The following is a 54838-nucleotide window of genomic DNA, read 5'->3' as shown; positions in this document are numbered from 1 at the left end:
TGATCCTGGCCGACAGCACGATCTTCAGCTCGCTGTTCGGCGTCGACGAGAGCCTGCGCACTTTCTGGCGCAACCTCGTCGAGATGACGTGAACGCGGGCGGGGAGGCCGTTCCGATGAGCGAGCAGACGCGGTCCACGCTCGAACTGCACGACATCCAGCGTGGCGTCCTCAGCCCCCGGCCGACGCCGTACGCGGCGACCTACATCCTGTTCCGCATCGACGACCGCGAGCAGGGACGGGAGCTGATGCGGCGGGCGAGCGCGGTGGTGACCTCGGCCGCCGACACGGTGAGCCCGCTGGGCGAGACCTGGGTCAGCATCGCGCTCACCTACCACGGCCTGCGGGCACTCGGCGTTCCTCAGGAGTCGCTGGACACCTTCGCCTGGGAGTTCCGGCAGGGGATGGCCGCACGGGCCACGGCGCTGGGGGACGTCGGCGAGAGTGGCCCCGAGCACTGGGAGGCGCCGCTCGGCACGTCCGGCGTCCATGTGGTCCTGGTGGCGCTCGCGCCCGACAGTGCGCTGCTGGAGGCCGCGGTCGATCGTGCCCGACCCGCCTACGAAGCCCTGCCGGGCGTGACGGCCGTCTGGCGGCAGAACTGCCACGCGCTGCCCACCGAGACCGAGCCCTTCGGCTACCGCGACGGCATCAGCCATCCCGCCGTCGAAGGCAGCGGCACCGCCGGTTCCAACCCGTTGGAGACGCCGCTCAAGGCGGGCGAGTTCGTGCTCGGCTACCGCGACGAACTCGGCGGCATCCAGTCCACGCGGCCCGAGGTGCTCGGCCGCAACGGCTCCTACGTGGTCTTCCGCAAGCTCCACCAGCGCGTGGCCCTGTTCCGGCAGTACCTGAAGGACAACTCCACCGGCCCCGAGGACGAGGAACTGCTGGCCGCGAAGATCATGGGACGCTGGCGCAGCGGCGCGCCGCTGGCGCTCAGCCCGCTGCGCGACGACCCCACCCTCGGGGCCGACCGCACCCGCAACAACACCTTTCTGTACGAACGGGACGACTCCGCCGGCTTCACCACCCCCTGCGGGTGCCACATCCGCCGGGGCAATCCTCGTGACGCCTCGGTCGCCGGAGAGCCGCGGCTGCACCGCATGATCCGGCGCGGGACGGCGTACGGCCCGCCGCTGCCCGAAGGCGTCCTGGAGGACGACGGGGCCGACCGAGGGCTGATGTTCACCTTCGTCGGGGCCCATCTCGGGCGGCAGTTCGAGTTCGTCCAGTCGCAATGGATGAACGACGGCGTATTCTTCGGCGCGGGCGACGCCAGGGACCCCGTCGTCGGCGCCGCCGACGGTTCCGGCGACTTCACGATCCCCCGGCGTCCCGTACGGCGGCGCCTGGCCGGGCTGCCGCGTTTCGTCGTCACCCGCGGCGGCGAGTACTGCTTCATGCCGGGGCTGACCGCGCTGCGCCGGCTGGGTGAGCTCACCGGCTGACCTGGTCTCTTACTCACGCAGCGTGACCGTCTTCATCATGCGAAATGCCGGGCCGGATGCACGACTTTCCCTCGAAAGAGCGGAATGATCGAGGAAACCGGTATGCCCGTAAAGAGAATGGTCACATTCGTGGCTGATCGTTTGCTATGTCGGTCGGGCTCTTCACAAGTGCGCATAGCTACGTTCTGTAATCGTGAAGATACGCTCTGGCTTGTCGGGGCCGGTGACCAGAACACCTGGCCCCAAACGACGTGCAGCCATATCCAGCATGCTCCTGATGAGCGCGATGGCAGTCGCGCTCCAGCCCGCGCAGCCGGCGGCCGCGCAACCGGTGCCGATCGTCGATGAGGATTTCACCGGGGCCACCGCGATCCCGCAGTTCATCGGCGTGGGGTCGGCCTGTCTGACAGGTGCTCCCGCAGCCCCGCCGCCCGGTCCGGGCAACCATCCTCTCGGCGGATGCCCGGCGGACGCCGCGGGTCCCGTGCCGCCGACCGGAGGAGCCCCGTTCGGCTACCTCCAGCTGACCAGCGCCGATCTGGACCAGACGGCCGCCGCACTGTACAACGAGGCGATCCCGGCCGAGCAGGGCGTGGACGTCACCTTCGACCAGTGGCAGTACGGCAGCGACACGCTGGTGCCCGCTGACGGCATCTCCTTCTTCCTCATCAACGGCGAGGCCACGCTGAACCGCCCCGGCGCGTTCGGCGGCAGTCTCGGGTACGCGCAGAAGCTGCCCGACGACAACCCGGCCAACGAGTTCGAGCCCGGGGTCGACCAGGGCTACCTCGGCGTCGGCCTGGACGTCCTCGGCAACTACTTCGGGGACTGGGAGCAGCGCGGGCGTACCTGCGCGCAGCGTTCGCCGGCCGGTACGGCGTTCCGGATCCCGGCTCCGGGTCCCAACATGGTGACCCTGCGCGGGCCCGGCAACGGTACGGCGGGCTACTGCTTCCTGACCGCCACCACCGACAACTTCACCACCACCGGGCCGTGGCCCTCGACGTTGCCGGGCGAGCTCCAGGGCCCGACCATGTCGGTGCCGGACGACCCGGAGGAGGCGCAGGAGGTCCTTGAGGAGTCGCGCCGCAGGGTCAACGTGCGGATCTCGCCGGCGCCGAACCCCGTGGTCACGGTGTCGATCGACTTCAACGACGGCAACGGCATGCAGCAGGTGCTGACCACGCCCGCGCCGACGCCGGTTCCCGCGACGTACAAGTTCGGGTTCGCCGCGTCCACCGGTCTGTTCAACGACGTCCACCTGGTTCGCAACGTGGTCGTCCGCCCGGTGGTCGAACGGCCGGAGCTGAACCTCACCAAGCGCGTGGCCGAGGGCGCCGACCTTCCGGACCGGGTCCCGGTGGGCACCGAGGTGCCCTACGAGTACGTGGTGACCAACACCGGCAACATCAACATCACCGACCTGGCGATCGAGGACGACGTGGTCGAGGAGGTGATCTGCCCGCGTAGCACCTTGGACGTCGGGGACCGGATCATCTGCCGCGGCACGTACACGGTCACCGAGGAGGACGCCGAGCGCGGCTTCGTCACCAACACCGCCGTCGCCACGGGCATGGCGGACTCGAACGAGGTGACCTCGCCGCCGTCGGAGGTGACCATCGAGGTCTCGGACGAGCGCGCGACGCTCGACCTGGACAAGACCGTCGACGACTCCCGGATCTACATGCCCGGCGACACGGTCACCTACCGCTATGTCGTGACGAACAACTCGGGCCAGACCCTGACCGATCTCCGGATCGACGACAACCTGGTGGAGAACGTCGTCTGCGAGAGCACGACGCTGGAGCCGGGCCGGTCCACGACCTGCACGGGCACCTACACCGTCACCGAGGAGGACGCCGAGCGCGGCACGGTGCTCAACATCGCCGTGGCGAGGGGCAGGAGGGACTCGACCGAGGTCTCGTCGCCGCAGTCGGAGGCCATCATCCGCGTGGAGAACGAGCGCGGCATGCTCGAACTGGAGAAGAGCGTCGACGACTCCCGGGTGTACCGGCCCGGGGACAGGGTGACCTACCGCTACGACGTCAGGAACAACTCGAACGAGACGGCGGACAACCTCCGGATCAACGACAACCGCGTGCGGAACATCGTCTGCGAGACCACGACCCTGGAGCCGGGCCAGTCCACGACCTGTACGGGCACCTTCATCGTGCCGTCGCGTACGGGTGGGAAGCCGGACTGCCACCGGGGCTGCCGCTTCACCATCACCAACACCGCCGTGGCGAAGGCAGGAAACCTGACCTCCAACCCGGCGAGGGCCACGATCCGCGTGGTGCAGAAGCCGCACGACATCTGCCCGCCCGGGAAGAACAGGCACCACTGCCGTCCGGGGAAGAAGCCGCACCACCCGGGCCACGGTCACGACCACGGCTTCAAGCCCGACCACGGCTTCAAGCATGACCATGGGTTCAAGCCCGACCACGGGTTCAAGCCCGACCACAGCTTCAAGCCCGACCGCGGCTGGGAGCCCGACCGCGGCTGGGAGCCCGAGGAGCAGATCAGGCAGGAAATGGATCAGCCCTCCTACGAGACGCGCGAGCCTGAGCGCGACTACGAGATGGACGACCCGTACGCGGGGATGGACGACATGGAAATGGCGTGGGACTCCTCCCGTTAGGCCGTTCCTTCAGCAGTTCACGTCCACCTGATGGCCCTTCCCTTCTCGGGAGGGGCCATCTTGCTGTCCCGGCACGTCGGTGCTCAGCCCCAGGGGCCGACCTCCTTGAGGAAGACGATCCCGTCGATCCCGGCGAGCTGGTCCGGGTCCAGCGGGAAATAGGCGAAGTCGTGGGAGACCCGCTTGGCGGGCGCGGCACCGGACCCGGCGCCGGACTCGGCGACGGCCCCAGCGACGGACTCGGCCAGGCGGCGGGCGTCGACGACGGAGTGTTCCCACGGGAGCGTGGACAGGATGCCCTCGACGGTGTCCGGGGGCGGCGTGGCGCCCGCGGCCGTGCCGAAGGCGGAGGCCAGGAAGGCGTACCGGTCGCCGAGGCGGGTGGCGGTGATCGCGCCCGCGCTCCACCACTCCAGCCGCTGCTCGCCGAGCGGCATGACGCTCTTGGCACGCTGCAGGTGGAGGTTGGCGGAGAAGACCAGGGCCTGGCCGTGCTCGGCGACGGCCTGGAGGTTGGCCGCCATCATGGCGTCCCGCAGGGCCGACAGCCGGGTCCAGCGTTCCGGGGAGTCGTCGGCCATCCAGTGGTGGTAGCGGAGCAGGCCGACGGCGGTGCGCGCGTACAGTTCGGCCCGTTCCCTGTCCCGTGCGCCCAACTGCGGTGTCTGCGTGTCGAGCAGCGCCGCCAGGTCGTCGGCGATCACCCGCAGCCGCTGGGCCTCGGCGGACCGGCCGATCGACCGGGACGGGTCCATGGCCGCGGCCTCGTCGGCCCACCGGTCGTCCTGGCCCAGGAGCGTGTCGAGGGTCTCCCTGGTCACCACGGTGTCGCGGAGCGGGCCGCCGAGGAGGGCGTGCAGGCCGGTGAGCGCCTGGCGCGGGCTCGCCGCCCAATACTCCAGGGGGCCGTCGAACCCGAAGAACCGGATCTTCTCCTCGTGCTCCTCGTTGTACGCGCGCATCCAGCGTACGAGCTCGCGGTTGGCCGGGGAGGCGCCGAAGTTGTGGCTGAAGCCGCGTTCCATGACGTCGTCGAGGGTGCCCGTGCCGGTCGTGACGTACTCGTCCACGACGAGGCCCATGAGGCAGTCGCTCTCGATGGCGAAGGCCCGGTAGCCCTCGTGCTCGACCAGGTGCCGGAAGATCTCGTTGCGCAGCTCGCCCAGCTCCCCCACGAAGTGCCTGGCCTCGCCGAGGCCGAGCAGCAGCGGTCGTACGGGAAGCGACCGCAGGAAGTCCGAGATGCCCGCGCCGTCGAGTGGCCAGGCGATTTCCTTGATGTCCATTCCTTCAACGCTATCGTTGAACTTTCGGTGTAAACCTGAAGGCGAAACCATCCTGATAGAGACGGAAAACCTTCAAACGGAGACTCAAGGCTTGAACAGTCTGTTCAAAACGTCGCGTTGACATCAGACCGTTCCGCAAGGCATCGTGGGCTCATGTCCACGAGTGCTGACGATCACCCCTTCTCGCCGCCGGACCCCGAGCAGGCGCGTGTCCGGCGCGTCCACGCGTCCCTGTTCCGGATCGCCGAGCGGCACGCGGCCACCGACGAGCAGCGCGCCCGGCAGGCCCACCCGTCCGCGATCGGCCCGCACGAGGCCGTACGGCTCGTGTCGTTCCTGCTCAGCGGGGCCGCGACGCCGCACGACGGCGAGCCCGAGGTGGACCACGCCGACATCACCGCGGCGTTGAGTCTCGTCCCGCTGGTCCGCGGGGAGCTGGACGCCCTGGAGGCCGGGCTGCTGCGGATGGCCCGGGGACGCGGCATGACCTGGCAGGAGATCGCCTTCGGGCTGGGGCTCGGCACCGCGCAGGCCGCCCGCCAGCGCTGCGAACGCCTCGCCGACCGCACCGACCCCGACGACTCAGGTACGGGGGCGGTTCCACCAGAGGGACAGTGACAGGGCCGTGACGACGAGGAGCGCGCCGCCCCCGGCGAAGGCGGCGGCCGTGTCCACCCGCTGGCGGATGACGGTGAAGGAGCCCGGCAGGGCGTTGAGGGCGGTCTGGAGCTGGCCGGCGTTCTCGGCGCGGTGGTAGGAGCCGCCCGTCGTCCGGGCGATCTCCTTCAGGGTGGGCTCGTCGATGACACGGGGGTTGCGGCCCCTGTCGAAGCCGCCGCGTCCGCCGAACCCGCCGCCCCACGCGCTGAAGCCGCGGCCGTCGAACTGCGAGTTGTCGCAGACCATCGGGACCGGGTTCGTGGTGCCGAAGCCGATGGTGAAGACCCGTACGCGGCGCAGCGCCGCCTCCTGGGCGGCCGTGAGCGGGTCGACTCCCTGGGTGTTGGCGCCGTCGGTGAGCACGACGATCGCCGCGCCGGCGTATCCCCGGTCCGCGGCGGTGGGGGTGGCGCCGGTGGCGGCCACCGACGGGTCGATCTCGGCGATCGCGTCGATCGAGGTGAGCATGGCCTGCCCGATCGCGGTGCCGCGGTCGACGGTGAGGTTGTCCAGCGCCTCGATCAGCGCGTCGGTGTCGTCGGTGGGCGGTACGAGCAGGCCCGCGGTGCCGGCGAAGGTGACCAGGCCGATGCGCGGGCCGCCGCGCTGCGACTCGATGAAGTCGGCGGCGGCCTTCCTGGCGGCGGTGAGGCGGTTGGGATCGACGTCCGTGGAGCACATGGAGCCGGACGTGTCCAGCGCGAGCAGGATCGTCGCCGACCTCATCGGCACCGGCACCGACGCCTGCGGCCGGGCGGCCCCGACCGCGAGCAGCGCCAGCCCGGCGACGAAGAGCGCCACGGGGATCCGCCGCGTCCAGCGTGTACGTCCGGGAAGCGCGGCCCGTACGAGCGCGATCGAGGTGACGCGGACGGCGGCCCGCCGGCGGCGGCGACGCGCCCACCAGCGGACCGCGAAGATCAACGGGATGATCAGGGCGGACAGCAGCGCCCACGGCCATGACAACGACATTCAGATCACCCGTCCGGACCGCAGTACGGTGAGCGCCGCTCCGGCCCCGAGCAGCGCGAGGGCCAGCCCGATCAGCCCGCCGGCGAGCGGCAGCGGCTCGTCGGAGACCGTGAGCCGCAGGTCGATCGTGCCGGCGACGCCGTCGAGCCGGGCGGCGTCGGAGGCGGGATGGTAGGCGCCGCCGGTGGCCCGCGCGATCGCGGTGAGCGTGTCCGGCTCCAGCGAGGTCTGCAGGTGGTAGCCGTCCACCTGCACGGTCGCCCCGGCCTCGGTGCCGACCCCGACGGTGTGGATGTGCACGCCCGCCTTCTGGGCCACGGCGGCGGCCTGCTCGACGTCGCCGCCCCGGTTCTGCCCGTCGGAGAACATCACGATCGTCGCCGACGGCCAGTAGCCGATGTCGGGCGCGGCGCCGTCACGGCCGATGACCACCTGCTTGCCGGTGATCGCCGTCAGCGAGGCCGTGATGGCCGTCCCGAGCGAGGTGCCGCCGGTGATCCTCAGCCGGTCGATGGCCCTGAGCGCGACGGAGTGGTCGGCGTCGGGCCGCGCGGTGGTGAGCGCACCCCGTTCGAACGCGACGACCCCGATGTCCACGCTGTCGGGCTGCGCCGCCACGAACGCGCGGGCCGCCCGCTGCGCGGCGGCCAGCCGGGTGGGCGCGACGTCGTCGGCGCCCATGCTGTTGGAGACGTCCACGGCGAGGATGACCGTGCCCGCCGTCCGCGGGACCGGCACCATGGCCGCGGGCCCCGCGGCGGCGATCGCGAGCACGCCGACGCCCGCGACCGTCAGGCCGGTCCCGAGGTACGCCCCCCGCCCGCGCGCCAGGACGACCCCCGCCGCGACCAGCGCGGACCTCCGGCGGCGCGCCGAGACGACGGCCGCCCAGGCGAGCGCGGCCGTGACGAGCAGCCCGGCGGCCAGCAGCAGCGGGGACGACATAGTCAGGCGGTCGCCGATGATCTCGGTCATGGCGACCGGTCCCGGGTCCGGGCGACGACCTCGACGAGCGTCTCGGCCAGGTCGCGGTCGGTGCCGACCCGGTGGACGGGCACCCCGGCCCGCCGCATGCCCGCCGCGAGCCGGGTGTCGCGGGCGTCCACGGCCTCCCGGAAACGCACCCTGAGCAGCGGGTCGGTGGAGTCGACGACGAGCTGCTCGCCGGTCTCGGCGTCCTCGACCACGATCAGCCCGGCCTCGGGCAGCGCGTCGTCGGCCGGGTCCACGACGCGCAGGGCGACGACCTCGTGCCGCCGGGCCAGGCGCTGGAGCGAGCGTTCCCAGTCGCCGTCGCCGATGAAGTCCGACAACACGATGACGAGCGCCCGGCGGCGCGCGAGCCGTCCGGCGGCCTCCAGCATCTCCGCCAGGTCCGTGGTGGCGCCGGGACGCGCCGCCGCGGTGCGTTCCAGCTCGGCGCCGATCCGCAGCGCGTGCCGCCGGGAGGTGCCGGGCGGCACGACGCGCAACATCCCGGTGTCGAACAGCAGCGCGCCGACGCGGTTGCCGCCGCGCCCGAACAGCCGGGCCAGGACGAGCGCCAGCTCGGCCAGTACGTCGTGCTTGCCGCGCCCCGGCCGGCCGGCCAGCATCGACGCCGACCGGTCGAGCACCAGCCACACCGTCAGCTCGCGGTCCTCGGTGAACACACGCAGGTGGGGCTCGTCCAGCCGGGCGGTGACGTTCCAGTCGATGTGCCGGGCGTCGTCGCCCTCGGTGTAGGGGCGCAGGCCGGTGAAGTCGATGCCGGCGCCGCGGTGGGCCGTACGGTGGGCGCCCTGGAGGCGGCCGTCCAGCCGGCGGACGACCTTCCACTCCAGGCGGAGCAGGAGTTTCTCGGGGGCGGTGGCCATGTCTCCTCAGCGGTTCCGCAGGACGACGTCGGGCGCCCGGACGGCCCCGAGCACCCTCGTGATGATCGTGTCGGCGTCGACGTCGTCCGCCAGGGCCTCGTAGGACAACACCAGGCGGTGGCGCAGCACGTCGAGCGCGAGCTCGGACAGGTCGTGCGGCAGGACGTACTCGCGGCCGCGCAGGAACGCCAGCGCGCGGGCGCCCGTGACGAGCGCGATGGACGCGCGCGGGCTCGCCCCGTACGTGACGTACCGTTCCAGCTCGCCGAGGCCGGCCGTGCCCGGGGAACGGGTCACGGCGACCAGGCGTACGGCGTAGTCGACGACCGCCGGGTCGACGTACACCTGCCGGGCTCGGGCCCGCATCGCGACCAGGTCGTCCGTCGTCACCGTGGGCTGCGGCGGCTCCGGCGGGCGCAGCGCCCGTTCGACGATCGCCTGCTCCTCGCTCTGCGTCGGGTAGTCGACGACCACCTTCATCATGAACCGGTCCACCTGCGCCTCGGGAAGCGGGTACGTGCCCTCCGACTCGATCGGGTTCTCCGTCGCCATGACCAGGAACGGCTCCGGCACCTTGAACGTCTCCCGGCCGATCGTCACCTGGTGCTCCTGCATCACCTCCAGCAGCGCGCTCTGCACCTTGGCGGGGGCACGGTTGATCTCGTCGGCCAGCAGCAGGTTCGCGAACACCGGGCCGAGTTCCGTCCTGAACTCGCCTGACTGCTGGTGGTAGACCCGCGTGCCCACGAGGTCGGCGGGCACCAGGTCGGGGGTGAACTGGACTCGCTGGAAGCTTCCGTCGATCGCGGCGGCCAGTGAGCGCACCGCGAGCGTCTTGGCCAGGCCCGGCACGCCCTCCACCAGCAGGTGACCATCGGCGACCAGCGCCACGGCCATGCGCTCCAGCAGCACGTCCTGGCCGACGATCGTCCGTTTGACCTCGAACAGGACCTGTTCGAGCGGGTGAGCGGGGGGCTCGGTCGAGGTCATGACGTCCCTTCTCTCGGCGCTTCGGTCAGGTGGTACGACCGCGGTCACTTCCGCGGTCAGAGCTGGGGTCCGTCGCCTGGTGGGCCGTCGCCGTCGTCGCCGCCCAGGGCCGCGCCGATCGGCACCGCGAAAGCGATCCCGGCGAACGCCTCGTCGCCTCCCGGGTCGGCGATCGAGACCACGATCCCGACGACGAGCCCGCGCGCGTCCAGCAGGGGCCCGCCGGAACTGCCCGGATTCACGGAGGCGTCGAACTGGATCAGCCCGTTCAGGTCGCCGTCCTTGGCGGTACGGTCGGCGCGGCGGTTCAGGCCCGACACGACGCCGGTGGAGACGCTGTAGGTCAGGCCCAGCGGGTTGCCGATCGCCACGACGGGCGCCCCGACGGCCACGGCCCCGCCGAGCGTCGCCGGGACGACGATCTCCGGCAGCTTCACCGGTTTGAGGGTGGCGACGTCACGCTTGGGGTTCGACGCCGTGACGACGGCCTTCGCCCTGGTCCCGTCCGCGAACGTGAGGTCGATGTCCTTCGTGCTCTTGACGACGTGGTGCGCGGTCAGGATCGTCCCGTCCTCGGCCGCGATCACTCCCGTGCCGAGCGACTTCCCGGCCTGGATGACCACCACCGACGGCCCGACCCGCTTGAACACGTCCGGCACGGTGAGCGTCGCGCTGGGCGTCGGCGTCGGGCTCGGCCCGGCCGCGGGTAATTCGCCGCCCCTGCCGCCGCCCAGCCAGTACGCCAGCACCGCCACGACGACCAGCACCCCACCCCCGGCGACAACGCGCCGAGCCTTCCCGGCCACGACCCGCCGAGGCCCCTGAGCCCCTTGAGCCTCGGCCGTACCGTCGTCCTGCGGCACGCCGTCCATGCCTCCCATATTCAGGAATCACACCGAAAACCGCCATAAAACGCGCCTAAGAACTCTCTGAGAACCCGCCCACCCCCGCATTGGCCGCTTCCGGACGCCGGCCGGCAGGTCCGTCATGACGGGGGCCGGGTACGGGTGGAGGCGTCCGCACCTCCCATGGGAAGAGGTACGTCGTGAACTCCCTGCTCAAGCGCACGGTCACCGTCGTCGCGTCCGCCGTCCTGGCGACCTCGGCCTTCGTCGCTCCGGCCATGGCCATGGACGCCAACTACACCTGCTCCAGCGGATCGCGCATCCTCATCTCCGACCTGGTCGGCTACGTCATCGTGGCGAGCGGATGCACCGGATCGGGCACCGACACCTACGGGACGATCACCATCCCGTCCGGCAGCTACTTCTGCCAGAGGGTGACGTACAGCCCGGCGATCAGCTTCGTCAACGGGCAACGCTGCTGAGACCCGCCGGGACGACTGCGATGCCGGACATCGACGCGAAACCGCCTCCACGCCTGGCCGCGACCGAACGAGAACCTCCCGGAGCCGCCGACCGGCCGCCGCTGGTGTTGCTGCACGGACTGGGATGCGAACGCGGCCAGTTCGTCCGGCAGTGGGAGGGGCTGCGGCCGGAGTTGCGGCTGCTCGGTCTCGACCTGCCCGGCCACGGCGGCTCTCCGGGGCTGGAGAGCGGGACGTACTCGGTCCGGGCCATGGCGGACGCGGTCGCGGCCGACCTGGACGCGCGGGGCCTGCGAGGGGTCGTCCTCGGCGGTCACAGCGCCGGCGGCCTCATCGCGACGCTGGTCGCCGTGACCCGGCCCGCGCTCGTCTCCGGCGTCCTGGTGCTGGACAGCAACTTCGCGCTCACCGCCGCCGACAGGCGGGTGAACGAGGTACGGGCGCACGAGTCCGAGTCGGGCGACTGGCGGGGCCACTTCCTGGCCGCGATGAGCGACGCCTGGGGTCCGGGAGGTGCGGGCGGCGACGGGCGCGCGGAGGTCTTCCGGTCGCTGGAACACACCCCCGAGCAGGTCGTACGGCCGCTGTGGCACGACATCCTGCGCTTCGACCCCACGGACCTGTGCAGGCGGTGCCCGGTGCCGATGCTCTACGTACGCAGCCGGCGGGACACCGACCTGGCGGTCCTGCGTTCGCTGAACCCGTTGATCTCCGTGGTCGACCTGAGACCGCGCTGCCGGGGGCACTGGCCGCAGTTGCAGTGTCCCGACGTGGTCAACGACCTGATCCACACCTTCCTGACCGAGCTGACCGAGCTGACCGAGGACGCCTGATGGACCTCTCAGTGCTGATCAATGTCGGGGCCGTGATCGTCTCCATCTCGGCGGTGGTGGCCTCGTCGCGCATCGCCCGCCACCAGTTCAGGGCGCAGCGGCACGGGAACCACGTCGAGCCGCTGATCGACCTGCTCAAGGAGTTCAGATCGCTGGAGTTCCACCGCAGCTACGCCTTCATCCGCGACGAGCTGCCGAAGCTGCCCAGCGACAAGGGGATCTCGGGCCTGGACGACGACGTCCAGCGGAAGATCTACGACATCGGCTACTTCTTCCAGCTCTACGCGATCCTGGCCCACCTCGACATCATCGACAGGCGGTTCGTGAGCACCCTGCTGCACCGCCGGTACGTCGAGACGTGGCGCTCGTTGAGGCCGTTCGTGCACAAGGAACGCGAGCTCCAGGGCCTGCCCGAAGGGACGATACTCAACATCCTGGAGCACTTCGCCGCCGACCTGCTCGCCCGTCCGCCGGCGAACATGCGCACGCTGCTCGCCCAGGGCCGGCGCCGCTGACGCCGGGGGTCAGGAATCGTCCGTCTCCAGCAGGCGGTCGAGCCTGATGGCCAGGTCGAGGGTCTCGCAGCGGAGGAGGTCGAGCCGCCGGCTGATCCTCGACCGGACCGCGTCGACGTGCTCGTCGGACTCGTCGCCCAGGCCGAGCAGTTCGTCGGTCAGGGCCGTCACGCCCTGGCTCACCGCGGTCCGGAACTCGGTGACGTCGGCCCGCGCCTCGGCGATGCCGAGCGCCGCCTCCGAGCAGTCGGCGCCGCCGCACAGCGTCGCCTCCAGAGCCTGGATCCGGAGCTTGATGTCCAGGATCTCCGCCTCTACATCCACTTACCCCTACCTTTGCCGGCAGTCGGTAGGGAGCCGGCCCGGAAGGGGGAGGGTGAACCGGGTCCCACTTGTTGTAAGCACATAGTGGCTACCCGTGTATACCCGAGACGACCGCCGGCAGGCAATGGGCGCCGGGCCCGGCCTGAGGCGCGGTGACGGCTCAGGCCGGGCCTCGCGCCGGGGTCAGTACACGATCGGGTTCGGGTCGTACGCCGGCGCCTCCTGCGGGCAGCCGGCGGCCGGCTCCTTGCAGCAGCGCGGCCGGTTGGACGTGAAGTGGTCGTTCATGTGTCGTCGCAGGGCTGCCAGCTCATCGCCGAGCGCGGCGAAGTCCTGTCTCATCTCCGCTCGGATGTCGGCGATGTCGGCCTGCATCTGGCTGATTCCGGCGGTCGTCGCCGTGACGTCGCCACCGGCACGCTCGCCTGCCTTGAGCCTCCGCAGACGCAACAGCAACCTGAGGATCTGTGTTTCTAGGTCCACATATTCCTGCCTTCGCGCAGCTTGAAAGGGTCCCCGCACCGGACGCGGAAGCGGGCGCCCCACGGATGAGAAAACGGTGACACACGGCCCGCCCACCTGGGAATGATCTTGATCGCGCCGGGTGGTGTTCCTTTACACCGGCGCCCAAGTTTCTTCTCTGTCGGCGGATATTGGCCACCGAAAGTGACGGGCCGAAACAGGTCCAGACAGGAGGAACGAGGGTGGAGGAGACGGCGTCCGTGGCCGTGCGTCACGTACGAGCCGACGCCACCGGCCCGGCGCCGAACTTGAATCCCCTCAAAGGAGCCATGTCCCGAAATAGGGCCACTCCTGCGCTCAACGACCCGTCACCTGTTCGCCTTCCGGAAAAATCTTCTGGCGCATTTCCCGGCAAATCCGCAGATCAGGGACCGAGAACAATGCGAAACGCCCTCCACGACAACGCCCGATCAAGCATCCTGAGCATGTCATCACGCTCCCCCACACCCCCCGTTTTAAGGAGCCTCCGTGACCCGGTTCGCCGTCGACCACACCCGCCACGCGCTCATCGCCACTTGGGGTACGGGGATCGGCGACATCGCCACCACCGTGGCGGAGCAAGTGCCGTCGAGTCCGGACGTCCTCCGTCTGGCCACGAGCCTCACGGAGCTGTCGCACGCCTGCTGGCGCTGCTACACCCACCCGTCCAGCGCCGCCGACCAGCACGGGCCGAACAGCGTCGGCTGGCAGCGTCAGGCCGAGCGCGACGCCTTCGCGGCGGTCATCCCGGCCCTGATGGCGCCCATCCGGCCGGCCAACGGCGCGCTCACCCTCTACTCCACCCGGGTCGAGGAGGTCGCCCACCGCGTGGGCCGTACCCTGCACACGATCAACCAGGCCCGGCTGGCCTCCTGCGTCGCCACCGACGTCACCGCCGAGCTGGCCGCCATCGAGAACGCCGAGCTCGGCGATCTGGCCGCCCGCGCCCAGCAGGCCGTCATGCTCAGCCGCGAGGACGCCTCGCCCCTTCAGGTCGCCCAGGCCGACAGCCTGCTGCACCAGCATCCGTTCGGCACCGAGTCGCTGTTCACGAAGATCGACCCGACCGCCGCCGCGATCGCGGCGGCCCACTGGCTCTACGCCGCCACGACCGTCAGCGCCCGGCACACCGGCCTGCACCCCATGCAGACCATCTCCGAGGTCGACAACATCAAGGCCCCGGCCCAGGAGAGCCTGACCGAGGTCATCTCCGCGATGGGCGGCGGCGCCTCGCCCCGCCACGCGGTCATGCCGATGATCCGCAACGCGCTCCACGTCGCCGAGGGCCACCTCTACGGCGTCACCGAGGCCAAGAACCGCATCGGCGTGGCCGAGGAGCTGATCGCCCAGGCCCGCACGGACCATCCCGAACTCGGCCTCGGGCCCAGCACCGTCTACCTGCCCATCACCCCGCTCAACCCCGCCCGTCCCGCCCTCGACCTGCTGGAGAACCTGCTCTACGGCATCCGCAGTTGCTGGCTGACGTTCGCGCAGCACGCCGACGCCCCGGCCCGCCGCGAACCCAACCGCCCGCGACGCTCCCACCGCCACACGGAGGTCTTCCTCTCCGAGGTCAGGAAGAGGGCCGCCCTCGACCGCTCCCAGCTGCTGTAACGGACGCGCGTCCGTCCCGCCGCCGAGCACGGCGAGCCGGGGCGAGACCGGCCGTCGCGCTAACATCGAGCATGTCCGAGAAAACCGGGGCACAACCCCCGTTACCGGCGCTCACCCAGACCCTGGTCGGCCCGCCCGGCAGGGTGCTGCTTCCGCTGGTCGCCGTGGTGGGGCTGATCGTGCTGCATCACACGAGCATGCCTGGCGGGGGGCCGGTCATGCTCCTGCTCGCGGGTCTCGCGCTCGCCGTCGGCGTCGGAGTCGTCTGGATCGCTCGGTTCGTGGTGACGCTGCTGCGTTCGGACGGACGTTCCGGGCTGCGTCGTCACTGGGTCCGCTGGGTGGCCGCGCCGCTGATGGGCGTGATCGTGGGCGCGCTGGTGTACACCGGGGCGCCGTTCGGTGTCCGGTTCGCGCTGTCGGAGGCGGGGCTGGAGGAGTTCGCCCGTACGGTCGCGGCGGAGGGCGGGCCCGCCCGGTACGACGACCGATGGGTGGGCCTGTACCCCCTGACGGCGATCGGGCGGATGGAGGGCGGGGCACGCTTCCTGGTGAGCGACACCGGCCTGCTCGACCAGTACGGCTTCGCGTGGAGCCCCGGTGGCCGGCCGCCGGAGGAGTCCCACACGGCGTACACGCACCTCGAAGGCCCCTGGTACGTATGGGAGAGCCAGTTTTGAGGCTTCCGGGGTCGGTGGGCGGATGGGTGTTCACGGTCGTCGCGCTGCTGGGCCTGCTCGTCTTCGCGGGTGGGGGCGTCCTCTGGCTGATGCTGGTGGTCGCCGCGCAGGCGGCCATGATCGTGGCGGTGACGAAGGCGTACCAGGACGCGGCGCGGTGGCAGGAGCCCGGGGATGGCGGCGAGCGGGGATGAGCTGATCCCGTACGTGCGGGAGGCGTTCGGGTGGGACGGGCACGTCACGATCTCGCCGGGGCCGCGCGGCGCGCTGGGGCAGATCTGGCGGGTGGAGGCCGGTCCGGCGCGGTACGCGCTCAAGGAGATCTTCGCCGAGCCGCCGTCCGAGGCGCTGCTGGAGGCGGAGCTGGCGTTCGCGCGTCGGGCGGCCGAGGCCGGGGTGCGGCTGCCGGGCAACCGGGCCGACCGTCACGGGCGGCACCTGATCACCGCACCCACCGGGGTGTGGTTGCGGCTGTACGACTGGGTCGACCTGCGGCCGGTCGAGCTGTCCGCGCCCGGCACACCGTACGAACTGGGGACGTTGCTCGCGCGCCTGCACACGTGCGCCCCGGCGGCGGCGCGCGAGCCGGACGGCGGCCCGCCCGCCTCCTGGTACGACCGCCTCGCCGACGGACCCGACTGGGACGCGGTGACCGGCACCGGCGCGGCGTGGGACGGCCGGCTCGCCGAAGTGCTGGACCGGCTGCCCGAGCTGTCGGCGGCGGTCACGCCGGCCGATCCGGGCGAGCTGATCGTCTGCCATCGCGACCTGCACCCGGAGAACGTGCTGACCGGCCCCGGCGGCGACCTGATGGTCGTCGACTGGGACAACCTCGGCCCGGCCGCGCCCGGACGGGAGCTGGCACGGGCGCTGTTCGACTGGTTCTGCGACGGCCCCGACCCGGACCTCGGCGCGATGCGAGCCATGTACGAGGCGTACGTGCGCGCGGGCGGCCCGGGGCGGGTGCGGCGGATGGCGGACTTCTCGATGCTGGTCGCGTCCCGGCTCAACTTCCTGCTGGTCCAGGCGCGGGTGGCGGTCGACGCGGGGGCCGAGCGGCGGCATCGGGACTGGGCCGAGCGGGAGATCGACGAGACGTTGCGCATCACGCCGACGCCACGGCTGCTCGCCGACGTGCTGGAGCGCGTCCGGGAGTGGAGCGAGCCCGGCCCGTCCTGAGGCGCCCGGCAGCGGGCTGATTACCGACGAGGTGTCGGCAAGGGCGATCAGGGCAGGAATCGGGCACTCGATCTGGGCAGGTTCCGGGGCAGACCTGTGAGAAGGGGGCGCCGATGCGGAGTGACGGCGAGCTGATGCTGGGCGGCATGCTGGCCGCCAACCACCTGACCGCGATGGAGGACCTGCCGCAGGTGGTCGCCGAGCACGCCGCGCTGGCGGGCTTCTCCGACACCGTCATCTATGTCACCGACCTGCAGCAACACCTGCTGATCCCGATCCCGGAGCAGCGGGACGTCGCGGGCGAGCTGCTGGTGCCGCTGCGGATCGACGGCACGCTGGCCGGTCTCGCCTTCCGCAACGCGCAGGTCGTCCAGGCGCCGACCGGGCCCGACGGCACGGTCAGACGGTTGTGGCTGCCGCTCCTCGACGGCACCGAGCGGGTCGGCGTGCTCGGGGTGACGGTGGTGGCGAGCGGCGAGGTCGCGGAGTGGCGGGCCAAGCAGCTCGCGTCGCTGATCGCGGTGCTGCTGATCAGCAAGCGCCCGCACAGCGACTCCTACGCGCGGCTGGTCCGCGCCCGGCCGATGACCCTGTCGGCCGAGGTGCTGGTGCCGCTGCTGCCGCCCGGGACGTTCGCCGACGACAAGGTGGTGGTCAGCGCCGTGCTCGAACCGGCGTACGCGGTGGGTGGCGACGCCTTCGACTACGCCGTCGACGGCGGGAAGCTGCACGTGTCCGTCTTCGACTCGATGGGCCACGACACCTCCGCCGGGCTGACGGCCACCATCGCCGTCGGGGCGGCCCGGAACAACCGGCGGCAGGGCGCCGATCTCGCCCTCACCGGCGAGGCGATCGACGCGGCCATCGCCGAGCAGTTCACCGGCCGGTTCGCCACCGGCATCCTGGCCACCCTCGACGTGGGCACCGGCTGGCTGCACTGGGTGAACCGGGGCCATCACCCGCCGCTGGTCATCCGCGCGGGCCAGCAGGTCGCCACGCTGTCCGGCGAACCGGACCCGCCGATGGGCTTCGGGCTGCGGCCGAACACCGGAGAGCTGCGTTACCAGCTCCAGCCCGGCGACCGGCTGCTGTTCTACACCGACGGGATCATCGAGGCGCAGAGCCCGGACGGGGAGCTGTTCGGGCTGGAGCGCTTCATCGACTTCATCATCCGGCACGAGGCCGACGGCCTGTCGGCGCCCGAGACGCTGCGGCGGCTGATCCAGGCCATCCTGGAGCACCAGCACGGGCAGCTCCAGGACGACGCCACCGTGCTCATGGTGGAGTGGCGCAGCAGCAGGCATCAGCGGCTCGTGATGTGAGGCCGTCAGGGTTCGCCGACGGCGACGAACCCGGTGTCGGGGCGGTAGTTGGGCGACTGGTGGCGGAAATAGGTGTTGTAGACCTGGCAGTAGCGGCCGCCGCGGGCCAGCAGCTCGGCGTGGCCGCCCTCCTCGACGATGCGCCCGTGGTCGAGCACGATGATGCGGTCGACGTGCTCGATCGTGGACAGCCGGTGGGCGATGACGATCGAGGTGCGGCCGGCCAGCACGACGTCGAGCCCCTCCTGGATCTGGGCCTCGGTCAGCGGGTCGACGCTGGCCGTCGCCTCGTCGAGCACGACGATCGCCGGGTCCTGGATGAGCAGGCGGGCCAGCGCGACGAGCTGCCGCTGGCCCATGGACAGGGCCCGGCCGTGCTCGCCGACGTCGGTCTCCAGGCCGTGGGGCAGCGCCTCGATCCAGTCGCCGCCGCCGACCGCGGCCGCCGCGGCCAGCACCTCGTCCTCGCTCGCCGCGGGCCGCGGGTAGCGGATGTTGTCGGCGACCGTGCCGCTGAACAGGAACGGCGCCTGCGGCACCGCGCCGATCTGCCGCCGGTACGCGCCCAGGTCGAGCGAGCGGATGTCGTGGCCGTCGATCAGCAGGCGGCCTTCCTGGAACTCGTAGAACCGGGTGATCAGCTTGCCCAGCGTGGACTTCCCGGCGCCGGTGTGGCCGACCAGCGCGACCGTCTCACCCGCCTCGATGGCCAGGTCGAAGTGGCGGAGCACGGGGCTGGCCGCGTCGTAGCCGAAGGTGAGGTCGTCGAACTCGATGCGCCCGGCCAGCCGGCCCGGGTCGGCCGAGCCGGTCTGCGACACCCGGGGCGGGGCGTCGATCAGGGCGAAGACCCGTTCGGAGGCCGACAGGCCCTGCTGGAACTGCGACCAGAAAGCGGCGATGGAGGTCAGCGGCATCCAGAAGAGCGACACACCCTGGAGGAACAGGTACCAGTCACCGGCCGACAGGCCGCCGCCGAGCACCGACGTGCCGCCGAACTGGACGAGCGCGACCGTCGCGAGCCCGGCCACGAGGAACAGCAGGGGGAAGATGGCCGAGAAGACGAAGCCCTGCCGCAGCGTCACCCGGTAGCTCTGCTCGTTGATGGGCCGGAACTCGTCGTAGACCTGCCGCTCCTGGCGGAAGTTCTTCGCCACGGCGATGCCGCCCATGGTCTCCTGCAGATTGGCGTTGACGCGGCTCAGCGAACGCTGGGCGCGGCGCGTGCTGGACCTGGCCATGCGCCGGAACACCAGCGCGAGGCCCATCACGATCGGCGCCACCAGCAGGGTCAGCAGCGCGAGCTCGACGCTGCGCAGGAACAGCAGGACCGTGACGAAGCCCACCATCAGCACCTGGCTGATCAGGTCCATGGTCAGGGTCGAGACCGAGGCGAAGTCGTCGGTGTCGGAGGTGACGCGGCTGACGATCCGGCCCGAGGGGGTCTCGTCGTAGAAGGACAGGTCGCGTTCGAGCACGGCGTCGAAGGCGTCCTCGCGCAGGCGGAGCACGACGTCGCCGGTGACCCGCGCGCTGTACCACTGGCGGACGAAGTTGAACGCCCAGCTCAGCGCCCCGGCGAGGAGGATCCCCGCGGCGAGGAGCCAGCCGACGCCGCCGATGGTGCCGTCCTGGATCGCGTCGACGCCCTCGCTGGCCAGCAGCGGCAGGGCCGCCTGCGCCGCCGAGACCAGCACGATCATGGTCGCCACCAGGAGCATCGCGCCCAGCTTCGGCCGGAAGTAGGCCAGGATCCGGCGCAGCAGGTCGCGGTCGGTGTAGGTGCGGTCGTAGTCCTCGGCGTCGAGGCCGTCCATGATGAAGCCCATCAGTGGACCCTTTCCTGCTCGTCGAGCGTGCCGTCGCCGACCGGGACCTCGTCGTAGTGGGCGAAGATGCGCCGGTAGAGGGGACTGCTGCGGATCAGCTCGTCGTGGGTGCCGAAGGCGGCCACCTCGCCGCGCCGCAGCAGCAGGACCTTGTCGGCCCAGCGGATCTGGGAGAGCCGGTGGGTGATCAGCAGGGTGGTGCGACCCTCCTGGATGCGGCCGATGGCCTGCTGGATGCGGTCTTCGGTGGCGGAGTCGATGGCGCTGGTGGAGTCGTCGAGCACCAGGATCGCCGGGTCGGTCAGCAGCGCCCGCGCGATGGCCAGCCGCTGGCGCTGGCCGCCGGACAACGTGATGCCGCGTTCGCCGATGACGGTGTCGTAGCCGTCGTCGAGCTCGGCCACGAACTCGGCGGCCTGCGCGTCCTCGGCGGCCTTGACCACGGCCGCGCGGTCGGCCCGCTGGCCGAGACCGAAGGCGATGTTCTCGGCCACCGAACGGGAGAACAACACGATGTCCTGCTCGATCGTGGAGATCTGGGAACGCAGCGAGTCGAGGTCCCACTCGCGTACGTCGACGCCGTCGACCAGGATCCGGCCCGAGGTGACGTCGTAGATCCGGGGCACCAGTTTCGTCAGCGTGCTCTTGCCCGCCCCGGTCTCGCCGACGATCGCCACCGTCTCCCCCGGCCGCACGGTGAACGTCGCCCCGCGCAGCACGGGCTCGCCCTCGCCGTAGCCGAACGTGACGTCGTCGAAGACGATCTCGCCGCCGATGGGCGCGGCGTGCCCGGCGGCCGGCTGCTCCAGCTCGGTGTCGGCGTTGACGATGTCGAGGATCCGGCGCGAGGACACGATGCCGATCTGGACCAGCGAGAACGTGAAGATCGAGATCTGGGTCGGGAAGCCGAGCATGCCCATCAGCCCCATGAACGCCACCACGTCGCCGAGCGTGAGCACGCCCGCGGCCTGGAGGTAGAGCGCGTGCCACAGCGCCCCCGCCATGGCGAACGCGAACAGCAGCGTGGGCAGGTAGCGGGCCTGGACCAGGCCGTTGCGCACGAAGGAGTCGCGGTAGAGCCCGGCGAGGGCCCGGAAACGCCGTCGTTCCTGCTCCTCCTGCGCGGTCACCTTGATCACCTCGATGCCGCGCACCGCCTGGCTCAGCCCGGCGTTGAGGTCGCCGAACTCGTCGCGCATGCGGGTGGCCACCGGGTTGAGCTGGCCCATGTAGTGTCTGAGCGCGATCACGAACAGCACCCCGAACACCACCGGCACCAGCAGCAGGCGCGGGTCGATCGCGGCGATGAAGACCAGGGGCACCAGGCCGGTGAGCCCGGAGTCGACGATCAGGTCGACCCCCGGGCTGATCATGATGGAGAGCTGGCGGATGTCGTTGGCCGCCCGCGCCATCAGGTCGCCGACCCGCTGCCGGTTGTGGAAGGTCTGGCTCTTGCCGAGCAGGCCGACGTAGAGCTCGTCGCGGGCGTCGCGCTCCAGCCGCTTGGCCAGCACCTCGCTGCTCATCCGGGCGACGAGGTCGAGCAGGCCACGGGCCGACACGATCGCCAGCAGCGCCAGGGCGACCAGGCCGAGCGCGGCGGCGGGCTCGCCCCGCCCGCCCAGCACCGCGTCGAAGGCCGAGCCGGTGAGCTGCGGGACCAGCGCGTTGAGCACCACCATCACCAGCGAGCCGCCGAGGAAGCCGGTCAGCGGGAGCGGGTGGCGGCGCAGATGGGACCAGAGCCAGCGGACCGGGCCGCGCCGGTTGTAGCGCGGGCCGTCGACGGAGAACTCCGAAGTGCCGGTGGTCACGGTGAAACCCCTTGGCCGAGGGCGGGTGAACGTCGAACTCGTTTTCTATCACCGGCCACCGACAGATTCCCATGCGTTTTCCGGCCGTCCGTACGGTCAAAGGGCAGGCATCGTCACGCAATGAGACAGTAACCTTACCCACCGTGGACCCTTTTCGTCATCAGGCCGACCTGCTGCCGCTCGTGACCCTGCAGCCCCCCGTGCGCCTCCTTCCGGCCGACGATCTCGCGGCCGTGGTCCGGGCGACGCCGATCGTCCACGACCTGCTGCGCCTGGCCGCCGCCGCCGGTGACGCGGGGGCTCCCCGGCCGGAGCAGGCGCGGATGTGGAGCGTGGCGGAGGACAGCCGGCTCGTCGACGTACGCGACGGGGCCGCCTTGACCGGCCCCGCGGCCGAGACCCTGCTCTCGGGGCCCGCCGACGAGGTGCTCGACACGTGGGGCGACATCCTCTACTCGCTGTTCGCCCCCGAGGCCGACCCCGCGGCCCTCGACCCCGGCACGAGCACCCTGCTGATGCTGCTCAGCCATCGCGACGCCCTGCCGGTCGCCGAGATCCCCGAGCTGACCGACCAGGCGGCCGACGAGCTGGCGGAGCTGCGGCTGATCAGGCGCGAGGGCTCGTCGGTGTCGCTGACACCGCTCGGCACCTGGAGCGCGCTCGACCTCTTCAGGACCCTCATCGGGCAGGACATCCCGGTCCACGGCGCCACGGCCGGGGTCGACGCCCCCACGCTGCTGCGGGCCCTTCGCACGTACAGCGACGAGGAGCGTGTCGAGGAGGTGCGCGTGTGGCTGGGCGCGCGCGATCCCGCGCGGGCCGCCGAGGAGATCGCCGGGGTCCTGCTCGACGTCAGCCCGCTGAGCCGGGCCGTCGGGCTGACCGTGCTGCTGGAGGACCTCGACCGGCCGGGTCTCGACGTCGCCGCCGCGCTGCGCGAGGTGCCCCGGCTGGGGGCGCTCATCCGGGCGCGGGAGAAGGAGGACCACGGCCTCCCGCCCGCCCCGGTGGACGTGGCCTGGGTCTACGCCGACATGACCGTGGCCGCGATGGAGATCGGCGGGCCGGCCGAGTCGATCCTCCAGCTCTCCGGAAACCTGGAGGTCGACGACGTGCTGAGCATGCTCGGCATGATGACCTGCAGCGACCATCCCTACACCACGCCGATGTTGCGCTTCCTCATCGAGCACCACCCGGCGCCCCGGGTGGCCTCGGCCGCGCGCGTGGCGTTGCAGCGCTGGCGCGGGGTGCACGTACGGCCGCCGGGTGAGCGCGGGCGGCGGCCGCGCAAGCCCCGCAAGCCGGGCAAGACGACCGGGGCCCAGAAGAGACGCCGCCGCTGACCCACGCCGCCCTGGAGGTAGCCCTAGTGCGGGCGGGGTCCGGAGCCGGCCCGGTCCAGGGGGGCTGCCGTGTCCAGGCCGGCGGCGGGGCTCAGGGGGAGCATGACCTCGACGCGCGTCCCGCCGCCCGGCTCGCTGTTGACGACGCAGATGCCGCCGAGCTCGGCCGCCCGTTCGCGCATGGAGCCGAGGCCCACGCCCGCGCTGTACGTCGCCGGCAACCCCCGTCCGTCGTCGGCGACCAGCACGCGCAGCATCGAGTCCCGCTGGAGCACGATCCGGGCGCGGGAGGCCCTGGCGTGCCGCCGGATGTTGGTCAGCGCCTCCTGGACGATCCGGTAGACGGCCACCTCGACGGCGGCGGGCAGGTCGGTCAGGCCGCCCTCGACCTCCACCTCGATCTCGGTGTCCGGGGAGGACTGCCCGGCCAGCTCCCGTACGGCGCGGGCCAGGCCGAGGTCGTCGAGCGCGGGCGGGCGCAGGCCGTACACCAGCTCGCGGATGTCGTCGGTGACGGCGCCCATGCCGGTGTGCAGCTCGCGCAGCAGTTCGTCGGCGGCGTCGGGGGACTTCTTCAGGCTCATCCTGGCCAGGTTGATGGTCATGGCCATCGCCGAGAGGGTCTGGCCGAGCCCGTCGTGCAGGTCGCGGCGCAGGCGGCGGCGTTCCTCCTCACGCGCCGTCAGGATGCGTTCCCGGGAGCGCTGGAGGTCGGCGGCCATGCGTACGGCGTGCGCGACGTCGGCGGCGTACGGCGTGAGCGTGGTGAGCACGCGCTCGTTGTGCGCGGCCGGGAAGCGGCGCGGGCCGGGCGGGCCGACGAACAGGCGGCCGACGAGCTCGCCGTGCCACACCAGCGGCACCTCGCGGGGGTCGGGGCCCACGCGGCCGCTCTCGACGTAGCGCGGCTCGCCGTCGGCGACCTCGACGGCCACGCCCTCGACCGCCAGCCCGTCGCGCAGCACGCTCACCACCGAGGTCAGCGCCTTGGCCGGGTCACCGCGCCGGACGGCCTGGGTCAGGCGTTCGGCCAGCACGGAGGGGTCGCCGACGCTGCCGTACAGGAGGTGGTCGACGGCGCGTTGCAACACGCGCCGCAGTGGCTGGAAGAACGCGCCGGCGAACAGCGCGGCGGCGATGCCGGCGATCTCGTCGTAGCCGGAGACGACGAGGCTGGACAGCGCGCCCGCGCCGAAGTAGACCGCGCTCACCACGGCCACGAGCCCGGCCGCGACGAAGGCCCGGCTGATCACCGTGTCGATGCCGTAGAGCCGGTAGCGCGTCACCGAGAACGCGACGGCGACCGGGATGAGCGCCGCCCACACCACGCTCGGCCACAGGAACCCGGGCAGGAACGCGGACATGATCAGGAACACGACATAACCCGCGAACGCGAACAGCGGCCACCCGATCTGCCGCCTGCCGACCGGGTCGGCCCGCCGCAGCCGCAGCGCCAGGGAGAGCGCCGTGAGCGCCATGGAGACGTAGATGCCGGTCCAGGCGACCGTGGAGACGCCTTCCAGGTACGGCCCGAGCGCGCGGACCTGGAGCGGGTTGGGAATGACGGCCGGATACGGGTAGCTCCCGGGCGGCGGGGTGGGCCGGAGCACCGCACGGAGCAGGTCGAGCCCGAGCGAGGACGCGCCCAGCAGCAACACCCACCGCCAGCGCGGCGAGGGCAGCCGGCCGTCGGGCGAGTAGAGCGGCAGCAACATGGTGAGCGCCAGGCCGCACACCGCCCACCCGACCTGCGTGGGGTAGCGCATGAACCCGGCCGTCGCCAGGTCGCCGTCGGCGGCCAGGCGGAACATCAGCGCGCTCGACAGGTCGCTGACCGCGGCGGCGATCCCGCCCACGACCATCAGCCAGGCCATGTTCAGCCGGGGCCGGTGGAAGATCAGGAACGCGCCGACCGCGGGGAAGGTGAGGGCGGCGGCCGTCTGGGGCGTGGCGGTCCTGTCGGGTGTCCACGCCTCCGGCAGGTGGGCGTAGAGGAGCAGCGCGGCGATCGTGAGAACCGGGGACGCCACCGCCATGACGACGGCCGCGATCCGCGCGAACGTGACGCCGCGCCCTCCGAGGCCGCGCCCGGGGTCGTTCCCGGAACCTTCTGCTAGCTTGGCCTCTTCGGCGATCTCGGCGAACCCAGCCATCTCATCACCGCCTCCCCCGACACTTGAACAGGATTATGGTCCCTGTAATGGGATAATCCGCCCGTTGTGTCCGGGCCGTTACCGTTCGGCGGCCAGGACCGCCCGGCGTCCCCCGAGGCGGTGCGTGGTTTCCTATACGCATGCCCGAACCTGATCTCGTGATCGACGGCGGCGACAAGATGTGCGTCCAACTGCTCATCGAGCTGCGCGGGCACGTGCTGCGCGCCGGTCCCGGCGCCGTGATCCACCTGATCGCCACCGACCCGGCCGCGCCCGTCGACCTGCCCGCCTGGTGCCACCTGACCGGCCACGCCTACCTCGGGCCGGTGCCCGGAGCCGAGCGTCCGACGTTCGCGGTGCGGGTCTCGGACGCCGCCAAGCAGACCGAGCCCACCCGCCCCTGGCACGCGGCCTGAACGGTCACTCCTCCGGTGGCTTGAGGCGTGGGGGGCCCCGGTTCGGAGCGTGACGCGCCCGGCGACCGCCGGGCGGGCGGCGTAACAGCGGACACGCGAGGGACGTCTTCTCGGCCCGGCATGGCCTGGCGCGGGCACGTGAGGGACGTCTTCTCGGCCTGGCGCGGGCAGTTGAGGGACGTCTCCGCGTAGCGCGGGCCGCCTCGGTGACGTCGGGCCCATCCACGGTGTCCCGTCGGGCTCCGGGCGGGGTGCCGGTCCGGCGCGGGCGGGGGGTGCGGCGCGGGCGGGGGTGCCCGGGGTGGCGCGGGGGCGGGGGCGTGTTTACGGCACGTGCCGGGGATCGGGCGGGCGGCTGGCAGACCGCGCGTCCTCGTCCACGGCACGTGCCGTCCCCTCCTCATCGCGGCACGCGACACGGGAGCCGTCCCAGCGTCCCCCGCGCTCGGGACGACTCCACCCGGTAAGAGCGCGAAGGTGCACGCATGAGTACATCCCCACCCAAGATAATCCTTGACAAATTTTTTTTTCGGCAGATACGGTGGGCATCACGAAACGGAGGACACCATGAGCAACATGATCAAATCCGCGGACGGCACCCCCATCGCATACGAACGCGCAGGCCAGGGCCCGGCGGTCATCCTCGTGGACGGCGCGCTCAGCTTCCGGGGCTCCAGCATCAACGGCGACCTCGCCACGGCACTGGCCCCCGACTTCACGGTCTACACCTACGACCGGCGAGGGCGGGGCGAGAGCGGCGACACCACGCCGTACGCGCCGGAGCGGGAGATCGAGGACCTGGCCGCGCTCGCCGAGGAGGCCGGCGGCCGGGTCCGCCTGTACGGCACCTCCTCCGGCGCCGCCCTGGCCCTGGCCGCGGTCGCGAACGGCCTGCCCGTCGAACGGCTGGCCCTGTACGAGCCGCCGTTCGTGGTGGACTCCACCCGCCCGGCGCTCGGCGACGACTACGTCCGGCGGCTCGGCGCCCTGGCGGCCGGCGACCGCCGGGCCGAGGCGGTCAGGCTGTTCATGCGCGAGGGCGTCAACCTGCCGGCGATCGTGGTGGCGATGATGCGGTTCATGCCCGCCTGGGGCAGGCTCAAGGCCGTAGCCCACACCCTGCCGTACGACACCGCGCTGGTCGCCCCCTACCAGCGGGGCGAGCCGTACCCGGAGGGCGAGTGGGCGGCGGTGACCGTTCCGGCGCTCGTCATCGACGGCGGCAAGAGCCCGCAGTGGATGCGCAACTCCGTCGGCGCGCTGGCGAAGGCCCTGCCCGGGGCCGGCTACCGCACGCTCGACGGACAGACCCACATCGTCAAGCCCGAGGCCCTGGCGCCGGTACTGAAGGAGTTCTTCGCATGAGGTTCACCTGCACGATCCAACTGCACGGCAAGACCGCCACAGGCATGGAGGTCCCGTCCGAGGTGGTCGAGGGGCTGGGCGCCGGGCGGCGGCCGGCCGTGACCGTCACCCTGAACGGCTTCACCTACCGCAGCACCATCGCGCCCATGGACGGGCGGTTCATGATCCCGCTCAGCGCGGCCAACCGAGAGGAGGCGGGGGTGGCGGCCGGAGACACGGTGGCGGTCGAGGTCGAGCCGGACACCGCGCCCCGGGAGGTCACGGTGCCCACCGACCTGGCCGAGGCGCTCGACCTGGTCCCGGCCGCCCGGACGTTCTTCGACGGGCTGTCGTACTCACGCAAGCGGCGGTACGTGCTGCTGGTCGAGGGCGCGAAGAAGCCGGAGACCAGGCGGCGGCGCGTCGAGGACGCCGTCGCCAAGCTCGCCGCCGGCATCGCCTGAACGGCACGGCCGGGAAGGCGGCGGGGTCAGGCGAAGGCGAGGGCGAGCCAGTCGCTCCAGGCCGCCTCCAGGGCGGCGCCGTCCACCGGCGTGTACGCGTGATGTTCCACCACCGCCGCGCCGCGGGCCTGGATGAACATGTAGAGGCCGTCGTCCGTGCGGACGGCCACGAACGTGCCGGGGTCCGTCACCCACTCCACGACCCCGGGCTCCGGCTCGCGCCCCGCGATCGCGACCGTCACCTTCTCCCCCGCCACCGGCCGTCCGGCGAGGCCGAGCGCGCCGCCGAGCGCGGCCCAGAAACGTTCCTCCGTCGCGTTCGGGGCGACCAGGAACAGGTTGTGGGCGGAGATCCTGCCGGGGAAGTGCTTGAGGTAGACGGCCAGCTTGTACAGGTACTGGAGGTCGCCGCGCTGGAGGTCGTCGTACTCGGACTCCCAGTCGTCGCCGAGGAAGCCGCTGTGGACGAAGCGGAGCACCGTGCCGGCCGAGCCGCGGCCTTCCAGGAGGTACTCGAAGGCCATGAAGGTGCCGTCGGGGTTCTCCACGCCTCGGTGGGCCAGGCGTCTGCCGGGCTCCCAGGCGGTCACCACCGACTCGGTGGCCTCGTCGGTGCCGAAGGTCTGCGTGCCCGCGCCGCCCACGCGCGGTTCGAGTTCGGTACGGCCCATGAACCACGAGTCGATGCCCGGCCCCTCCGCGATGGCCCGCCAGACCACGTCCGGAGCGGCGTCCAGCGGGATCTCGTGGCGGATCTCGAACTCGTGCGGCATGCCTGTCTCCCTGTCACGGCCTCGGGCTGTAGTGCGGCTGAGGGTTTCACCGACAAGTTCAATTGTCAAGGATTACCGGCCGGGGCCGCCCCAGGGAGTGAGCGGCATCCCTCTTGAGAGCGAGGCGGAGGATCGCTCGGCACGGCGATCACATCCGGAGCGGAAAACCGCAGGATAAGTGCATCGCCCCACCCACTGAGGAGAACCCCCGATGAACACCCGCAGCGCTTTCATCGCCGCCCCGCTGCTCGTCCTGGCGTACGGCCTCATCCGGATCGCCGACGGCTTCGACGGAACCCGCGGGCCCGGACTGGCCTGGACAACCGGCCACCTTGCCTTTTCAGCCGCTCTCATCTTGTTCGTCGTGATATTTCGGGATATGTGGCGGATGCTCGACCGCAACCGCATCGCCACCACCAGTCTCGTGATCGGACTGGTCGGCATCGTGTGCGCGTTCGCCCAGTTCGCGATCGACATCGTCGTAGGGTTCATGTCCGCCGACCACGACGCGATGTCAGTGTTGTGGGAGCAGATCCAAGCGGTCCCGGGAGTGTCGCCGGTCGTCTACTCCGTCGGCCCGGCCCTGTTCTACCTGGCCCAGCTCTCCCTGGTGATCCACCTCGCCGTCCGCCGGCAGGTCAAGCCCTGGATGCCGGTCCTCGTCCTGCTCAACGTCGTCGTCCCCCTCGTCAGCCTGGACCTGATCCCGGTCGGCGCCGTCATCATGCTGGTGGCGTTCTGGCCGCTGGCCCGCCGCCAGGCCCAGTCCGGTGCCCGGCACACGCTCGTCCATGCGTGAGGAACAATGGGACCCTGTGTCCGATCTGACGCTTATCGACCTACTTCGTCGCAGGCTCCGAGCGCTCCCCCACCTCTGGGTGGACGGGGCGCTCGCCCTGTTGGTCGCCATCGTCCAGGTCTGGCCGCTGGTGTCGAGCCTCGACTCGTACGGCGGCAGGTGGGACTGGTGGGGGTACGTCGTCGCGATCGGCGCCTCGGTCCCCATCGTCTGGCGGCGCAGGTGGCCGGTGACGGTGCTGATCATCAGCCTGCTCGTGGGCGCGCTCTACGACCTGTCCGACAACGTCGCCCGCCAGCCCATCTGGTACGGCGCCCTCGTCGCGTTCTACACGGTCGCGGCCTGCAGCCCCCGCCTGCCCCGGATCATCATGCTCGTCGCGACCCTCGTCGGCGGCCTGGCCTCCGTAGGGTCGTGGGAGACCGCGATGCGCGGGGTCGCCCTGTTCACCGCCGCGTACGCCATCGGCAGGGCCGCGGCCACGTCCCGCGCCCACGCCGCCGAACTGGCCGAGCGGGCGGCCCGGCTGGAGAAGGAGCGTCAGTTGGAAGCCGAGCGCGCGGCCGAACGCGAGCGGGCCAGGATCGCCCGGGACATGCACGACATCCTGGCCCACGCGGTGAGTCTCATGGTGGTCCAGGCCGAGGCGGGGCCCGTCGTCGTACGCAGCAACCCGGCCAGGGCCGAGGCCGCCTTCGACGCCATCGCCGCCGCGGGACGCGACGCGATGGTGCAGCTCCGCCGCATGCTCGGCGTACTGAAGGAGGATGAGCCGGAGGCGCCGCGGGCGCCGCAGCCGACCCTCGCGGACCTGCCCGCGCTGGCCGGTCAGGTGGCCGGAACGGGCCTCGACGTGCGGTTCGCCGAGTCGGGCGAGCCGCGCCCGATCGGCCCCGACAGCGCGGTGGCCGCCTACCGCATCACGCAGGAAGCACTCACCAACATCGTCAAGCACTCCGGCGCCGACCACGCCGAGATCCGGCTCACCTGGGAGGACGACCACCTGATGATCGACGTCACGGACAACGGCCGCGGCGGCGGCCGGGCGCTGCCCTCGGGCGGCAACGGGCTGATCGGCGTGCGCGAGCGCGCCGCCGCGTGCGGCGGCAGCGCGACCGCCGGCCCGCGCACGGACGGCCCCGGCTTCGCGGTGTCGGCGCGGCTGCCGCTGGGGGCCGGCCGATGAGCGTGCGCGTCGTGGTGGCCGACGACCAGGAGCTGGTCAGGGGCGGGTTCGCGATGATCCTCGACGCCCAGCCCGACATCTCCGTGGTGGCCGAGGCGAGCGACGGGGTCGAGGCCGTCGCCGCCGTACGGGCCCATGAGCCCGACGTGCTGCTGCTCGACATCCGCATGCCCAGGATGGACGGCATCGAGGCGGCCAGGATCGTGTGCGCCGAGACCGGCTGCCGGGTGCTGATGCTGACCACGTTCGACCTGGACGACTACGTGTTCGACGCGCTGCGGGCGGGCGCGAGCGGGTTCCTGCTGAAGGACGTGCGACGGGACGACCTGGTGAGCGCGGTGCGCGTGGTGGCCGCGGGCGAGTCGCTGCTGGCTCCGACCGTGACCAGGAGGCTGATCGCCGAGTTCACCTCCAGGCCCGTGGCGGCGGGCGCCCCGGCCCGGACGCTGGAGTCGCTGACCGCCCGCGAACGCGAGACGCTGCAGCTGATCGCGCGCGGGCTGTCCAACGCGGAGATCGCCGAGGCCATGGTGGTCAGCGAGCACACCGTGAAGACGCACGTCAGCAATGTGCTGAGCAAAATGGGCCTGCGGGACCGGGTGCAGGCGGTGATCGCGGCGTACGAGTCGGGGCTGACCGTTCCCGGGGCGTAACGCGAGGTCCGGGCGGGTAAGCGGCCCATATGACTGAGGGTTTCGACACGAACGCGCTCTGGAACGAGTTCCATCGCGCGGTCAACATGAACTCCGAGGAGCTGCGCGGCTACCTGCTGGCCGAGGCCTCGGACGAGGAGGGCTTCCCGCCCGACCCCGACATGGGCATCGACGAGCTGGGCCGGGGCGTGCTGCACGTCCTGAGCAAGCGGAAAGGCGACCTGACCAAGACCGACCTGGACGTGATGCGCCAGGTGATCGAACTGGTCGAGACCATGGGCGACCGTACGGACGACGACTCGCGGCGCGAGCTGATGTCCGTCGGACACGACCCGCTACGGGCGTAACGTCCCGAATTCAACGAATGATGGATGTGGGACGACGCAAAGTGATGGAATGGACGGAGCAGACATCATCCGAGGAGATCCGTTGAGAGACAACCTCGACCTAGCCGCGAGCGCCCAGCAGCTGGCCGACGCCGCCCCGACGGGATCGATCGACCGTGCCGCGGCCTCGTCCGTGGCGATCACGCTGGCCACGACGCGTGACATCGCCGACGCGCGCCAGGCCCTTGACGGGTTGTCCCCGGCGGAGGTGCGGCAGGCGGCGCTCGACCTGTTCGACCGCCTCGCGGCGAGCTAGCCCGCGCGCGCTCAGCCGCCCAGCCGGGCCCGTACGGCCCGCCGCGCCCGTTCCGGGGCCATCGGGTCGCGATGGAGCTGGATGGCGTGGTTCGTCGCCATGAGCAGCCCGAGTAGCTCGAACACGAGCTGGTCGGGGTCGGTGCCGGGCGGCAGGTCGCCCGCGTCCGCCGCGCGGCCCGCCTCCTTGCGCAGCCGCCCGCGCCAGGCGTCGAACAGCGACACGACCGCGTCCCGGACGGCTCCCGCGCGCCCGTCGAACTCGTGGGAGGCGGCCACGAAGAAGCAGCCGCCCGGGAAGACCTCGCGTTCGAGGTAGGAGATCCACGCCTCGCAGAGCACGCGCAGCCTGGGCAGGCCCGGCTCGGCGGGGATCGCGGGCGCCCAGACCTCGGCGCGGAAGATCTCCCCCGCCCGCCCGAGTACGGCGAGCTGCAACGCCTCCTTCGTCCCGAAGTGCCCGATCACGCCGGACTTGCTCATCTCCAGCTCGAAGGCCAGCCGGCCGATGGTCAGCCCTTCGAGCCCTTCGGCGGAGGCGATGGCGACCGAGCGCTCCAGGATCGCCGTACGGGTGCCGAGTGCTTCGGCGGCGGACTTGCGCATGCGGGCACTTTAGCGTCCGAACGTTCGGTTGCTATAGTCCGGCCGCATGAACGGATCCCGCATCCTCGCCACCGGTCACCACCAGCCCGCCACGATCCTGACCAACGACGAGCTGGCCGCCATGGTGGACACCAGCGACGAATGGATCAGACAGCGGGTCGGGATCCGTACCAGGCACGTGGCCGGTCCCGACGAGAGCGTGACCGACCTGGCCACGCACGCCGCCGCCAAGGCCCTCGCCGCGAGCGGCCTCGACCCGGCCGCCGTCGACCTCGTCCTCGTCGCCACCTGCACGCAGACCGAACGCGCGCCGAACGTCGCCTCCCGCGTCGCCGCCCGGCTGGGCGTGCCCGGCGGCGCCCTGATGGACGTCGGCGTCTCCTGCTCCGGCTTCACCCACGCGCTGGCGCTGGCCGACCACGCCATCCGGGCCGGCGCCGCCACGAACGCCCTGGTCGTGGGCGCGGACCGGATGACGGCCGTCACCGACTGGACCGACCGGACCACCTGCGTCCTGACCGGCGACGGCGCGGGCGCGGCCGTGGTCGGCGCCGCCGCCGAGGCGGAGATCGGTCCCGTCCTCTGGGGTTCGGCGCCCGAGCTGGGGGACGCGGTACGGATCGAGGGCGAACCCGCCCGGTTCGCGCAGGACGGGCAGACCGTCTACCGCTGGGCCACGACGCGGCTTCCCGGCATCGCGCGGCAGGTGTGCGAGCGCGGCGGGGTCCGACCGGAGGAGCTGGCCGCCGTGGTGCTGCACCAGGCGAACCTGCGCATCGTCGAGCCCGTCGCCCGAAGGCTCGGCGCGGTCAACGCGATCGTCGCGCGGGACGTGGTGGAGTCGGGGAACACCTCGGCCGCCAGCGTGCCGCTCGCCCTGTCGAAGCTGCTCGAACGGGGTGAGGTGGCGAAGGGCGCGCCGATGTTGTTGTTCGGTTTCGGCGGGAACCTGTCGTACGCGGGCATGATCGTACGCTGCCCGTGACGCCGGGCGCTGCCCGGTCCGTACGGTGCGTACGGTAGGGGCATGCGGATCGGGGTTCTGGGGCCGCTCCAGGTGGCTGGGGCCGAGATCGGCGGCGCCCGCGTACGCGCCCTGTTCGTGCGGCTGGCGCTCGACCCCGGCCGGGTGGTGACGGCCGACCGGCTGATCGACGACCTGTGGCCCGGCGAGCCGCCCGCGCATCCGACGGCCGCGTTGCAGTCCCTGGTGTCGCGGGCCCGCCGGGAGGCCCCCGGGCTGATCTCCTCCCACCCCGCGGGCTACCTGCTGGACGTGCCGCCCGCCGAGGTGGACTCGTGGGCGTTCGAGCGGCTGGTACGGGCCGGTGACCCGCGCGGCGCTCTGGCGCTCTGGCGCGGGCCCGCGCTGGCGGACGCGGCCGGTCTTCAGTTCGCCGCCGCGCCCGCGGCCCGGCTGGAGGAACTGCGCCTCACGGCCCTCGCCACCGCGATCGCCGCCGACCTGGCGGCCGAGCAAGGGGGCGTGTCAGGGGACGAGGGCGGCGGGCCGGGGCTGGTGGCCGAGTTGGAGGGGCTGGTCGCGGCGCATCGGCTGCGGGAGCCGTTCCATGCCCTGCTCATGCGGGCGCTGGTGGCGCGTGGGCGGCGGGGCGAGGCGCTGGAGGTCTTCGAGCGCATCAGGGCCGATCTCGCCGCGGAACTGGGCGTCGATCCCGGCCCCGAGCTGCGCGAAGCCCATCTGGCGGCGGTGCGGGAGCCCGCTCCCGCGCCGCGGGGCAACCTGCCCGCCCGGCTCACGAGCTTCGTCGGCCGTTCCGGCGACGTCGCAAGGCTCCGGGAGCTGCTGGGCGGCCAGGACGCGCGGCTGGTCACGCTCGTCGGCCCCGGCGGCGTGGGCAAGACCCGCCTGGCCCTGGAGGCGGCGTCGGCGCTCGACGTGCCGGACGGAGTGTGGCTGGTCGAGCTGGCCTCCGCCGCCGGGGTGCGGGCGGCCGTCGAGAGCGTGCTGAGAACGACCGACGTGGTACGTGCGCTGCGCGGCACCTCGCCCCTCATCGTCCTGGACAACTGCGAGCACGTCGTCGAGGAGGCCGCCGTGGTCGCGCGGTGGCTGCTGTCGGAGGTCTCCGGGCTGCGCGTCCTGGCCACCAGCAGGGAGCCGCTCGACGTCCCCGGCGAGACGCTGCACCCGGTGCGGCCGCTGCCCGAGGCCGTCGAGCTGCTCAGGGAGCGGGCCGCGGCGGCCAGGCCGGGGCTTGGGCTGGGCGAGGCGGACGCGGCGCGCATCTGCCGCGAGCTCGACGGCATCCCGCTGGCGATCGAGCTGGCCGCCGCCCGGCTGCGTACGATGCCGGTGTCCGTACTGGTCCGGCAGCTCGGCGACCGGCTGGCCTTCCGCGGGGGCCGTACGTCGGAGCCGCGTCACCGCACGCTGCGCGACGTCATCGACTGGAGCTGGAACCTGTTGTCGGCGCGCGAGCGCGAGCTGCTGCGCGGGCTGACGGTCTTCTCCGGCGGCGCGACGTACGAGGCCGTCGCGGAGATCTGCGGCGGCGACCCTGACGATCTCGCCTCGCTCGTGGACAAGTCGCTCATCTCCGTCTCCGGCGACCGCTACGTGATGCTGGCCACCATCAGGCAGTACGCCGCCGCCGACCTGCCCGCCCTCAGGCAGGCCCACGCCGGCTACTACACGCGGCTGGCCGAGACCGCCGAGCCCCACCTGCGTACGGGCGAGCAGCTCGCGTGGCTGGAGGTGCTGGACGCCGAGCAGGACAACCTCGACGCCGCCCTGCGTCACTCCGACGACCCGCTCAGGCTGGTGCTGCCCCGGTTCTGGCCGTGGATCATGCGCGGGCGGCGGCGGGAGATGAGCGAGCAGGCGGCGGCCGTGTTGCGCCGTACCGGCGAGGTGCCCCCGCCGGGCCGCGAGCTGGCGCACGGGCTGTGCCGGGTGCTCACGGGCGGCGAGCCGTCCCCGGCCGTGCTCGACTCCGACCATCCGGCCGCGCTCAACTTCTGGGCCATGAGCGGCGCGCAACGCCCGCCCGGCGACGTCGTCGAGCTCACCGAGCACACCGTCGAACGCCTGCGCGACTCCCCCGACCCGTGGACGCGCTCGGCCGCGCTGCTGGTCGGCGGCATCGTCCGGTTCGAGTACGGCGCGGTGGCCGGTGCCGAGGACCTGCTCGGCCCGGCGCTCGACGGGTTCCGCCGCACCGGCGACCGCTGGGGCCAGTGGGCCACGCTCTACTGGCTCTCGCTGGTCGCCGAGAACCGGGGCGACTTCGCCGCCGCGCTCGCCCTGGCCGAGGAGCCCGGACGCCTGGCCGCCGAGTTGTCGGGGCTGGACGCGCCGCTCGGCCCGATGACGTTCCTGCTGCGGCTGGGCCAGCTCAGGGCGCGGGCGGGCGACCACGAGGGGGCCGCGGCCACGCTGGAGGAGGCGTGGTCGTCGGCGCTGCGGGCCGACGACGCCGTGACCCAGGCCAGGGTCCTGCACGCCCGTGCCGAGCTGGCCCGGCGTACCGGCGACAGGGCGGGGGCGGCCCGGCTGCTCGACCGGGCGCTGTCGCTCGGCAGCGGGGAGGGGCCCGTGCAGTTCAGGGCGTTCATGCACGTCGAGCTGGCCCGTGTGGCGGAGCCGGGGCCGCCGCTGCGCGCGGCACTGGAGCTGATGGAGACCTGCGGTGACCGGACGGCCCGCGCGACCGTGCTCGAAGGCGTGGCCGAGCACCTGCGGCCCCGGGCGGCGGCCGAACTGCTCGGCGCGGCCCGCGCGCTGCGCGGCGTCGGCGACTCCGCCGATCCCCTGCTGGCCGCGCTGGACGGGCGGTGCCGGTCCGCGCTCGGCCCGGACGCCTTCCACGACGCCCTGACCAGGGGAGCCGCGCTGCCGTCCCCGGAGCGACACGCGCTCGGACTGCTCGCCTGAGAGCGTCCTGCGCACGGCATCCCGTCACCGCACGTAAGGTCGGGGAAGGGGCCGCGGAACCGACGACGAAACCCCTGGTTCGCGGCAGTCCGGATGAGCACAGAACACCTTCCGGTTTCGCGGCGGATACGCCAGGGTTGTGGCAACTTTCACCGCAATGTGAGGAGATCTGTGGCCAATCCAAGTGTGGTCGACACCCGGGGCAGTGACTTCGCCCGACTAGCCCGCCGAATCTCGGACGCCGGTCTCCTCGACCGGCGTCCCGTTTATTACGCGGTGCGGCTCAGCATCGTCGTCGTCGCGTACCTCGGTTGCTGGGCGCTGTTCGCCTGGGTGGGCGACTCGTGGTGGCAACTCCTCGTCGCGGTGGCGCTGGCCGTGGTCTTCGCGCAGATCGGCTTCGTCTCCCACGACCTGGGCCACCGGCAGGTGTTCAGGACGCGGCGGCCGAGCGACGTGACCGGGCTGCTTTTGGGCAACCTCGGCATCGGCCTGGGCTGGGGATGGTGGACCAGCAAGCACAACCGCCACCACGCCAACCCCAACCACGAGGACCACGACCCCGACGTCTCGCCCGCGGTCATCGTCTGGTCGACCGACCAGGTGGCGCGCAGCAGCGGCCTGCCCCGCTTCCTCGCCAGGCACCAGGCGTTCTGGTTCTTCCCGCTGCTCACCCTGGAGGCCTGGCACCTGCACGTGGCCAGCTTCAAGGCGCTGCTCGCGCCCGCGACCAAGCGGCCGTGGATGGAGCTGGTGCTGCTGACCGGGCACGTCGTGCTCTACTTCGGCGCGGTCTTCACCGTGCTGCCGTTCGGCAAGGCCCTGGTGTTCCTGATCGTCCATCAGGGGCTGTTCGGCCTCTACCTGGGGTCGACGTTCGCGCCCAACCACAAGGGCATGCCCGTCCTGACCAAGAACGACAAGCTGGACTTCCTCCGCAAGCAGGTGCTGACCTCCCGCAACGTCAGAGGCGGCCTGTTCACCGACGTGGCGCTCGGCCAGCTCAACTACCAGATCGAGCACCACCTGTTCCCGAACATGCCCGCGCCCAACCTGCGCAAGGCGCAGCCCATCGTCGAGCGTTACTGCGCCGAGGTCGGCGTCAGCTACCTGCAGACCGGGCTCTTCGACTCCTACGGCCAGGCCCTGCGCCACCTGCACGAGGTGGGCGCGGCGCTGCGCCGCTGAGCCTCACCCCTCTTCCTTGACCCGTCTCTCCAGATCGGCACGGCGCCGTTCGAGCTCGGCGATCAGCTCGGACTGCTCGTCGGCCTGGGCGATCATGGCCGCGATCTCGATCTGGTCGGTCGCGCCCATGTCGCCCACCTGGTCGCGCACCTCCTGGTTCTCCGCCTTCAGCCGGTCCAGGTCCGCTTCGACCTGCCGGAGCTCATCCTTTGTACTCATCCCGACCAACTACCCCATCAGCCGCGTGACCATACAGAATGGAGCACATGCGCAGGTTGTCGGCGAGCACCACGGTGTCACTCGTGGTGGTCGCCGTGGTGCTGGCCGGCACGCTGGTCGCCGCGTTCACCAGTGGCCGGACCCCCAACGTGCTCGACGTGGTGCTGCCGGTCGTCTCGTGCGGCGCGCTGATGTTGCGGCGGCGCCTCCCGGTCGCGTCGCTGATCGTGGTCGTCGTGTCGGTGTCGGTCTACTACCCGTTCGCCCGGCTTGACGGGCCCCTGATCGTCCTGGTGTTGGTGGCCCTCTACACCGCCGCGGACCAGGGCAGGCTGGTCGCCGCCATCGCGACCGGGGCCGCGGTGTTGCTTGCCATGGGATTCGGCGAGGCCCGCGGGGTCCGGCACGTGGACGACAGCATGTTCGGCGCGATCACCGGCTGGGTGGTGGCGGCGATCGCGTTCGGCGGGGTCACCAGGAACCGGCGGGCGTACCTGCTGGAGGCGCAGCAGCGCGCACTGGACGCCGAGCACTCCAAGGAGGAGGAAGCCAGGCGGCGCGAGAGCGAGGAGCGGCTGCGCATCGCCAGGGAGCTGCACGACGTGCTCGGGCACAACATCTCCATGATCAACGTGCAGGCGTCGGCCGCGCTGCACGGGCTCGCCAAGCGTCCGGAGAAGGCCGAGGCCGCGCTGCGGACGATCAAGGAGACCAGCAAGGAGACGCTGCGCGAGCTGCGTACCACGCTCGGCGTGCTGCGCCAGGTGGACGAGGACGCGCCGACCGCGCCCGCGGGCAGCCTGGCGCGGATGCCGGAGCTGGTGGCGACGTCGGGGCTGGAGGTGGCCACCGACCTGTCCGGGCCGCTCGACGCCCTGCCGACCGAGGTCGACCTGGCCGCCGCCCGCATCATCAGGGAGTCGCTGACGAACGTCGCCCGCCATTCCGGTACGAAGAAGGCCAGGCTCACGGTCAGCAACTCATCCGGAAATATCATGATCCGGGTTGATGATGACGGCCCGGGCGCCACGTACACCGATGGCAGCGGTTTCGGCCTCCAGGGCATGCGCGAGCGCGCCACCGCGCTCGGCGGCGACCTGGAGGCGGGCCCGCGCCCCGAGGGCGGCTTCCGCGTCGTCGCCCGCCTGCCACTGAACGGAGCACGATGATCCGCGTACTGCTCGCCGACGACCAGACCCTGGTACGAGCCGGGTTCCGGTCGATCCTCTCCGACGAGGACGACATCGAGGTCGTCGGCGAGGCCGCCACCGGCGCGGCGGCCGTGGCTGGAGCCCACGAGCACCGGCCCGACGTCGTGCTCATGGATATCCGCATGCCCGAGCTCGACGGCCTGGAGGCCACCCGGCGCATCGCGGGCGACCCGCGGCTCGACGGCGTCAAGGTCATCATCCTGACCACCTTCGACCTCGACGACTACGTCTACGGCGCGCTGCGCGCCGGCGCGGGCGGGTTCCTGGTCAAGGACACCGAGCCGGCCGAGCTGATCCACGCGGTCCGGGTCGTGTCCAGGGGCGACGCGCTGATCTCGCCCTCGGTGACGCGGCGGCTGATCGCGGAGTTCGCCGGCCGGGTCAAGCGTCCGGAGCCGGGCCCCGAGCTCAACGCGCTCACCGAACGCGAACGCGAGGTCATGGGCCTGGTGGCGGCCGGGCTGTCCAACGACGAGATCGCCGCCCGGCTCGTGCTCAGCCCCGCCACGGCGAAGACGCACGTCAGCCGCATCATGACCAAGCTCGGCGTGCGCGACAGGGCCCAGCTCGTGATCATCGCCTACGAGGCCGGGATGATCACACCGGGCTGGCTTACATCCTGAGTCGTACGACTTTAGTGATCTTCGGCCCGGGGTTGTACGCCGGATTGCAGACCGGAGCATGACGCGGCGGAGCAGCCCGTAACGCCAAGCTTTCGGCATGGACACCGTCGACCTCGCCCGGCTGCAGTTCGCGCTCACCGCGGGCGCGCACTTCCTCTTCGTCGCGCTGACGCTCGGCCTGGCGACGCTGGTGGCCGCCGTCCAGACGTGGGCCACGTTCAGCGGCAACCCCGTCCACCTGCGGATGACGAGGTTCTGGGGCCAGCTCTACATCATCAACTACGCGATGGGCATCGTCACCGGGCTGGTCATGGAGTTCCAGCTCGGCCTGTCGTGGAGCGGCCTGACGGAGTACGCGGGCAACGTCTTCGGCGCCTCGCTGGCCATCGAGACGCTGGTGGCCTTCTTCGTCGAGTCCACGTTCCTGGGCCTGTGGATCTTCGGCTGGAACCGGCTCAACCGCTGGGCCCACCTGGCGCTGATCTGGGTCGTCACGCTGACCGCCTACGCCTCGGCGTTCTGGATCATGATCTCCAACGGCTTCCTGCAGAACCCGGTCGGCTACGCCCTCGACGGCGACACGCTGCGGCTCACCGACTTCGGGGCGCTGGTCGCCAACCCGGCCGCGCTGGTCGCGTTCGGCCACGTCCTGGGCGGCGCGCTGATCGTCGGCGGGTTCTTCATGGCCGGGGTGAGCGCCTACCACCTGCGCCGGCGCACGGCCGAACACGACCTGTTCAGGAAGTCGTTGCGCATCGGCGTCGGCCTCGCGCTGCCGGCCACGTTCGTCACGGTGACGTTCGGCGGGCTCGGGTTCGCGACGCTGCAACCGTCCAAGGCGGCGGCCTGGAGCGGCGGCGCCGAGCGGCTGGCCGCCGTACAGGCGGAGATGACGGCCGCGTACGGGCCGGGCGACTACCTGCCTCCGGCCGGCTGGGTGCAGGCGGCCGGGATCACGATGATGATCCTCTGGGTGGTGATGACGATCGTGGCGGGGCTGAGCCTGCTGCTGATGCTCTTCCGGCCGGTCGTACGTGGGTTCCGGGCGTGGCACTGGCTGCTGACGCTGATGATCCCCGTGCCGTTCGTCACCATGCTCGCCGGGTGGACCTTCCGCGAGCTGGGGCGCCAGCCCTGGGTGGTCTACGGGCTGCTGCGGACGTCCGAGGCCATGTCGCCGGTGACTGCGGGCCAGATGCGGTTGTCGGTGACGGCGTTCGTCTCGGTGTTCGCGGTGCTGATCGGGGTCAACTACTGGCTGCTGGCCAGGGCGGCCAGACGCGGGCCGGGCGCGGTGGCGCTCGGCGACAGCCCGGTCGAGACCCCCGCCCCCGCCGTCCCCGCCTTCTGAGGAACGATCATGGAAATCTTCGTCCTGGCCTTCTTCGCGCTCGGCTACCTCGTGCTGGGCGGGGCCGACATCGGGGTCGGCATGGCCCTGCCCTACCTCGGGCGTTCGGCGGGCGAGCGGCGCGAGGTGATCGCCGCGATCGCGCCCTTCTTCCTCGGCAACGAGGTGTGGCTGGTGGCCTCGGCCGGGGTGCTCGCGGGGCTCTTCCCCGACCTGGAGGGGCGGCTGCTGAGTGGGAACTACGTGGTGGTCGTCGCGCTGCTGCTGTCGTGGGTGGTCAGGGACATGGGCCTGTGGTTACGGGGGCGGGTGCCCGGTGTGCGGTGGCAGACGTTCTGGGACGGCGCGACCGTGGCCGGGAGCTGGGGTCTGGCGCTGAGCTGGGGGTTGCTGCTCGGCGAGGTGCTGCTCGGCATCGAGGGGCCGCTCGTGTCGCTGGCCGCGCTGGCGGTGGCGGCGCTGTTCGCGGTGCACGGGCTGGCGTTCGCGGCGCTGCGGCTGCGCGGGCCGTTGCGGGAGCGGGCCGCGGTGTTGTCCGGCGGAGCGGGCGAGGGCCGCACCTACGCGCTGACGGCCGGCGCGCTGCTGGTGGTCGGGGTGCTGGCCGGGATCCGGCTGCCGCTGGAGCCGGGGTCGTCGGGGGCGGTGCTGGTGCCGGTGATCCTCGTCCTGATCCCGCTGCTGGTGGCCTCGCAGGGGTGGGTGTGGTGGACGTTCAGGCACCGGGTGACCGGCCCGTCGTACCTGTGACAGGGCGGGCGCCCGGGCCGGGCACCCGCCCTGTCACGGACGGCGGCTCAGAACAGCGGAGCCCCGTCGCGGGTCAGCTTCCAGTTGGCGGAGGCGAAGTCGGCGGGGTTGATCGTGCCCTTGGCGGTGGCGTACTCGATCAGCGCCTGACGGATCTCCACCTGCGCGTTGTACAACACGGGAGCGTTGGTGACGTGCGGGAAGCCACCGCCGCCCGACTGGCGGTAGTTGTTGATCGCGACCACGAACTCCTTGCCGGCCGGGATCGGCGCGCCCTCGAAGGTGAGGTTGGCGATGCGCTGCCCGGCGGGCTTGGCCACGTCGATGTCGTACGACACGCCCGAGAGCTGGTCGTAGTTGTAGTCCGGGGTGTTGGCGGCGTTCGTCAGCTTGGTGACGTCCACCGGGTCGCCCGGGTTGAGCTGGTTGAAGTACCGGGCCGAGTACTCCAGATAGTCCTTGATCTGGGCGCCGGTCAGCTTGATCGCCAGCAGCGTGTTGTCGTAGACGTAGAGCCCCGCCACGTCCCTGACGCGCACGTCACCGGCGGGGAAGACCGCGGTGCGGCTGAACGGCGCGGCGATGGACAACACCGGCAGCGTGTTGTCCGGCAGGGCCGCCTTCACGGTCTCGGTCTGCACCTGCTGGATGTAGTCGAGGATCGGCGTGTCCTTGTACGGCGACTCGGCCGCCGACAGCTCCTCGGCCGACTTGGCGACGACCTTGTTGACGTAGCCGATCGTGGTGTCGTGCTGCGGCTTGAGCAGCGAGACGATCTTCGGGTCCTCCGTGACCGTGTTGGTGTTGAGGGTGGCGGAGGTCTTCCCGGTCACGACCCACTTGCCGCGCTGCTTGGTGAGGGTGAAGTCGAGCCGCGACAGGCGCTGGCCCCACTTGCCCGGCTCGGTGAGCAGCACCTGCTGCCCGGTGACCTTGTTGGTCACAAAGCGCTGGGCGACCTCGTTGTGCGCGTGGCCGAACAGCACGGCGTCGATGCCCGGCACCTGCTCGGCGACCAGCGCCGAGGCGTTCTCCACCGGCAGGTCGGTGCCGTAGGAGGACATGCCGCTGTCGCCCGCGTGCGCGGTCACCACGACCACGTCCGCGCCGAGGCCGCGGATGACCGGCACCCACTTTCTGGCCGACTCGACCAGGTCGGTGAAGCGCAGCTTGCCCTCGACGTTCGCCTTGTCCCAGATGGCCACACCCGGGTTGGTCAGGCCGAGCACGCCGACCTTGATCGGCTTGTCGCCCTTGACCTTCATCGTCTTGATCACGAACGGCTCGTACGCCGGCAGCCCGCTCTTGGCCTGCACCGCGTTCGCGCCCAGCACCGGCGCCCGCATCTGCTTGATCCAGGTGGCCAGCAGCGGCAGACCGTAGTTGAACTCGTGGTTCCCCAGGGTGACGGCGTCGTAGCCGATGGCGTTCATGGCCTTGGCCATCGGGTGGGTCCGGCCGGTCTCGGTGATCGGCTCGACCTTGGCGTAGTAGTACGCCAGCGGCGTACCCTGGATGGTGTCACCCGAGTCGAACAGCAGCGTGTGGTCCGCCCCGCGCTCGGCCCTGACCTTGTTGACCAGCGACGACACCTGCGCCAGGCCGATGGTGTTGCCCTGCTTGTCGGAGTAGGCGGCGTCCTTGAAGTAGTCCCAGTTGAGGGCGTTGCTGTGGATGTCCGACGTCCCCATCACGGTGACGGTGACGCTCTTGTCCCCGTTCGCGTGGGCGGGCAGCGCCACCAGGGCCAGCCCGGTCAGCGCCGCGGCCCCGGAGACGGCGAGCTTCTTGGTCTGCATGTGCCTGGAGGGTAACCAGGACAAATTACTCGTTGGTTACGAAATCGCGGATCAGGGCTGTCACCTCCGCGGGACGTTCGTGCAACACCACGTGGCCGCTGTCCAGCTCGGCGTACCGGCTGCCGGGCAGCGCGGCGTGCAGGGCGCGGGCGTGCTCGACCGGGACGAGGTGGTCCTGCGTGCAGCCGATGACCAGTGTGGGCGCGGTGATCGCGGGCAGCAGGTCCCGGATGTCGGTCCTGAGGTCCAGCTCGATCTGGCGTACGGTGCCGGGCGGCGGGTCGCCGGCCAGCATCGCCTTCAGGCCGTCCTCGCCCAGGCCGCTCACGAAGGCCGGGCTGAAACCGACCAGCGGGCCGTACGCCGCGTAGCTCTCGGGGTCGGTGGCCGCCAGGCGCGCCCAGGTGTGCAGGCCGAGCCGGAGGCGGGGGTCGCCGATGTGCGTCCAGCCCGCGATCAGCACCAGCCGCCTGACCAGCTCGGGATACCGGGCCGCGAGCCCGGCCGCCACCACGGCCCCCAGCGAGAAGCCGACGAGGTCGGACGGGCCGTCTTCGGGGAAGGTCGCCGCGACCTGTTCGATCAGCAGGTCGAGCGTGAGGTCGCCACCGGGGTCGGCGGTCTCGCCACTGCCCGCGTAGTCGGGGGTGATCACCGTGCGGATGTCGGCGAGGTTCGGGACGAGGTGGGCGTAGTTGGTGGCGGCGTCGCCGCCGGTGCCGTGCACCATGACCAGGCCGGGGCCGCCGCCTGCCCGGTTGAAGTGCACGTGACCGCCGTCGTGGATGACCGAGGGCATGATCTGTCTCCTAGAGGTTTCCGCCGCCGGTGGCGTCGAGGGTGGTGCCGGTGATGAAGCTCGCCTCGGGCGAGGCGGCGAACGCGACCACGTTCGCGATCTCCTCGGGCAGGCCGATCCGGTTGAGCGCGTGCCTGCTCGCCGCGTACGCGAGGGCCTCGGGGTTCCCCCGCAGCCAGCCCGCGTTGACGTCGGTGTCGATGATGCCGGGCGCGACGTTGTTGACCGTGATGCCGCGCGGGCCCAGCTCCTTGGCCAGGGCCAGCGTGAACACCTGCACCGCGCCCTTGGTCATCGAGTACGCGATGGCCTCGGGGAAGGCGATGCGGGCCACGCCGGAGGTGATGTTGACGATCCGGCCGCCGTCCGGGATGAGCGGCAACACCTGCCGGGTGAGGAAGAACAGGCCCTTGACGTTGACCGCGAACAGCCGGTCGTAGCCCTCCTCCGTCTCCTGCACGAGGGGCTTGGACGTGCCGATGCCCGCGTTGTTGACCAGCACGTCGAGCACGTCCGTCTCGTCGGCCACCCGCTCGGCGAGCCGGGCGACGTCCTCGGGCACCCCCAGGTCCGCCCGTACGGCGACCGCGTTCGCCCCGATCAGCCTCACGACCTCCTCGGCCGCCGCCGAGTCCCTGGCGTAGTTGACGATCACGCGGAACCCGTCCTTGGCGAGGCGCAGCGCGATGGCGCGGCCGATCCCCCTGCCGGCACCCGTGACCAGGGCAGTCTTCATCGCTCGAACCCTTTCTTTAGCGATCGATACAGAAACAATAACATAGCGATCGCTATAGAATGTGGACATGGCCAGGCAACGAGCTTTCGACAGGGACACCGCACTGGAGAGCGCGCTGCGCGCGTTCTGGCGGCACGGCTACGAGGCGACCTCGATCGCCGAGCTGACCGCCGCCATGGGCATCAAACCCCCCAGCCTGTACGCGGCCTTCGGCGACAAACGGCGGCTGTTCGAGGAGGCGGTGCGGCGCTACCAGCAGACCTACGGCGCCTTCACCACCAGGGCGCTGGCCGAGGAGCCCACTGGCCGGCAGGCCATCGAGCGCGTGCTGCGCGAGTCCGCGGCCGAGTACGCGGACGCGGGCCACCCGCCCGGCTGCCTGATCATCAGCGCGGCGGTGAACTGCGGGCCAGAGTCCGCCGAGGTGGAGGAGCTGCTGCGCGGGTTCAGGGAGGAGGCCAAGGCGGCGCTGCGGGGACGGATCGACGACGACGTCGCGGCCGGCCGCCTGGCCCCCGGCACCGACACGGGAGCCCTGGCCACCTACTTCGCCTCGGTGATCCAGGGCATGTCCACGCAGTCACGCGACGGCGCCCCCTACGCCGACCTGCTGAGCGTCGCCGAGCTCGCCATGTCGGCCTACCCGCCCCCGGCCCGCTGAGCCTTCACTGCGACATGACCGAGGCGTCCTCCGGGGGCAGCTCGGGAGGGGAGGCGCGCAGCCAGCGGCAACCGTGCGGATCCAGCGCGAGCTTGACCGTGCCGTCGGCCGACACCTTCAGCGTGCCGTCCACCAGCAGGTCCGTGAGGTCGCAGTGCTCCAGGCCGTCCAGTCGCAGCTCGACGTCCCTGGCCGTGTCGCACAGGTTGTGGGCGACCACGACCGTCGCGCCGTCGGCGTCGCAGCGGTGCACGAAGATCGCGTCGTCGCCGGCGTCCAGCACGGTGTACTGCCCCCACGCCAGCTCAGGGCACTCGCGATACCGCTCGATGAGCAACTGGAACCAGCGCAGCAGCGAGTCGGTGTCCCGTCGCTGGTCGGCCACGTTCACCCGGTCGGGCGCGAAGGAGCCCTCCGGGACCTCGCGGACCGTGTCGGGAGACTGGCTGAAGCCGCCGTCCTCGGACCACTGCATGGGGATGCGGACCGCCAGCCGCCCCTCCTCGTCGAGGTTCTCCCCCATGCCGATCTCCTCGCCGTAGAAGATCACGGGGGTGCCGGGGAGGGAGAACAGCAGGCTGTAGGCCATCTTGACGCGCCGCAGGTCCCCGCCGAGCATCGTCGGCAACCTCCGGCGCAGGCCGCGGCCGAAGATCTGCATGTCCTTACGGGGGCCGAACGCCTCGAAGATCTCCTGGCGCTCCTCCTCGGTGAGCTTGTCGAGGGTCAGCTCGTCGTGGTTGCGCAGGAACATCGCCCACTGGCAGTCCTTGGGAGCACGGGGACGATCCTTCAAGGCGTTCATCAGGGGACGGGCGCTGTTGCGGGCCAGGGAGAGCCAGCTGTTCTGCATGCCGATGAAGTCGAAGCACATGGTGAGCTGGTCACCGAGCCCCTCACCGAAGAACCGCAATAAGTCCCGGTACGGGAGGTTGACCTCGCCCAGCAGGATCGAGCCGCCCTTGCGCCTGGTCATGAACGCCCGCAGGTCCGCCAGGAACTCGTGCGGATCGGCCAGCTCGGGGTCGACGTTCTCGATGAGGAACGGGACGGCGTCCACGCGGAAGCCCGCCAGCCCGAGCTCCATCCAGAAGCCGAGGATGCGGGTGATCTCGTCCCTGACCTCGGGGTTGCCGACGTTCAGGTCCGGCTGGTGGCGGTAGAAGCTGTGCAGGTAGTACTGGCCGCTGCCCTTGTCGTACTGCCAGACGGAGTTCTCCTTGTCGGGGAAGACCACCTGCTCGGGGTCGTCGGGCTCCGGCTTGTCGGACCAGACGTACCAGTCGCGCATCGGCGAGTCCTTGCTCCTGCGCGACTCCTTGAACCATGGGTGCCGGTCGGAGGTGTGGTTGACGACCAGGTCCGCGATCACCCGCAGGCCCCTGTCGTGGGCGGTCCGCATGAACTCCACGAAGTCGCCCAAGGTCCCCAGGCGGGGGTCGATGCTGTAGAAGTCGGTGATGTCGTACCCGTCGTCCCGGTTGGGGGTGGGGAAGAACGGCATCAACCACAGGCAGGTCACGCCGAGCCCCGCCAGATAGTCGATCTGCTGGGTCAAACCGCGGAAGTCGCCCACGCCGTCGCCGTTACCGTCCTTGAACGTCTCGACGTCCAAGCAGTACACGACGGCATTTTTCCACCACAGGTCAGAGGTGTACGTCAGTCGCATGGCGGCCGTGCTACCCAGCTAAACGAGACAAATGCCCTTTTAATCGCCAAGCGCGGGCGTCGGGCGCGGACGGCAGGCTCGGGCAACACCGGGCCGCCGAGCGCGTGCTCGTACGCACAATAGTTCGCTAGCCGAACTGTTTATGCTAAACTGATCTTATGGCCAAGCACGAGGAGCAGTTGGGAGTCGTCCCCGCCCTGGTGCGGTCGACCTTCCTGGTCAACGCCGTCTACGCCGAGTCCGCCCGCGAGTACGGGCTGACCTCCCAGCAGGGCCAGCTCCTGTGCGTGCTGATGGCGCAGCCGTACGGGATGAGCGAGCTGGGCGCGATGTTGCGCCTGGCCAAGTCCAGCCTCACCGAGCTGGTCGACCGTACCGCGCAGCGCGGCATGGTGCGCCGCGAGCCCAACCCCAAGGACCGTCGCGCGGTCCAGGTCAAGCTGACCGAGCAGGGCGCCAAGCTCGCCGACGAGTTCTACACCGAGACCTGCCGGCGCATCGACGAGCTGCCCTCGGGGCTGGACGAGACCGAACGCGCCACCCTCGCCGACCTGCTCTCCCGCCTGGTACGCGACAACAACGCCCCGACGGTCTTCATCGAACGCAACGACGCCCCCTGACCGAGGCGCCCAGGCGCTCAGAGGAGGGTGCCGCCGGTCACCTCGAACCTGGTCAGCGCCTCGTCGATCCTGCTCAGGGTGTCCGGGTGGAGGACGAGGTCGGCGGCTGCCAGGTTCTCCTCGATGTGGGCAGGCGTGCGACTGCCCGGGATCGCGACCACGTGCTCGTCCTGGTGCAGGAGCCAGGACAGGGCCAGTTGGGCGGGGCTGATGCCGAGGTTCGTGGCCAGGGTGCGGATCGGGGCGTAGCGGTCGTTGTTGCTCGCCAGGTTGTCCGCCGAGAACCGGGGCGCGTTGTGGCGGAAGTCGCCTTCGTCCAGCCGCTGCACCGTACCGGTGAGGAAGCCGTTGCCGAGGGGGCTCCAGGCGACCAGGCCGACACCCAGTTCGCGGGCCGTGGCCAGCAGTTCGGGGTCCACCGGGCGCCACATCGACCACTCGTTCTGCACGGCCGTCACGGGATGCACGGCGTGGGCGGCCCTGAGCTGGTCCGCCGTGACGTTCGACAGGCCGATGTGCCTGACCAGGCCGTCGCGCACGAGGTCCGCCATCGCGCCGGCCGTCTCCTCCAGCGGGACGCCCGGGTCCGGGTAGTGCAGGTAGTACAGGTCGATCACGTCGGTGTCCAGGTTGCGCAGGCTGCGCTCGGCGTAGCGGCGGACCAGGCGGGGGTCGGCGTTCACGCGGAGTTCGTTGAAGGCGTAGCCGACCGGGTACGACCGGCTCGGCTCGCCGTCCGGGATCGCCAGGCCGAACTTGGTGGCCACCACGACCTCGTCCCGGCGGCCCTTCAGGGCGCGGCCGACCAGGCGTTCGTTGTGGCCGTCCGGGCCGTAGGCGTCGCTGGTGTCGATGTGGGTGGCGCCGCCGTCCAGTGCCGCCTGCAACGCCGTCTGCGCACGGGTGTCGTCGATGTCGCCGTACACACCGGGAGAGAGCACCATCGCGCCGAAACCGAGGGCGGGGACCTGCAGTGTTCCGAGCTCACGTGTCTTCATGCCGGAGATCGTGCCGCCCGGGGGCGGCCGGCGTCCAAGACCCTTTGCTATAACCAACGGTTATGGACGTGCACCTGCGGGAGCTCCGCTACTTCGTCGCGGTGGCCGAGGAGCTGAACGTGACGCGCGCCGCCGAGCGGCTCTTCGTCTCGCAGCCCGCCCTGTCCAAGCAGCTCAGGGTGCTGGAGCGACAGCTCGGGTTCGCCCTGCTGGAACGCGTGCCCAGCGGCGTGACGCTGACCCGGCAGGGCGAGGCGCTGCTGCCCGTGGCGCGGGAACTGCTCGAACGCTGGGCCGCCGGAGTGGAGACGGCGCGCGCCGCCGCCCCCACGGGGACTCTGATCATCGGGATGCAGACGGCCGTCGGCAGGGGGTTGCAGCAGGAGGCGTTGCGGCTGTTCCGCCGGGCCCTGCCGGGGTGGGAGGTCTCGCTCCGGCTCGTGGGCTGGGACGACCCCAGCGGCGGCCTCGCCGACGGGTCCTCCGACGTGGCGTTCATCTGGCTGCCCGTGCCGCCGGGGCTGGAGACGTACGTGCTGGTCACCGAGGGGCGGGGGGTGGCGATGCCGGCCGACCACCGGTTGGCCGAGCTGGCCGAGGTCCCGTTCGCCGAGCTGCGGGACGAACCGTTCATCGCGCTGCCCCCGGCCGCCGGCCCGCTGCGCGACTTCTGGCTCGCCCGGGACGCGCGGGACGACGATCCGGTCGTCGGCGTCACGGCGAACACGCCGGAGGAGGTGTTCGAGGCGGTGATCAGCGGGCTGGGCGTCGTGCTGGTGGCCGAGGGGAACGCGACGCTCTACAAGCGGCCGGGCATGGTCTATCGCCCGGTGGCCGGCCTCCCCCCGGGACAACTCGCCATCGCCTGGCGCCGGGGAGACGCCCGCCCCCAGGTCACCGCCTTCGTCGACGCCCTCCGGCAGGCCGCCGCGAGGCCCTGACCCGGCGTACCCGTCCGTGTGGTCAGTCGAGCGGACGCCGGTACCGGATCTCGGTGAGCACGAAACCCCGGCTGTCGTCGTCCTTGACCACCCCGTCGTCGTGCCATCCGGCGGCCTCGTAGAACCGCCGGGCGCGCACGTTGGCGTCCAGGACCCACAGAACGGCCTGCCGGTAACCCGCCCGGCTCAGCGCGGCGACGGCCTCGGCCACGAGGGTTCCCTCCCTGGGCCAGGCCGTACGGGCCAGCCATCGTTCCCATGCGGGCCGGCGGGCGGCCGCGTTCATGCCGTCGAGGTGGTCCTGCGGGACGAGCCCACGGTAGGCGGCCTGCCAGGACCGTACGTGGACCTCGGCGATCGCCCCCGCGTCGGCCGAGGTCGCCTGTCGAATACGCATCTGTACGTCGTACTCGTCAGATGAACCGGCTGTCGAGCCGCCGGAATGCGGAGGAGGGCGGATTTTGTCCCGATTCGATGTTCCGCCGAATTCATCGGCAGGTTCGGGGAAGTCGCCACTAAGGTCTGACCCGACGCACCGGTAACACCAGAAAGGCACCCCCAATGAGCGATCACGCCCTCACCTTCGACCTCATCGACGCCGACAAGGACGGCCGTATCTCCGCCGTCGAACTCGTCCGCCTGATGGAGGTGCTCGGCCAGCCCGTCACCTTGGAAGCCGCACAGGAAGGCGTGCGAAAGCTGGACAAGGACGGCGACGGCCTGATTGACGTGGAGGAGTTCGGCGCGTTCTTCCAGAAATGACAAGAACAAGCTCTTGCTAGGCAAGCTCTTGTCGCCTACGTCACAATGGCGACAGGAGGGACGATGGCCATCAAGAGTGACATCAGCGAAACCCGGCTCCCCGCGGACATCGTGAGAACGCTCAGGGCTGGCATCGGAAAGGTCTCGGCCGAGGTGATCGAGGAGATCCAGACCCGGATCCCCGAGTACGCCAGACCGACGGACGAGATCTACATCAAAGTCGTGAAGAAGGCGGTCGAGGAGGCCATCGACGGCTTCCTCGACCGTATCGAGAACCCGTGCGCCCCCTGGGACCCCGAGCCGTTCCGCATGATCGGCAAGGGCGAGGCGGCCGAGGGCCGCAATCTGGAGCCGCTGCAGGCGGCGATGCGGCTGGGCGCCCGGGTGAGCTGGCGGCGGCTGACGGAGATCGCCAACCCGCTCGGCCTGACCCCGCAGTCCCTGTACGACCTGGGCGAGGCCATCTTCGTCTACCTCGACCAGCTCGCCGACGCCGCCGCCGAGGGCTTCGACGAAGCCAGGGCACACGCGTCCGGCGAGATCGAACGCCGCCGCAACCGCCTGCTCGACCTGCTGCTGAGCCGGCCGCCCGCCGCCCCCGAAGCCATCGCCGACCTCGCCAAGGCCGCCGGATGGCGGTTGCCCAGGACCGTCGCGGGCGTGGCGCTCGACGACCAGCACGGGACGTACCGGGCGCCCGCGCTGCCGCCCGACGTGCTCGGCGGGCTGGAGCGGCCCGCGCCCTGCCTGCTGGTGCCCGATCCGGACGGGCCGGGGCAGGCTCAGCTGCTCGACCACGCGCTGCGCGGGCGGCGTGCCGCGATCGGGCCGGCCGTACCGCTGGCCGCGGCGGCGACGTCCCTGAGGTGGGCGCGCGAGGCGCTGGAGTTGTCGCGGCGCGGCGTGCTGCCGAGCGGGCTGCTGCGCTGCGCCGACCACATGGCCGCGCTCGTGGTGTTCAAGGACGAGGAACTGGTCGGCTCCCTGGCGGAGGTGCGCCTCGCGCCGCTCGCGCACCTGCGGCCCGCCCAGCAGGACCGGCTGGCCGAGACGCTGCTCGCCTGGTTACGGCACGGCCGGGGCGCCGCGGAGGTGGCCGCCCGGCTGCACGTGCACCCGCAGACCGTGCGCTACCGGCTGCGGCAGCTCGAAGAGCTCTACGGCGACCAGCTCACCGATCCCGACATCAGGTTCGAGCTGGAGATCGTGCTCCGCGCCCGCCAGGCCCTCATCGCCGCCCGGCCCTGACCGCCCCCGGCCCGTCCGGCGGAGGGCGGTCAACCCTGATCAGGCGGTGTGCAGGTAGACCTGGCCGAAGACCTCGGACAGGTTCTTGATGTCCGTGGCGACGTCGGTCTCGGGGCTGCTGTAGTCGTAGACGGTGGCCAGCCTCGGGCGTACGGTGCCGAGCTTCTTGAGCTGGTCCCAGGTGGCGTTGGCGGCCCACTTCTCGCCGTACACGCGGTTGACCTGGCCCTGGGCGTCCTGCCAGCGGCTCCACAGGACGACCGTCTCGGCGGCGTCGGCCTGGAGCGGGGCCGCGACGCGGTCGGTGATGGCCTGCGTGGCCTGCTCGGCGGTGAGCGCGGAGCTGCCGGCCGCGGTGAACCCGGCGTCCTCGGCCGCGATCTGCGCGTAGGCGTCCCAGGCGCGGGCGCGGACCTGGATCCACTGGTTGCGCTGGGCCTCCTTGGCGTCGATCTTCCAGGTGGCGTACTCGGTGGTGAGGTGGGCGGTGTCCAGGGTCAGCTGGTCGATCTGGCCGGCGGAAAGCCAGGCGCCGATGCGGGCGGGGTCCAGCAGCGGGTACTTCTTGGTCATCTCGGCCTTGCAGGCGTCGTTGGCGCCGCAGCCGAACAGCGGGACGACCGTGTGCGCGGCCAGCTTCTTGCCGGGCACGAGCTTGCGCAGCGCGGTCGTGGTCTCGGCGACGAACTTGTCCAGCTCCTCGGCCGTGGCGAAGGTCTGGTTGTAGCCGAGCTGCGAGGTGAACCTGATCCCGGCGACGCCGGGCTGCGCGGCCAGGGCGGCGACCTTCTTGGCGGCCTCCTCAAGCTTGCCCGCCTTGTAGTCGTCGGCCAGCTCGGTCTCGATCCACGTACGCAGGCCGGCCTGGACCGCGCTCTTCACGGCCTGGCCCGCCGGGCTCTCGGCGGCGGCGGTCTTGGCGGCGGCCGAGATCTCGTCGGGGTCGATGTAGCACTTCTGGCCGTCCTGGCAGTTGTCCGGCGTGCCGCCGTCCTCGGCGCCGTCCACGTCCGGGGAGCCGACGTCGTGCATCTCGCCGTCACCCTCGGAGTCGGTCGCGCACTCGTTGCCCGCCTCGGTGCAGTCCACCACGATCTCGTGCATCGGGCCCGAGTCGATCATGTTCTTGCCGTCGTTCTCCAGCCAGAACCGGGCGATGTCGGCGGCCTCGTCGGGGGTGGCCAGCCAGCGGCAGACCACGTACGCGGGGGTGTCGCCGGACATCAGGTCGTTGCAGCCCCGTGGATCGTCCTCCGACCAGGCGGGAACTCCGACGCCGAGCAACGACAGGGCCAGTCCGATGACGAAGATCTTCCGCAGTCGCATGACGCCTTTACTCCCAAGGGGGGCGATCGTGGGCAGATAGCACAATATCTGGACGATCAACAACCTTCAATGAGATCCACGGCGATCCTCACGCCGCTCTCGACACGCGGTAGCCGTCCCAGTCGGGCGAAACTGTCGCGGCGCGCAGCCCGGAGCCGGGTCGCGCCGGCCCGCGCACGAGGAGTGGCCGGGGTGCTCACGTGTCCACGTCCACCCAGGTCCAGCCCGATCCGTCGGGGTCCGCCCGCACCACCCTCGTACGGCCCCGCGTCACCCGCACCCAGCCGGGACGCGCCTCGGCCCGCCGCTCCACCGGGGAACTGCAGGGGCGTTTGAATACAGGCACGTTTCCCCCTGAACCGGCGGACGGAAGCGGATCCCGCTCGGCCACCGAAGGGCGGCGGGACGGCCGCCGGTGAACGGCCCTCACGAGACACCTCGCCACCAGCAACACCAGCGAGCCGATCACCCCGCCGCCCACCGTGGGACGCCGGTACGGGGCGACGACGTCGGGCGCGTCGTACGAGTGGGCGGAGCGCGGGACCTCGAAGCCGCCACCCATCCGTCCGAACAGCCCCGCCCCCAGGGGCACGGCGAGCACGGCCACCGCCAGGGTCAGCACCACCAGCATCCACCTGCCGCAATGGACCAGGCGGCCCGCGGACTCCGACAAGGGCGCCCTCACCGCCGGACGTCCCCCGCACGGCCGTGTGTCAGCCACGCCTGGCCTCCTCGCCGTCCACGGGAGCAAATTACGGGAGAAGCCGGCGCGATTCTTGCCAGCAAGCAGCACTTTTCCCGACATTTCCTGTCACCGCCATGACAAATATTGGGACGACAGCACCCCGCGAATGACGGCAGAATGATGCAGATTTGACCGTTTTCGAGGGGACCAGCCCAGTGCACAGCTATCTCCACGATCTTGGGCTGCTCCGCGACCGCAAGTTCGCCCTGCTGCTGTCCGCACGGACCATCTCCGTGCTCGGCAGCGCCTTCGCGCCCGTGGCGCTCGCCTTCGGCGTGCTCGGCCTGCCGGGCGCGGACGCCACGACGTTGTCGGTGGTGCTCACCGCCCAGTCGCTGCCCATGATCGCGTTCATGCTGGTCGGCGGGGTGATCGCGGACCGGCTGCCGCGGCAGCGGGTGATGATGGCCGGCGAGCTGCTCATGGCGCTGGGCTACTTCGCGCTGGCCGCGATGATGTTGTCCGGCTGGACCCCGCTGACCGCCATGGGTGTGGCGGCGGCGGCCACCGGCGTGGGCACCGCGATCATGTTCCCGGCGCTGAGCGGCATCATCCCCGAGGTCGTGCCCGCCGACCGGCTGCAGGCCGGGAACGTGCTGCTCGGGCTGGGCGCGAACGCCTCGCGCGTGGCCGGGGTGGTGCTGAGCGGCGGCACGGTGATGTTGTTCGGCGGCGGGTGGGCCCTGCTGGTCAGCGGCGCGATGTTCGCGCTGGCCGGGGTGCTGATCGCGATGCTGCGCCTGACCTCCGCCGAGCGCGCGCGGGCGGAGCGGCACTCGGTGCTGGCGGACCTGCGCGACGGGTGGCGGGAGTTCAGCTCCCGTCAGTGGCTCTGGGTGGTGGTCGCCCAGTTCTCGGTGCTGGTGATGGCGCTCCAGGCCGGGCACGGCGTGCTCGGGCCGCTGCTGGCCAAGGAGAGCCTGGGCGGTCCGGCGGCCTGGTCGGCGTTCCTGGCGGGCGAGGCCGTGGGGACGATCGCCGGGGTGCTGGTGTCGTTGCGGCTGCGTCCGCGTAGGCCGATCCTGTTCGGGACGCTGATCTGCCTGCCGACGGCGCTGCCGTACCTGCTGCTCGGGTTGGACGCGCCGCTGTGGGCGACCGTGGCGGGGGCGTTCGTGCTGGGTGT

56 protein-coding genes (2 of these 56 running past the window's edge) are annotated in these 54838 nt (G+C 71.4%); 34 read left to right on the top strand and 22 right to left on the bottom strand.

Going from position 1 to position 54838, the window contains the following annotated elements; translation table 11 throughout:
- From IEZ27_RS41810 to IEZ27_RS41800, 3 genes are all read left to right on the top strand, one after another.
- Positions 1 to 92, top strand: the end of a protein-coding gene (locus tag IEZ27_RS41810; RefSeq protein ID WP_189652332.1) for a hypothetical protein. 928 nt of this gene lie to the left of the window's left edge; only the last 92 of its 1020 coding nucleotides appear in the window; its start codon lies beyond the left edge, outside the window; the stop codon is at positions 90 to 92.
- 23 nt (positions 93 to 115) lie between these two features.
- Positions 116 to 1450, top strand: a complete 1335-nt coding sequence (locus tag IEZ27_RS41805) for a Dyp-type peroxidase (protein ID WP_189652331.1) — start codon at positions 116 to 118, stop codon at positions 1448 to 1450.
- Between the two features lie 277 nt (positions 1451 to 1727).
- A complete protein-coding gene (locus IEZ27_RS41800; RefSeq protein WP_189652330.1) occupies positions 1728 to 4088 on the top strand; it encodes a DUF7507 domain-containing protein in 2361 nt (786 codons plus the stop codon).
- Positions 4089 to 4171: 83 nt separating this feature from the next.
- Here IEZ27_RS41800 and IEZ27_RS41795 read toward each other — a convergent pair whose 3' ends face one another.
- Entirely contained in the window at positions 4172 to 5374 is a 1203-nt protein-coding gene (locus tag IEZ27_RS41795; RefSeq protein ID WP_189652329.1) for an erythromycin esterase family protein, read from the bottom strand.
- A 153-nt stretch (positions 5375 to 5527) separates the two neighbouring features.
- On the opposite strand from IEZ27_RS41795, the gene IEZ27_RS41790 reads away from it, so the two are divergent.
- A complete protein-coding gene (locus IEZ27_RS41790; protein ID WP_189652328.1) occupies positions 5528 to 5992 on the top strand; it encodes a DNA-binding protein in 465 nt (154 codons plus the stop codon).
- Here IEZ27_RS41790 and IEZ27_RS41785 read toward each other — a convergent pair.
- From IEZ27_RS41785 to IEZ27_RS41765, 5 genes are read right to left on the bottom strand one after another with little or no spacing between them, the layout of a single operon-like run.
- Positions 5957 to 7006, bottom strand: a complete 1050-nt coding sequence (locus tag IEZ27_RS41785) for a VWA domain-containing protein (RefSeq protein ID WP_189652327.1) — start codon at positions 7004 to 7006, stop codon at positions 5957 to 5959. The two genes, IEZ27_RS41790 and IEZ27_RS41785, sit on opposite strands and share 36 nt — an antisense overlap.
- Complete coding sequence (locus IEZ27_RS41780) at positions 7007 to 7981, bottom strand: VWA domain-containing protein (protein ID WP_229824813.1); 975 nt, start codon at positions 7979 to 7981, stop codon at positions 7007 to 7009.
- Entirely contained in the window at positions 7978 to 8862 is an 885-nt protein-coding gene (locus IEZ27_RS41775; protein ID WP_189652326.1) for a DUF58 domain-containing protein, read from the bottom strand. The genes IEZ27_RS41780 and IEZ27_RS41775 overlap by 4 nt, the downstream gene beginning before the upstream one ends.
- A 6-nt stretch (positions 8863 to 8868) precedes the next feature.
- A complete protein-coding gene (locus tag IEZ27_RS41770; RefSeq protein ID WP_189652325.1) occupies positions 8869 to 9852 on the bottom strand; it encodes an AAA family ATPase in 984 nt (327 codons plus the stop codon).
- Between the two features lie 56 nt (positions 9853 to 9908).
- On the bottom strand, positions 9909 to 10724 hold the full coding sequence (locus IEZ27_RS41765) for a S1C family serine protease (protein WP_189652324.1): 816 nt from the start codon (positions 10722 to 10724) through the stop codon (positions 9909 to 9911).
- A 173-nt stretch (positions 10725 to 10897) separates the two neighbouring features.
- Here IEZ27_RS41765 and IEZ27_RS41760 point away from each other — a divergent pair, with 173 nt between their 5' ends.
- Genes IEZ27_RS41760 through IEZ27_RS41750 form a run of 3 tightly spaced genes read left to right on the top strand, consistent with a single transcriptional unit; the run spans position 10898 to position 12527 of the window.
- Entirely contained in the window at positions 10898 to 11179 is a 282-nt protein-coding gene (locus IEZ27_RS41760) for a hypothetical protein (protein WP_189652323.1), read from the top strand.
- 20 nt (positions 11180 to 11199) lie between these two features.
- The gene (locus IEZ27_RS41755) at positions 11200 to 12012 is read left to right on the top strand and encodes an alpha/beta fold hydrolase (RefSeq protein ID WP_189652322.1); all 813 of its coding nucleotides are present in this window, start codon (positions 11200 to 11202) and stop codon (positions 12010 to 12012) included.
- On the top strand, positions 12012 to 12527 hold the full coding sequence (locus tag IEZ27_RS41750; protein WP_189652321.1) for a DUF4760 domain-containing protein: 516 nt from the start codon (positions 12012 to 12014) through the stop codon (positions 12525 to 12527). The genes IEZ27_RS41755 and IEZ27_RS41750 overlap by 1 nt, the downstream gene beginning before the upstream one ends.
- A gap of 9 nt (positions 12528 to 12536) precedes the next feature.
- Here the strand turns inward: IEZ27_RS41750 and IEZ27_RS41745 are convergent, their stop codons facing one another.
- Both IEZ27_RS41745 and IEZ27_RS41740 read right to left on the bottom strand, forming a co-directional pair.
- Complete coding sequence (locus IEZ27_RS41745) at positions 12537 to 12851, bottom strand: hypothetical protein (protein WP_189652320.1); 315 nt, start codon at positions 12849 to 12851, stop codon at positions 12537 to 12539.
- Between the two features lie 183 nt (positions 12852 to 13034).
- A complete protein-coding gene (locus IEZ27_RS41740; RefSeq protein WP_189652319.1) occupies positions 13035 to 13301 on the bottom strand; it encodes a hypothetical protein in 267 nt (88 codons plus the stop codon).
- 540 nt (positions 13302 to 13841) lie between these two features.
- Here IEZ27_RS41740 and IEZ27_RS41735 point away from each other — a divergent pair.
- The 5 genes from IEZ27_RS41735 to IEZ27_RS41715 all read left to right on the top strand — a co-directional run bounded on the left by IEZ27_RS41735 (position 13842) and on the right by IEZ27_RS41715 (position 18147).
- Complete coding sequence (locus tag IEZ27_RS41735) at positions 13842 to 14966, top strand: hypothetical protein (RefSeq protein WP_189652318.1); 1125 nt, start codon at positions 13842 to 13844, stop codon at positions 14964 to 14966.
- Between the two features lie 71 nt (positions 14967 to 15037).
- The gene (locus tag IEZ27_RS41730) at positions 15038 to 15646 is read left to right on the top strand and encodes a hypothetical protein (RefSeq protein ID WP_189652317.1); all 609 of its coding nucleotides are present in this window, start codon (positions 15038 to 15040) and stop codon (positions 15644 to 15646) included.
- The gene (locus tag IEZ27_RS41725) at positions 15643 to 15840 is read left to right on the top strand and encodes a hypothetical protein (protein WP_189652316.1); all 198 of its coding nucleotides are present in this window, start codon (positions 15643 to 15645) and stop codon (positions 15838 to 15840) included. Before IEZ27_RS41730 ends, IEZ27_RS41725 begins: the two co-directional genes overlap by 4 nt.
- On the top strand, positions 15821 to 16825 hold the full coding sequence (locus IEZ27_RS41720; protein WP_189652315.1) for a phosphotransferase enzyme family protein: 1005 nt from the start codon (positions 15821 to 15823) through the stop codon (positions 16823 to 16825). The genes IEZ27_RS41725 and IEZ27_RS41720 overlap by 20 nt, the downstream gene beginning before the upstream one ends.
- 113 nt (positions 16826 to 16938) lie before the next feature.
- Positions 16939 to 18147, top strand: coding sequence for a PP2C family protein-serine/threonine phosphatase (locus IEZ27_RS41715; protein ID WP_189652314.1), 1209 nt, complete (start codon positions 16939 to 16941; stop codon positions 18145 to 18147).
- A gap of 5 nt (positions 18148 to 18152) precedes the next feature.
- Here IEZ27_RS41715 and IEZ27_RS41710 read toward each other — a convergent pair whose 3' ends face one another.
- Together IEZ27_RS41710 and IEZ27_RS41705 are read right to left on the bottom strand one after the other, a co-directional pair.
- Entirely contained in the window at positions 18153 to 19976 is a 1824-nt protein-coding gene (locus IEZ27_RS41710; RefSeq protein ID WP_189652313.1) for an ABC transporter ATP-binding protein, read from the bottom strand.
- On the bottom strand, positions 19976 to 21790 hold the full coding sequence (locus tag IEZ27_RS41705; RefSeq protein ID WP_189652312.1) for an ABC transporter ATP-binding protein: 1815 nt from the start codon (positions 21788 to 21790) through the stop codon (positions 19976 to 19978). Before IEZ27_RS41705 ends, IEZ27_RS41710 begins: the two co-directional genes overlap by 1 nt.
- Before the next feature lie 143 nt (positions 21791 to 21933).
- On the opposite strand from IEZ27_RS41705, the gene IEZ27_RS41700 reads away from it, so the two are divergent.
- The gene (locus tag IEZ27_RS41700) at positions 21934 to 23133 is read left to right on the top strand and encodes a hypothetical protein (RefSeq protein ID WP_189652311.1); all 1200 of its coding nucleotides are present in this window, start codon (positions 21934 to 21936) and stop codon (positions 23131 to 23133) included.
- Between the two features lie 23 nt (positions 23134 to 23156).
- Here the strand turns inward: IEZ27_RS41700 and IEZ27_RS41695 are convergent, their stop codons facing one another.
- Positions 23157 to 25286 carry a sensor histidine kinase gene (locus IEZ27_RS41695; RefSeq protein ID WP_189652310.1) on the bottom strand — a complete coding sequence of 710 codons (2130 nt, stop codon included), beginning with the start codon at positions 25284 to 25286 and terminating at the stop codon, positions 23157 to 23159.
- A 140-nt stretch (positions 25287 to 25426) separates the two neighbouring features.
- Between IEZ27_RS41695 and IEZ27_RS41690 the strand changes: the two genes are divergently transcribed.
- The 3 genes from IEZ27_RS41690 to IEZ27_RS41680 all read left to right on the top strand — a co-directional run bounded on the left by IEZ27_RS41690 (position 25427) and on the right by IEZ27_RS41680 (position 27510).
- Positions 25427 to 25702 (top strand): sulfurtransferase TusA family protein, encoded by a 276-nt coding sequence (locus IEZ27_RS41690; protein ID WP_189652309.1) that lies wholly within the window; start codon positions 25427 to 25429, stop codon positions 25700 to 25702.
- Between the two features lie 567 nt (positions 25703 to 26269).
- Positions 26270 to 27067, top strand: a complete 798-nt coding sequence (locus tag IEZ27_RS41685) for an alpha/beta fold hydrolase (RefSeq protein WP_189652308.1) — start codon at positions 26270 to 26272, stop codon at positions 27065 to 27067.
- Positions 27064 to 27510: a YdeI/OmpD-associated family protein gene (locus IEZ27_RS41680; protein WP_189652307.1), complete on the top strand. Its 447-nt coding sequence runs from the start codon at positions 27064 to 27066 to the stop codon at positions 27508 to 27510. Before IEZ27_RS41685 ends, IEZ27_RS41680 begins: the two co-directional genes overlap by 4 nt.
- A gap of 26 nt (positions 27511 to 27536) precedes the next feature.
- Here IEZ27_RS41680 and IEZ27_RS41675 read toward each other — a convergent pair whose 3' ends face one another.
- Positions 27537 to 28283, bottom strand: a complete 747-nt coding sequence (locus IEZ27_RS41675; RefSeq protein ID WP_189652306.1) for an SRPBCC family protein — start codon at positions 28281 to 28283, stop codon at positions 27537 to 27539.
- A 211-nt stretch (positions 28284 to 28494) separates the two neighbouring features.
- Here IEZ27_RS41675 and IEZ27_RS41670 point away from each other — a divergent pair, with 211 nt between their 5' ends.
- The 5 genes from IEZ27_RS41670 (at position 28495) to IEZ27_RS41650 (ending at position 31563) form a co-directional block, all read left to right on the top strand.
- Positions 28495 to 29082, top strand: coding sequence for a hypothetical protein (locus IEZ27_RS41670; RefSeq protein WP_189652305.1), 588 nt, complete (start codon positions 28495 to 28497; stop codon positions 29080 to 29082).
- A gap of 16 nt (positions 29083 to 29098) precedes the next feature.
- On the top strand, positions 29099 to 30268 hold the full coding sequence (locus tag IEZ27_RS41665; RefSeq protein ID WP_229824812.1) for a sensor histidine kinase: 1170 nt from the start codon (positions 29099 to 29101) through the stop codon (positions 30266 to 30268).
- Positions 30265 to 30921, top strand: coding sequence for a response regulator (locus IEZ27_RS41660; protein WP_189652303.1), 657 nt, complete (start codon positions 30265 to 30267; stop codon positions 30919 to 30921). The genes IEZ27_RS41665 and IEZ27_RS41660 overlap by 4 nt, the downstream gene beginning before the upstream one ends.
- 29 nt (positions 30922 to 30950) lie before the next feature.
- On the top strand, positions 30951 to 31268 hold the full coding sequence (locus IEZ27_RS41655) for a DUF3140 domain-containing protein (protein WP_189652302.1): 318 nt from the start codon (positions 30951 to 30953) through the stop codon (positions 31266 to 31268).
- 82 nt (positions 31269 to 31350) lie between these two features.
- On the top strand, positions 31351 to 31563 hold the full coding sequence (locus IEZ27_RS41650) for a hypothetical protein (RefSeq protein WP_125647606.1): 213 nt from the start codon (positions 31351 to 31353) through the stop codon (positions 31561 to 31563).
- An 11-nt stretch (positions 31564 to 31574) separates the two neighbouring features.
- Here the strand turns inward: IEZ27_RS41650 and IEZ27_RS41645 are convergent, their stop codons facing one another.
- Positions 31575 to 32168, bottom strand: a complete 594-nt coding sequence (locus tag IEZ27_RS41645; protein ID WP_125647603.1) for a TetR/AcrR family transcriptional regulator — start codon at positions 32166 to 32168, stop codon at positions 31575 to 31577.
- 46 nt (positions 32169 to 32214) lie between these two features.
- Here IEZ27_RS41645 and IEZ27_RS41640 point away from each other — a divergent pair, with 46 nt between their 5' ends.
- From IEZ27_RS41640 to IEZ27_RS41630, 3 genes are all read left to right on the top strand, one after another.
- The gene (locus IEZ27_RS41640; protein WP_189652301.1) at positions 32215 to 33153 is read left to right on the top strand and encodes a beta-ketoacyl-ACP synthase III; all 939 of its coding nucleotides are present in this window, start codon (positions 32215 to 32217) and stop codon (positions 33151 to 33153) included.
- 42 nt (positions 33154 to 33195) lie between these two features.
- Positions 33196 to 36066 (top strand): BTAD domain-containing putative transcriptional regulator, encoded by a 2871-nt coding sequence (locus IEZ27_RS41635; protein ID WP_189652300.1) that lies wholly within the window; start codon positions 33196 to 33198, stop codon positions 36064 to 36066.
- A 171-nt stretch (positions 36067 to 36237) separates the two neighbouring features.
- Entirely contained in the window at positions 36238 to 37254 is a 1017-nt protein-coding gene (locus IEZ27_RS41630) for a fatty acid desaturase family protein (protein WP_229824811.1), read from the top strand.
- Positions 37255 to 37257: 3 nt separating this feature from the next.
- On the opposite strand, the gene IEZ27_RS41625 is transcribed toward IEZ27_RS41630, so the two are convergent.
- Positions 37258 to 37473, bottom strand: a complete 216-nt coding sequence (locus IEZ27_RS41625) for a hypothetical protein (RefSeq protein WP_189652298.1) — start codon at positions 37471 to 37473, stop codon at positions 37258 to 37260.
- A gap of 47 nt (positions 37474 to 37520) precedes the next feature.
- On the opposite strand from IEZ27_RS41625, the gene IEZ27_RS41620 reads away from it, so the two are divergent.
- The 4 genes from IEZ27_RS41620 to IEZ27_RS41605 all read left to right on the top strand — a co-directional run bounded on the left by IEZ27_RS41620 (position 37521) and on the right by IEZ27_RS41605 (position 41408).
- Positions 37521 to 38642, top strand: a complete 1122-nt coding sequence (locus IEZ27_RS41620) for a sensor histidine kinase (protein ID WP_229824810.1) — start codon at positions 37521 to 37523, stop codon at positions 38640 to 38642.
- Positions 38639 to 39307 (top strand): response regulator transcription factor, encoded by a 669-nt coding sequence (locus tag IEZ27_RS41615; protein WP_125647586.1) that lies wholly within the window; start codon positions 38639 to 38641, stop codon positions 39305 to 39307. The genes IEZ27_RS41620 and IEZ27_RS41615 overlap by 4 nt, the downstream gene beginning before the upstream one ends.
- 97 nt (positions 39308 to 39404) lie before the next feature.
- Positions 39405 to 40658 carry a cytochrome ubiquinol oxidase subunit I gene (locus IEZ27_RS41610; RefSeq protein WP_189652296.1) on the top strand — a complete coding sequence of 418 codons (1254 nt, stop codon included), beginning with the start codon at positions 39405 to 39407 and terminating at the stop codon, positions 40656 to 40658.
- 9 nt (positions 40659 to 40667) lie between these two features.
- The gene (locus tag IEZ27_RS41605; protein WP_189652295.1) at positions 40668 to 41408 is read left to right on the top strand and encodes a cytochrome d ubiquinol oxidase subunit II; all 741 of its coding nucleotides are present in this window, start codon (positions 40668 to 40670) and stop codon (positions 41406 to 41408) included.
- 47 nt (positions 41409 to 41455) lie between these two features.
- Here IEZ27_RS41605 and IEZ27_RS41600 read toward each other — a convergent pair whose 3' ends face one another.
- Genes IEZ27_RS41600 through IEZ27_RS41590 form a run of 3 tightly spaced genes read right to left on the bottom strand, consistent with a single transcriptional unit; the run spans position 41456 to position 44742 of the window.
- Complete coding sequence (locus tag IEZ27_RS41600; protein WP_189652294.1) at positions 41456 to 43207, bottom strand: bifunctional metallophosphatase/5'-nucleotidase; 1752 nt, start codon at positions 43205 to 43207, stop codon at positions 41456 to 41458.
- 25 nt (positions 43208 to 43232) lie between these two features.
- Positions 43233 to 44006, bottom strand: coding sequence for an alpha/beta fold hydrolase (locus IEZ27_RS41595; RefSeq protein ID WP_189652293.1), 774 nt, complete (start codon positions 44004 to 44006; stop codon positions 43233 to 43235).
- 10 nt (positions 44007 to 44016) lie between these two features.
- The gene (locus IEZ27_RS41590; protein ID WP_189652292.1) at positions 44017 to 44742 is read right to left on the bottom strand and encodes an SDR family NAD(P)-dependent oxidoreductase; all 726 of its coding nucleotides are present in this window, start codon (positions 44740 to 44742) and stop codon (positions 44017 to 44019) included.
- A gap of 67 nt (positions 44743 to 44809) precedes the next feature.
- Between IEZ27_RS41590 and IEZ27_RS41585 the strand changes: the two genes are divergently transcribed.
- Complete coding sequence (locus IEZ27_RS41585) at positions 44810 to 45403, top strand: TetR/AcrR family transcriptional regulator (protein WP_189652291.1); 594 nt, start codon at positions 44810 to 44812, stop codon at positions 45401 to 45403.
- A gap of 4 nt (positions 45404 to 45407) precedes the next feature.
- Here the strand turns inward: IEZ27_RS41585 and IEZ27_RS41580 are convergent, their stop codons facing one another.
- Positions 45408 to 47072, bottom strand: a complete 1665-nt coding sequence (locus IEZ27_RS41580) for an alpha-amylase family protein (RefSeq protein WP_189652290.1) — start codon at positions 47070 to 47072, stop codon at positions 45408 to 45410.
- A gap of 158 nt (positions 47073 to 47230) precedes the next feature.
- On the opposite strand from IEZ27_RS41580, the gene IEZ27_RS41575 reads away from it, so the two are divergent.
- Positions 47231 to 47692 carry a MarR family winged helix-turn-helix transcriptional regulator gene (locus IEZ27_RS41575; RefSeq protein WP_125647562.1) on the top strand — a complete coding sequence of 154 codons (462 nt, stop codon included), beginning with the start codon at positions 47231 to 47233 and terminating at the stop codon, positions 47690 to 47692.
- A gap of 17 nt (positions 47693 to 47709) precedes the next feature.
- Here the strand turns inward: IEZ27_RS41575 and IEZ27_RS41570 are convergent, their stop codons facing one another.
- Positions 47710 to 48690, bottom strand: coding sequence for an aldo/keto reductase (locus tag IEZ27_RS41570; protein WP_189652289.1), 981 nt, complete (start codon positions 48688 to 48690; stop codon positions 47710 to 47712).
- Between the two features lie 62 nt (positions 48691 to 48752).
- Here IEZ27_RS41570 and IEZ27_RS41565 point away from each other — a divergent pair, with 62 nt between their 5' ends.
- Complete coding sequence (locus tag IEZ27_RS41565; protein ID WP_189652288.1) at positions 48753 to 49631, top strand: LysR family transcriptional regulator; 879 nt, start codon at positions 48753 to 48755, stop codon at positions 49629 to 49631.
- A gap of 22 nt (positions 49632 to 49653) precedes the next feature.
- On the opposite strand, the gene IEZ27_RS41560 is transcribed toward IEZ27_RS41565, so the two are convergent.
- Entirely contained in the window at positions 49654 to 50028 is a 375-nt protein-coding gene (locus IEZ27_RS41560) for a GNAT family N-acetyltransferase (RefSeq protein WP_189652287.1), read from the bottom strand.
- Between the two features lie 164 nt (positions 50029 to 50192).
- On the opposite strand from IEZ27_RS41560, the gene IEZ27_RS41555 reads away from it, so the two are divergent.
- Positions 50193 to 50393: an EF-hand domain-containing protein gene (locus tag IEZ27_RS41555; protein ID WP_125647551.1), complete on the top strand. Its 201-nt coding sequence runs from the start codon at positions 50193 to 50195 to the stop codon at positions 50391 to 50393.
- Positions 50394 to 50456: 63 nt separating this feature from the next.
- The gene (locus IEZ27_RS41550; protein WP_229824809.1) at positions 50457 to 51641 is read left to right on the top strand and encodes a helix-turn-helix domain-containing protein; all 1185 of its coding nucleotides are present in this window, start codon (positions 50457 to 50459) and stop codon (positions 51639 to 51641) included.
- 39 nt (positions 51642 to 51680) lie between these two features.
- Here IEZ27_RS41550 and IEZ27_RS41545 read toward each other — a convergent pair whose 3' ends face one another.
- Both IEZ27_RS41545 and IEZ27_RS41540 read right to left on the bottom strand, forming a co-directional pair.
- The gene (locus IEZ27_RS41545; RefSeq protein ID WP_189652286.1) at positions 51681 to 52967 is read right to left on the bottom strand and encodes a hypothetical protein; all 1287 of its coding nucleotides are present in this window, start codon (positions 52965 to 52967) and stop codon (positions 51681 to 51683) included.
- A 196-nt stretch (positions 52968 to 53163) separates the two neighbouring features.
- Positions 53164 to 53688, bottom strand: a complete 525-nt coding sequence (locus tag IEZ27_RS41540; protein ID WP_189652285.1) for a hypothetical protein — start codon at positions 53686 to 53688, stop codon at positions 53164 to 53166.
- 179 nt (positions 53689 to 53867) lie between these two features.
- Here IEZ27_RS41540 and IEZ27_RS41535 point away from each other — a divergent pair, with 179 nt between their 5' ends.
- Positions 53868 to 54838 carry the 5' portion of an MFS transporter gene (locus tag IEZ27_RS41535; RefSeq protein ID WP_189652284.1) on the top strand. It continues 268 nt past the right edge of the window, so the window shows 971 of its 1239 coding nt (coding positions 1-971); it begins with the start codon at positions 53868 to 53870; the stop codon falls past the right edge of the window.

Origin of the sequence: Nonomuraea spiralis, assembly GCF_014648435.1 — a bacterium.
GTDB classification, from domain to species: domain Bacteria; phylum Actinomycetota; class Actinomycetes; order Streptosporangiales; family Streptosporangiaceae; genus Nonomuraea; species Nonomuraea spiralis.
The sequence above is the reverse complement of the archived record's forward strand: the minus strand, read 5'-3'. Positions and strand labels throughout refer to the sequence as shown.

Coding starts and splice junctions, on each gene's coding strand:
- IEZ27_RS41710 (WP_189652313.1), bottom strand. CDS start 19,976: ATGGGCTTCATCATGGACGGCCTCGACGCCGAGGACTACGACCGCACC.
- IEZ27_RS41645 (WP_125647603.1), bottom strand. CDS start 32,168: ATGCGCAAGTCCGCCGCCGAAGCACTCGGCACCCGTACGGCGATCCTG.
- IEZ27_RS41775 (WP_189652326.1), bottom strand. CDS start 8,862: ATGGCCACCGCCCCCGAGAAACTCCTGCTCCGCCTGGAGTGGAAGGTC.
- IEZ27_RS41575 (WP_125647562.1), top strand. CDS start 47,231: ATGGCCAAGCACGAGGAGCAGTTGGGAGTCGTCCCCGCCCTGGTGCGG.
- IEZ27_RS41560 (WP_189652287.1), bottom strand. CDS start 50,028: ATGCGTATTCGACAGGCGACCTCGGCCGACGCGGGGGCGATCGCCGAG.
- IEZ27_RS41690 (WP_189652309.1), top strand. CDS start 25,427: ATGCCCGAACCTGATCTCGTGATCGACGGCGGCGACAAGATGTGCGTC.
- IEZ27_RS41660 (WP_189652303.1), top strand. CDS start 30,265: ATGAGCGTGCGCGTCGTGGTGGCCGACGACCAGGAGCTGGTCAGGGGC.
- IEZ27_RS41605 (WP_189652295.1), top strand. CDS start 40,668: ATGGAAATCTTCGTCCTGGCCTTCTTCGCGCTCGGCTACCTCGTGCTG.
- IEZ27_RS41620 (WP_229824810.1), top strand. CDS start 37,521: ATGCGCAGGTTGTCGGCGAGCACCACGGTGTCACTCGTGGTGGTCGCC.
- IEZ27_RS41585 (WP_189652291.1), top strand. CDS start 44,810: ATGGCCAGGCAACGAGCTTTCGACAGGGACACCGCACTGGAGAGCGCG.
- IEZ27_RS41615 (WP_125647586.1), top strand. CDS start 38,639: ATGATCCGCGTACTGCTCGCCGACGACCAGACCCTGGTACGAGCCGGG.
- IEZ27_RS41765 (WP_189652324.1), bottom strand. CDS start 10,724: ATGGACGGCGTGCCGCAGGACGACGGTACGGCCGAGGCTCAAGGGGCT.
- IEZ27_RS41590 (WP_189652292.1), bottom strand. CDS start 44,742: ATGAAGACTGCCCTGGTCACGGGTGCCGGCAGGGGGATCGGCCGCGCC.
- IEZ27_RS41550 (WP_229824809.1), top strand. CDS start 50,457: ATGGCCATCAAGAGTGACATCAGCGAAACCCGGCTCCCCGCGGACATC.
- IEZ27_RS41805 (WP_189652331.1), top strand. CDS start 116: ATGAGCGAGCAGACGCGGTCCACGCTCGAACTGCACGACATCCAGCGT.
- IEZ27_RS41610 (WP_189652296.1), top strand. CDS start 39,405: ATGGACACCGTCGACCTCGCCCGGCTGCAGTTCGCGCTCACCGCGGGC.
- IEZ27_RS41680 (WP_189652307.1), top strand. CDS start 27,064: ATGAGGTTCACCTGCACGATCCAACTGCACGGCAAGACCGCCACAGGC.
- IEZ27_RS41555 (WP_125647551.1), top strand. CDS start 50,193: ATGAGCGATCACGCCCTCACCTTCGACCTCATCGACGCCGACAAGGAC.
- IEZ27_RS41770 (WP_189652325.1), bottom strand. CDS start 9,852: ATGACCTCGACCGAGCCCCCCGCTCACCCGCTCGAACAGGTCCTGTTC.
- IEZ27_RS41800 (WP_189652330.1), top strand. CDS start 1,728: ATGAGCGCGATGGCAGTCGCGCTCCAGCCCGCGCAGCCGGCGGCCGCG.
- IEZ27_RS41750 (WP_189652321.1), top strand. CDS start 12,012: ATGGACCTCTCAGTGCTGATCAATGTCGGGGCCGTGATCGTCTCCATC.
- IEZ27_RS41730 (WP_189652317.1), top strand. CDS start 15,038: ATGTCCGAGAAAACCGGGGCACAACCCCCGTTACCGGCGCTCACCCAG.
- IEZ27_RS41635 (WP_189652300.1), top strand. CDS start 33,196: ATGCGGATCGGGGTTCTGGGGCCGCTCCAGGTGGCTGGGGCCGAGATC.
- IEZ27_RS41625 (WP_189652298.1), bottom strand. CDS start 37,473: ATGAGTACAAAGGATGAGCTCCGGCAGGTCGAAGCGGACCTGGACCGG.
- IEZ27_RS41795 (WP_189652329.1), bottom strand. CDS start 5,374: ATGGACATCAAGGAAATCGCCTGGCCACTCGACGGCGCGGGCATCTCG.
- IEZ27_RS41675 (WP_189652306.1), bottom strand. CDS start 28,283: ATGCCGCACGAGTTCGAGATCCGCCACGAGATCCCGCTGGACGCCGCT.
- IEZ27_RS41600 (WP_189652294.1), bottom strand. CDS start 43,207: ATGCAGACCAAGAAGCTCGCCGTCTCCGGGGCCGCGGCGCTGACCGGG.
- IEZ27_RS41570 (WP_189652289.1), bottom strand. CDS start 48,690: ATGAAGACACGTGAGCTCGGAACACTGCAGGTCCCCGCCCTCGGTTTC.
- IEZ27_RS41790 (WP_189652328.1), top strand. CDS start 5,528: ATGTCCACGAGTGCTGACGATCACCCCTTCTCGCCGCCGGACCCCGAG.
- IEZ27_RS41720 (WP_189652315.1), top strand. CDS start 15,821: ATGGCGGCGAGCGGGGATGAGCTGATCCCGTACGTGCGGGAGGCGTTC.
- IEZ27_RS41545 (WP_189652286.1), bottom strand. CDS start 52,967: ATGCGACTGCGGAAGATCTTCGTCATCGGACTGGCCCTGTCGTTGCTC.
- IEZ27_RS41685 (WP_189652308.1), top strand. CDS start 26,270: ATGAGCAACATGATCAAATCCGCGGACGGCACCCCCATCGCATACGAA.
- IEZ27_RS41655 (WP_189652302.1), top strand. CDS start 30,951: ATGACTGAGGGTTTCGACACGAACGCGCTCTGGAACGAGTTCCATCGC.
- IEZ27_RS41640 (WP_189652301.1), top strand. CDS start 32,215: ATGAACGGATCCCGCATCCTCGCCACCGGTCACCACCAGCCCGCCACG.
- IEZ27_RS41715 (WP_189652314.1), top strand. CDS start 16,939: ATGCGGAGTGACGGCGAGCTGATGCTGGGCGGCATGCTGGCCGCCAAC.
- IEZ27_RS41580 (WP_189652290.1), bottom strand. CDS start 47,072: ATGCGACTGACGTACACCTCTGACCTGTGGTGGAAAAATGCCGTCGTG.
- IEZ27_RS41755 (WP_189652322.1), top strand. CDS start 11,200: ATGCCGGACATCGACGCGAAACCGCCTCCACGCCTGGCCGCGACCGAA.
- IEZ27_RS41565 (WP_189652288.1), top strand. CDS start 48,753: ATGGACGTGCACCTGCGGGAGCTCCGCTACTTCGTCGCGGTGGCCGAG.
- IEZ27_RS41670 (WP_189652305.1), top strand. CDS start 28,495: ATGAACACCCGCAGCGCTTTCATCGCCGCCCCGCTGCTCGTCCTGGCG.
- IEZ27_RS41595 (WP_189652293.1), bottom strand. CDS start 44,006: ATGCCCTCGGTCATCCACGACGGCGGTCACGTGCACTTCAACCGGGCA.
- IEZ27_RS41780 (WP_229824813.1), bottom strand. CDS start 7,981: ATGACCGAGATCATCGGCGACCGCCTGACTATGTCGTCCCCGCTGCTG.
- IEZ27_RS41785 (WP_189652327.1), bottom strand. CDS start 7,006: ATGTCGTTGTCATGGCCGTGGGCGCTGCTGTCCGCCCTGATCATCCCG.
- IEZ27_RS41695 (WP_189652310.1), bottom strand. CDS start 25,286: ATGGCTGGGTTCGCCGAGATCGCCGAAGAGGCCAAGCTAGCAGAAGGT.